The organism is Enterobacter sp. R-25 (assembly GCF_049913205.1).
Lineage (GTDB): Bacteria > Pseudomonadota > Gammaproteobacteria > Enterobacterales > Enterobacteriaceae > Enterobacter > Enterobacter ludwigii.
In genome coordinates this window covers 4,015,393-4,070,857 of record NZ_CP183982.1, presented here as the reverse complement: position 1 = coordinate 4,070,857, position 55,465 = coordinate 4,015,393, and the positions used below count along the sequence as shown (strand labels likewise).

General features: G+C 56.5%; 56 protein-coding genes, 1 tRNA gene and 1 riboswitch (2 of these 58 running past the window's edge). Of the genes, 31 read left to right on the top strand and 26 right to left on the bottom strand.

The genetic code is table 11. From position 1 onward, the window contains the following. From ACN9MQ_RS19370 to ACN9MQ_RS19330, 9 genes are all read left to right on the top strand, one after another. Nucleotides 1–113 carry the 3' portion of a tail fiber assembly protein gene (locus ACN9MQ_RS19370; protein WP_049023877.1) on the top strand. The gene continues 319 nt to the left of window position 1, outside the view, so the window shows 113 of its 432 coding nt (coding positions 320–432); its start codon lies beyond the left edge, outside the window; it ends in the stop codon at nt 111–113. A gap of 313 nt (nt 114–426) precedes the next feature. Next, the gene (locus tag ACN9MQ_RS19365) at nt 427–1,614 is read left to right on the top strand and encodes a phage tail sheath protein (RefSeq protein ID WP_020883610.1); all 1,188 of its coding nucleotides are present in this window, start codon (nt 427–429) and stop codon (nt 1,612–1,614) included. Nucleotides 1,615–1,625: 11 nt separating this feature from the next. Beyond that, nucleotides 1,626–2,144: a phage major tail tube protein gene (locus ACN9MQ_RS19360; protein ID WP_014171681.1), complete on the top strand. Its 519-nt coding sequence runs from the start codon at nt 1,626–1,628 to the stop codon at nt 2,142–2,144. Nucleotides 2,145–2,200: 56 nt separating this feature from the next. After that, the gene (locus tag ACN9MQ_RS19355) at nt 2,201–2,509 is read left to right on the top strand and encodes a phage tail assembly protein (RefSeq protein WP_014171680.1); all 309 of its coding nucleotides are present in this window, start codon (nt 2,201–2,203) and stop codon (nt 2,507–2,509) included. A gap of 32 nt (nt 2,510–2,541) precedes the next feature. Continuing rightward, nucleotides 2,542–2,661 (top strand): GpE family phage tail protein, encoded by a 120-nt coding sequence (locus tag ACN9MQ_RS19350; protein ID WP_014171679.1) that lies wholly within the window; start codon nt 2,542–2,544, stop codon nt 2,659–2,661. Then, entirely contained in the window at nt 2,654–5,101 is a 2,448-nt protein-coding gene (locus tag ACN9MQ_RS19345) for a phage tail tape measure protein (protein ID WP_073396353.1), read from the top strand. Before ACN9MQ_RS19350 ends, ACN9MQ_RS19345 begins: the two co-directional genes overlap by 8 nt. A gap of 11 nt (nt 5,102–5,112) precedes the next feature. After that, nucleotides 5,113–5,577 carry a phage tail protein gene (locus ACN9MQ_RS19340; protein WP_014171677.1) on the top strand — a complete coding sequence of 155 codons (465 nt, stop codon included), beginning with the start codon at nt 5,113–5,115 and terminating at the stop codon, nt 5,575–5,577. Beyond that, nucleotides 5,574–6,728, top strand: a complete 1,155-nt coding sequence (locus ACN9MQ_RS19335; RefSeq protein ID WP_073396355.1) for a phage late control D family protein — start codon at nt 5,574–5,576, stop codon at nt 6,726–6,728. The genes ACN9MQ_RS19340 and ACN9MQ_RS19335 overlap by 4 nt, the downstream gene beginning before the upstream one ends. A 67-nt stretch (nt 6,729–6,795) precedes the next feature. Next, nucleotides 6,796–6,996 (top strand): ogr/Delta-like zinc finger family protein, encoded by a 201-nt coding sequence (locus ACN9MQ_RS19330; protein WP_025202983.1) that lies wholly within the window; start codon nt 6,796–6,798, stop codon nt 6,994–6,996. A gap of 82 nt (nt 6,997–7,078) precedes the next feature. Here the strand turns inward: ACN9MQ_RS19330 and ACN9MQ_RS19325 are convergent. After that, nucleotides 7,079–7,154, bottom strand: a tRNA-Ile gene (locus tag ACN9MQ_RS19325). A gap of 124 nt (nt 7,155–7,278) precedes the next feature. On the opposite strand from ACN9MQ_RS19325, the gene mug reads away from it, so the two are divergent. After that, nucleotides 7,279–7,785: a G/U mismatch-specific DNA glycosylase gene (gene mug, locus ACN9MQ_RS19320; protein ID WP_025202984.1), complete on the top strand. Its 507-nt coding sequence runs from the start codon at nt 7,279–7,281 to the stop codon at nt 7,783–7,785. Nucleotides 7,786–7,866: 81 nt separating this feature from the next. On the opposite strand, the gene rpoD is transcribed toward mug, so the two are convergent. From rpoD to rpsU, 3 genes are all read right to left on the bottom strand, one after another. Then, complete coding sequence (gene rpoD, locus ACN9MQ_RS19315) at nt 7,867–9,714, bottom strand: RNA polymerase sigma factor RpoD (protein WP_020883616.1); 1,848 nt, start codon at nt 9,712–9,714, stop codon at nt 7,867–7,869. 150 nt (nt 9,715–9,864) lie between these two features. Continuing rightward, nucleotides 9,865–11,610 (bottom strand): DNA primase, encoded by a 1,746-nt coding sequence (dnaG, locus tag ACN9MQ_RS19310; protein WP_025202985.1) that lies wholly within the window; start codon nt 11,608–11,610, stop codon nt 9,865–9,867. A 114-nt stretch (nt 11,611–11,724) separates the two neighbouring features. After that, nucleotides 11,725–11,940 (bottom strand): 30S ribosomal protein S21, encoded by a 216-nt coding sequence (gene rpsU, locus ACN9MQ_RS19305; protein WP_001144069.1) that lies wholly within the window; start codon nt 11,938–11,940, stop codon nt 11,725–11,727. A 236-nt stretch (nt 11,941–12,176) separates the two neighbouring features. On the opposite strand from rpsU, the gene tsaD reads away from it, so the two are divergent. Next, the gene (gene tsaD, locus ACN9MQ_RS19300) at nt 12,177–13,190 is read left to right on the top strand and encodes a tRNA (adenosine(37)-N6)-threonylcarbamoyltransferase complex transferase subunit TsaD (RefSeq protein WP_020883618.1); all 1,014 of its coding nucleotides are present in this window, start codon (nt 12,177–12,179) and stop codon (nt 13,188–13,190) included. A gap of 40 nt (nt 13,191–13,230) precedes the next feature. Here tsaD and ureG read toward each other — a convergent pair whose 3' ends face one another. The 10 genes from ureG to plsY form a co-directional block, all read right to left on the bottom strand. After that, entirely contained in the window at nt 13,231–13,848 is a 618-nt protein-coding gene (ureG, locus tag ACN9MQ_RS19295; protein WP_014171666.1) for an urease accessory protein UreG, read from the bottom strand. Nucleotides 13,849–13,857: 9 nt separating this feature from the next. After that, nucleotides 13,858–14,532, bottom strand: a complete 675-nt coding sequence (locus ACN9MQ_RS19290; RefSeq protein WP_251884650.1) for an urease accessory protein UreF — start codon at nt 14,530–14,532, stop codon at nt 13,858–13,860. Continuing rightward, nucleotides 14,532–15,068 carry a HupE/UreJ family protein gene (locus tag ACN9MQ_RS19285; RefSeq protein WP_251884649.1) on the bottom strand — a complete coding sequence of 179 codons (537 nt, stop codon included), beginning with the start codon at nt 15,066–15,068 and terminating at the stop codon, nt 14,532–14,534. The genes ACN9MQ_RS19290 and ACN9MQ_RS19285 overlap by 1 nt, the downstream gene beginning before the upstream one ends. 9 nt (nt 15,069–15,077) lie before the next feature. Continuing rightward, nucleotides 15,078–15,548 carry an urease accessory protein UreE gene (ureE, locus tag ACN9MQ_RS19280; protein ID WP_251884648.1) on the bottom strand — a complete coding sequence of 157 codons (471 nt, stop codon included), beginning with the start codon at nt 15,546–15,548 and terminating at the stop codon, nt 15,078–15,080. 9 nt (nt 15,549–15,557) lie between these two features. Beyond that, complete coding sequence (gene ureC, locus ACN9MQ_RS19275) at nt 15,558–17,261, bottom strand: urease subunit alpha (protein WP_047956113.1); 1,704 nt, start codon at nt 17,259–17,261, stop codon at nt 15,558–15,560. After that, nucleotides 17,254–17,568, bottom strand: coding sequence for an urease subunit beta (locus tag ACN9MQ_RS19270; protein ID WP_020883624.1), 315 nt, complete (start codon nt 17,566–17,568; stop codon nt 17,254–17,256). The genes ureC and ACN9MQ_RS19270 overlap by 8 nt, the downstream gene beginning before the upstream one ends. 10 nt (nt 17,569–17,578) lie before the next feature. Beyond that, complete coding sequence (locus tag ACN9MQ_RS19265) at nt 17,579–17,881, bottom strand: urease subunit gamma (protein WP_003862556.1); 303 nt, start codon at nt 17,879–17,881, stop codon at nt 17,579–17,581. Nucleotides 17,882–17,891: 10 nt separating this feature from the next. Further along, nucleotides 17,892–18,719, bottom strand: coding sequence for an urease accessory protein UreD (locus tag ACN9MQ_RS19260; protein ID WP_426021147.1), 828 nt, complete (start codon nt 18,717–18,719; stop codon nt 17,892–17,894). Between the two features lie 116 nt (nt 18,720–18,835). Next, on the bottom strand, nt 18,836–20,302 hold the full coding sequence (locus ACN9MQ_RS19255) for an MFS transporter (protein WP_020883627.1): 1,467 nt from the start codon (nt 20,300–20,302) through the stop codon (nt 18,836–18,838). Between the two features lie 93 nt (nt 20,303–20,395). Beyond that, entirely contained in the window at nt 20,396–21,010 is a 615-nt protein-coding gene (plsY, locus tag ACN9MQ_RS19250) for a glycerol-3-phosphate 1-O-acyltransferase PlsY (RefSeq protein ID WP_020883628.1), read from the bottom strand. 107 nt (nt 21,011–21,117) lie between these two features. Between plsY and folB the strand changes: the two genes are divergently transcribed. Together folB and bacA are read left to right on the top strand one after the other, a co-directional pair. After that, nucleotides 21,118–21,486, top strand: coding sequence for a bifunctional dihydroneopterin aldolase/7,8-dihydroneopterin epimerase (gene folB, locus ACN9MQ_RS19245; RefSeq protein ID WP_020883629.1), 369 nt, complete (start codon nt 21,118–21,120; stop codon nt 21,484–21,486). Nucleotides 21,487–21,593: 107 nt separating this feature from the next. After that, nucleotides 21,594–22,415 (top strand): undecaprenyl-diphosphate phosphatase, encoded by an 822-nt coding sequence (gene bacA / locus ACN9MQ_RS19240; RefSeq protein WP_426021148.1) that lies wholly within the window; start codon nt 21,594–21,596, stop codon nt 22,413–22,415. A gap of 10 nt (nt 22,416–22,425) precedes the next feature. Here bacA and ACN9MQ_RS19235 read toward each other — a convergent pair whose 3' ends face one another. Both ACN9MQ_RS19235 and ACN9MQ_RS19230 read right to left on the bottom strand, forming a co-directional pair. After that, entirely contained in the window at nt 22,426–23,667 is a 1,242-nt protein-coding gene (locus ACN9MQ_RS19235; protein ID WP_025203003.1) for a multifunctional CCA addition/repair protein, read from the bottom strand. 61 nt (nt 23,668–23,728) lie between these two features. After that, the gene (locus ACN9MQ_RS19230; RefSeq protein WP_025203004.1) at nt 23,729–24,349 is read right to left on the bottom strand and encodes a TIGR04211 family SH3 domain-containing protein; all 621 of its coding nucleotides are present in this window, start codon (nt 24,347–24,349) and stop codon (nt 23,729–23,731) included. A gap of 229 nt (nt 24,350–24,578) precedes the next feature. Here ACN9MQ_RS19230 and ACN9MQ_RS19225 point away from each other — a divergent pair, with 229 nt between their 5' ends. Genes ACN9MQ_RS19225 through hldE form a run of 3 tightly spaced genes read left to right on the top strand, consistent with a single transcriptional unit; the run spans nt 24,579 to nt 30,227 of the window. After that, entirely contained in the window at nt 24,579–25,880 is a 1,302-nt protein-coding gene (locus ACN9MQ_RS19225; RefSeq protein ID WP_426021149.1) for an inorganic triphosphatase, read from the top strand. A 17-nt stretch (nt 25,881–25,897) separates the two neighbouring features. Next, entirely contained in the window at nt 25,898–28,756 is a 2,859-nt protein-coding gene (glnE, locus tag ACN9MQ_RS19220; RefSeq protein WP_088202977.1) for a bifunctional [glutamate--ammonia ligase]-adenylyl-L-tyrosine phosphorylase/[glutamate--ammonia-ligase] adenylyltransferase, read from the top strand. A gap of 40 nt (nt 28,757–28,796) precedes the next feature. Then, nucleotides 28,797–30,227: a bifunctional D-glycero-beta-D-manno-heptose-7-phosphate kinase/D-glycero-beta-D-manno-heptose 1-phosphate adenylyltransferase HldE gene (gene hldE / locus ACN9MQ_RS19215; RefSeq protein WP_020883633.1), complete on the top strand. Its 1,431-nt coding sequence runs from the start codon at nt 28,797–28,799 to the stop codon at nt 30,225–30,227. A 108-nt stretch (nt 30,228–30,335) separates the two neighbouring features. On the opposite strand, the gene ubiK is transcribed toward hldE, so the two are convergent. Beyond that, a complete protein-coding gene (gene ubiK / locus ACN9MQ_RS19210) occupies nt 30,336–30,632 on the bottom strand; it encodes a ubiquinone biosynthesis accessory factor UbiK (protein WP_020883634.1) in 297 nt (98 codons plus the stop codon). A gap of 117 nt (nt 30,633–30,749) precedes the next feature. Continuing rightward, nucleotides 30,750–30,900: riboswitch (FMN riboswitch) on the top strand. A 106-nt stretch (nt 30,901–31,006) separates the two neighbouring features. Here ubiK and ribB point away from each other — a divergent pair. Further along, nucleotides 31,007–31,660: a 3,4-dihydroxy-2-butanone-4-phosphate synthase gene (gene ribB, locus ACN9MQ_RS19205; RefSeq protein WP_014171649.1), complete on the top strand. Its 654-nt coding sequence runs from the start codon at nt 31,007–31,009 to the stop codon at nt 31,658–31,660. Between the two features lie 67 nt (nt 31,661–31,727). On the opposite strand, the gene zupT is transcribed toward ribB, so the two are convergent. Continuing rightward, nucleotides 31,728–32,501, bottom strand: a complete 774-nt coding sequence (zupT, locus tag ACN9MQ_RS19200; protein WP_014171648.1) for a zinc transporter ZupT — start codon at nt 32,499–32,501, stop codon at nt 31,728–31,730. A gap of 196 nt (nt 32,502–32,697) precedes the next feature. On the opposite strand from zupT, the gene ygiD reads away from it, so the two are divergent. Continuing rightward, a complete protein-coding gene (gene ygiD / locus ACN9MQ_RS19195) occupies nt 32,698–33,486 on the top strand; it encodes a 4,5-DOPA dioxygenase extradiol (RefSeq protein ID WP_020883636.1) in 789 nt (262 codons plus the stop codon). A gap of 69 nt (nt 33,487–33,555) precedes the next feature. Here ygiD and ACN9MQ_RS19190 read toward each other — a convergent pair whose 3' ends face one another. The 3 genes from ACN9MQ_RS19190 to tolC all read right to left on the bottom strand — a co-directional run bounded on the left by ACN9MQ_RS19190 (nt 33,556) and on the right by tolC (nt 37,053). Beyond that, nucleotides 33,556–34,716: a glutathionylspermidine synthase family protein gene (locus tag ACN9MQ_RS19190; protein WP_014171646.1), complete on the bottom strand. Its 1,161-nt coding sequence runs from the start codon at nt 34,714–34,716 to the stop codon at nt 33,556–33,558. 2 nt (nt 34,717–34,718) lie between these two features. Then, on the bottom strand, nt 34,719–35,384 hold the full coding sequence (locus ACN9MQ_RS19185; protein ID WP_426021150.1) for a DUF1190 family protein: 666 nt from the start codon (nt 35,382–35,384) through the stop codon (nt 34,719–34,721). A gap of 190 nt (nt 35,385–35,574) precedes the next feature. Further along, nucleotides 35,575–37,053 carry an outer membrane channel protein TolC gene (tolC, locus tag ACN9MQ_RS19180; RefSeq protein ID WP_020883637.1) on the bottom strand — a complete coding sequence of 493 codons (1,479 nt, stop codon included), beginning with the start codon at nt 37,051–37,053 and terminating at the stop codon, nt 35,575–35,577. A gap of 204 nt (nt 37,054–37,257) precedes the next feature. Between tolC and nudF the strand changes: the two genes are divergently transcribed. The 5 genes from nudF to parE are packed head-to-tail and all read left to right on the top strand — an operon-like array spanning nt 37,258 to nt 41,666. Then, complete coding sequence (gene nudF, locus ACN9MQ_RS19175) at nt 37,258–37,890, top strand: ADP-ribose diphosphatase (RefSeq protein ID WP_014171643.1); 633 nt, start codon at nt 37,258–37,260, stop codon at nt 37,888–37,890. Beyond that, the gene (locus ACN9MQ_RS19170; RefSeq protein WP_014833293.1) at nt 37,887–38,309 is read left to right on the top strand and encodes a DUF1249 family protein; all 423 of its coding nucleotides are present in this window, start codon (nt 37,887–37,889) and stop codon (nt 38,307–38,309) included. Before nudF ends, ACN9MQ_RS19170 begins: the two co-directional genes overlap by 4 nt. A gap of 27 nt (nt 38,310–38,336) precedes the next feature. Further along, nucleotides 38,337–39,164: a 3',5'-cyclic-AMP phosphodiesterase gene (gene cpdA, locus ACN9MQ_RS19165; RefSeq protein ID WP_014171641.1), complete on the top strand. Its 828-nt coding sequence runs from the start codon at nt 38,337–38,339 to the stop codon at nt 39,162–39,164. Then, nucleotides 39,164–39,745: an esterase YqiA gene (yqiA, locus tag ACN9MQ_RS19160; RefSeq protein WP_032680279.1), complete on the top strand. Its 582-nt coding sequence runs from the start codon at nt 39,164–39,166 to the stop codon at nt 39,743–39,745. Before cpdA ends, yqiA begins: the two co-directional genes overlap by 1 nt. Before the next feature lie 28 nt (nt 39,746–39,773). Further along, entirely contained in the window at nt 39,774–41,666 is a 1,893-nt protein-coding gene (gene parE / locus ACN9MQ_RS19155; RefSeq protein ID WP_020883640.1) for a DNA topoisomerase IV subunit B, read from the top strand. 83 nt (nt 41,667–41,749) lie between these two features. Here parE and ACN9MQ_RS19150 read toward each other — a convergent pair whose 3' ends face one another. Next, nucleotides 41,750–43,891 (bottom strand): TonB-dependent siderophore receptor, encoded by a 2,142-nt coding sequence (locus ACN9MQ_RS19150; protein ID WP_279257855.1) that lies wholly within the window; start codon nt 43,889–43,891, stop codon nt 41,750–41,752. Nucleotides 43,892–44,275: 384 nt separating this feature from the next. Here ACN9MQ_RS19150 and ACN9MQ_RS19145 point away from each other — a divergent pair, with 384 nt between their 5' ends. From ACN9MQ_RS19145 to ACN9MQ_RS19125, 5 genes are read left to right on the top strand one after another with little or no spacing between them, the layout of a single operon-like run. After that, a complete protein-coding gene (locus ACN9MQ_RS19145) occupies nt 44,276–45,088 on the top strand; it encodes an ABC transporter ATP-binding protein (RefSeq protein ID WP_014171637.1) in 813 nt (270 codons plus the stop codon). Then, entirely contained in the window at nt 45,085–46,068 is a 984-nt protein-coding gene (locus tag ACN9MQ_RS19140; protein ID WP_214580554.1) for a FecCD family ABC transporter permease, read from the top strand. The genes ACN9MQ_RS19145 and ACN9MQ_RS19140 overlap by 4 nt, the downstream gene beginning before the upstream one ends. Continuing rightward, nucleotides 46,065–47,105: a FecCD family ABC transporter permease gene (locus tag ACN9MQ_RS19135; RefSeq protein WP_410377305.1), complete on the top strand. Its 1,041-nt coding sequence runs from the start codon at nt 46,065–46,067 to the stop codon at nt 47,103–47,105. Before ACN9MQ_RS19140 ends, ACN9MQ_RS19135 begins: the two co-directional genes overlap by 4 nt. Nucleotides 47,106–47,114: 9 nt before the next feature. Beyond that, the gene (locus ACN9MQ_RS19130) at nt 47,115–48,065 is read left to right on the top strand and encodes an iron-siderophore ABC transporter substrate-binding protein (protein WP_073396560.1); all 951 of its coding nucleotides are present in this window, start codon (nt 47,115–47,117) and stop codon (nt 48,063–48,065) included. Then, on the top strand, nt 48,062–48,949 hold the full coding sequence (locus ACN9MQ_RS19125; RefSeq protein WP_014171632.1) for a MurR/RpiR family transcriptional regulator: 888 nt from the start codon (nt 48,062–48,064) through the stop codon (nt 48,947–48,949). Before ACN9MQ_RS19130 ends, ACN9MQ_RS19125 begins: the two co-directional genes overlap by 4 nt. Before the next feature lie 5 nt (nt 48,950–48,954). Here the strand turns inward: ACN9MQ_RS19125 and ACN9MQ_RS19120 are convergent, their stop codons facing one another. Next, a complete protein-coding gene (locus tag ACN9MQ_RS19120) occupies nt 48,955–49,794 on the bottom strand; it encodes an AraC family transcriptional regulator (protein WP_020883647.1) in 840 nt (279 codons plus the stop codon). Between the two features lie 166 nt (nt 49,795–49,960). Between ACN9MQ_RS19120 and ACN9MQ_RS19115 the strand changes: the two genes are divergently transcribed. Genes ACN9MQ_RS19115 through ACN9MQ_RS19105 form a run of 3 tightly spaced genes read left to right on the top strand, consistent with a single transcriptional unit; the run spans nt 49,961 to nt 54,288 of the window. Beyond that, entirely contained in the window at nt 49,961–51,775 is a 1,815-nt protein-coding gene (locus ACN9MQ_RS19115; protein ID WP_426021151.1) for a DUF2264 domain-containing protein, read from the top strand. Between the two features lie 32 nt (nt 51,776–51,807). Next, the gene (locus ACN9MQ_RS19110) at nt 51,808–53,073 is read left to right on the top strand and encodes an oligosaccharide MFS transporter (RefSeq protein ID WP_025203155.1); all 1,266 of its coding nucleotides are present in this window, start codon (nt 51,808–51,810) and stop codon (nt 53,071–53,073) included. Between the two features lie 27 nt (nt 53,074–53,100). Beyond that, nucleotides 53,101–54,288, top strand: coding sequence for a glycoside hydrolase family 88 protein (locus ACN9MQ_RS19105; protein WP_020883650.1), 1,188 nt, complete (start codon nt 53,101–53,103; stop codon nt 54,286–54,288). 58 nt (nt 54,289–54,346) lie between these two features. Here the strand turns inward: ACN9MQ_RS19105 and ACN9MQ_RS19100 are convergent, their stop codons facing one another. The 3 genes from ACN9MQ_RS19100 to qseC form a co-directional block, all read right to left on the bottom strand. Continuing rightward, complete coding sequence (locus ACN9MQ_RS19100; protein WP_014171627.1) at nt 54,347–54,661, bottom strand: putative quinol monooxygenase; 315 nt, start codon at nt 54,659–54,661, stop codon at nt 54,347–54,349. A 30-nt stretch (nt 54,662–54,691) separates the two neighbouring features. Further along, complete coding sequence (locus ACN9MQ_RS19095; RefSeq protein ID WP_014171626.1) at nt 54,692–55,273, bottom strand: NAD(P)H-dependent oxidoreductase; 582 nt, start codon at nt 55,271–55,273, stop codon at nt 54,692–54,694. Between the two features lie 105 nt (nt 55,274–55,378). Then, nucleotides 55,379–55,465, bottom strand: partial view of a quorum sensing histidine kinase QseC gene (qseC, locus tag ACN9MQ_RS19090; protein WP_223398744.1) — the 3' portion only. It continues 1,263 nt past the right edge of the window; 87 of the gene's 1,350 nt are visible here — the last part of the coding sequence; its start codon lies beyond the right edge, outside the window; it ends in the stop codon at nt 55,379–55,381.

Here is a 55,465-nt window from a genome sequence, read left to right as displayed (position 1 = left end):
AAGCGGAAATTCTCTCTTTACAGCAGTGGAAGAAATACCGGGTATTGCTTAATCGTATTGATACCAACAACGCACCAGATATTATCTGGCCTGACGCTCCGTCTAACAATTAACACAAAGCCCGCGTATGTCGCGGGCTTCATTTTTTCTTTCTTCTAAACACTAACCCATCATTACACTCTATCCTTCCCCGACAGCAACCGGCATTGTCATATCTACATTTTTCGCGAGATAAGATAAAAAACCTTCATGATTGCTTTGAGTAAGCATTTCGCCTTTTTTTAAACGCTACCGTCAATATTTTTTTCTGGCAAACCTACGTCCTGCCATTATGCGTTGTGCTGTAACTTCACCAACGGCATTTCATTTCTAATATTTCGAACTCACCACAAAATGATGACTCCACTACACCACGGAGTTAAACGGATGGGCGACTATCATCACGGCGTGGAAGTCATCGAAATCAACGATGGCACCCGCACCATTTCCACCGTCTCGACGGCAATCATCGGCATGGTCTGTACGGCCAGCGATGCGGACGACAAGACATTTCCTTTAAACGAGCCTGTGCTCATTACCAACGTGCAAACTGCGATTGCGAAAGCCGGGAAAATGGGGACGTTGTCCGCTTCCCTGCAGGCGATTGCCGATCAGTGTAAACCGGTTGTTGTTGTCGTGCGTGTCGCTGAAGGCACCGCTGATACCGCTGAGGAAGCACAGAAAGAGACTATCTCTAATATCATCGGTACAACCGATGAAAACGGTAAATATACCGGTCTGAAAGCGCTCCTTACCGCGAAAACGGTCACTGGCGTTAAGCCACGTATTCTCGGTGTTCCGGGGCTGGATTCGCAGGAAGTGGCGACCGCGCTGGCCGCCATGTGCCAGAGCCTGCGCGCGTTTGGCTATGTCAGTGCATGGGGTTGTAAAACCATTTCAGCCGCTATCGATTACCGCAAAAACTTCAGTCAGCGCGAGTTGATGGTGATTCACCCTGATTTTCTGGCGTGGGATACCACCACCAACACGACGACCCACGCCTGGGCCACTGCACGTGCTCTCGGCCTGCGCGCCAAAATCGACCAGACGATTGGCTGGCACAAAACCCTGTCCAACATCGGCGTTAACGGTGTCACAGGTGTAAGCGCCTCCGTGTCCTGGGATCTGCAGGAACAAGCGACCGATGCGAACCTGCTTAACCAGGCCGGCGTCACCACGCTTATTCGTAACGACGGCTTCAAATTCTGGGGCAACCGTACCTGTTCAGACGATCCGCTCTTCGTCTTTGAAAACTACACCCGTACCGCGCAGGTGTTGGCCGATACCATGGCCGAAGCACACGCATGGGCAATGGATAAACCCATTACGCCAACGCTCATCCGCGACATCGTTTCCGGTATCAATGCCAAATTCCGTGAGCTGAAAACCAACGGCTATATCGTTGATGGCGCTTGCTGGTATGACCCGGAATCAAATGATGCATCGACCCTGAAAGCGGGGAAATTGTACATCGATTACGACTACACCCCTGTCCCGCCGCTGGAGAACCTGACCCTGCGCCAGCGCATCACCGATACCTATCTGGCAGACCTGTCCGATTCGGTTAACAGCTAAGGAGCTGAAGCATGGCGTTACCACGCAAACTTAAATATCTGAACATGTTCAACGATGGCCTGAGTTATATGGGCGTTGTTGAGTCTGTCACCTTACCGAAGCTCACCCGCAAACTGGAGAAGTATCGCGGCGGCGGTATGCCGGGCTCGGTCTCTGTCGACCTCGGCCTGGACGATGATGCCCTGGCGCTTGAGTGGACCATTGGCGGTCTGCCGGACGTCGCGCTGTGGGCACAGTATGCCTCTCCGGGCGCGGACAGCGTGCCTCTGCGCTTTACCGGCTCCTTCCAGCGTGACGACACGGGCGAAATCTCCGCCGTCGAAATCGTCATGCGAGGCCGTCATAAAGAGTTTGATGGTGGTGAAAACAAGCAGGGCGAGAGCGGCACCACCAAGATGTCCACCGAGTGCGCTTACTACCAGCTGACCATCGATGGCAAAGAGATCATCGAAATTGACATCATCAACATGGTGCTGAAAGTCGACGGCGTCGATCGTCTGGCGGAACACCGTAAGGCGATTGGCCTGTAAACCTTTAACCGGCCGGGACTGCCGGCCGGTAAGTTAACTTTCTGAAGAGTAACGAAATGGAAAATATCAACGAGACCGTCATTAACGAAAGCGAAAACCCGAACACCATTACGCTCGACACCCCCGTTCTGCGCGGCGAGCAAAAAATCGAAAAGGTGACCGTCGCAAAACCCAACGCGGGGACCCTGCGTGGGGTATCGCTGGCGTCGCTGGCACAATCTGACGTCGATGCGCTGATTAAAGTGCTGCCGCGAATGACCTCGCCGGCCCTGACCGAGCATGAGATTGCGCGTCTGGATGCTTCCGATCTGCTCTCTTTTGCGGGCAAGGTGATCGGTTTTTTGTCACCGGCTTCGGCTCGCTAACATTTCCCGAAAACCTGTCGGTCGATGATCTGATGGCGGATATCGCGGTGATCTTTCACTGGCCGCCGTCAGAGCTGTACTCGCTGAGCATGACCGAACTCCTTATATGGCGCGAAAAGGCGCTGCAGCGAAGCGGAAACTACCATGAGTAATAATGTCAGACTTCAGGAGTTGCTTAAGGCAGTCGACCGGGCAAGCCGACCGCTTAACGCTATTCAGAACGCCAGTCTCTCTCTCGCGGCCAGTATCCGCGATTCAGAGGCGGCGTTGCGCGCGCTTGATGAACAGGCGGGCCGCATTAACGGCTTCAGAAAAGCCAACGAACAGCTCGCCGTGACGGGGCAATCTCTTGCCCGGGCGAAACAGCAGACCGCGGAGCTGGCGCTCCAGCTCAAAAACACCCAGAACCCAACCCGTGACCAGGCGGATGCGCTGGCGGCAGCCCGCCAATCTGCCGCCGCGCTTAAGCTTGAGTACAACAATTTACGCCAGTCAGTGCAGCGCCAGCGCGGTGAGCTGGCGCAGGCAGGGATTAATACGCGCACGCTGTCGTCAGATGAGCGTCGTTTAAGACAGGGTATCAGCGAAAAAACGCTACAACTAAATCGACATAAAGAGGCGCTTGCCAGGGTCAATCAGCAACAGGAGCGGCTTAATACCGTCCAGAACCGCTACGAGTCTGGCAAACGTGTTGCCGCGGGTGTGCAGCAGTTTGCTAATGCGAGCGCAGGAATGGCAAAGGCGGGCTTTAATCAGACGTCCCGCTTTATTGCCCCAGGCATCCGTTTTGAAAAGCAGATGTCTGCCATACAGGCAAGCCTGGGTCTGCAGAAGGGGGATACCAGGCTGGAGGCCATTCGTCAGCAGGCACGGGATGTCAGCGTCAGTACAGGAACCTCTACAGATGTTGTCACCCGGGCGCAGGGCGAGTTGGCCCGATCAGGCTATGACGCCGACGGGGTGGTGGCCGCCACTGTGCCGACGGTCAACCTCAGCCTCGCAGGGAATATTGATGCCGCGAAAGCGGTCGACATCATCCGCAGCACGCAGGCCTCGTTTAACCTGGCGAATACGGATGTTGAACGCGTTGCAGATGTCCTTACCCGCGGTTTCACTGCGTCCAATACCAGTCTCACCGAACTGAGTACCGCCATTGCATCCGCCGCACCTGCCGCCGGAGAAGCCGGCGCCAGCCTTGAGGAGACCACCGCGCTGCTTGGTATTCTGATGGAAAAGGGGATGAAAGGTGCCGATGCCGGCGCAGAGGTTAGCGCCATGTTGAGCCGCCTGCAGACGCCGGATGGGCAGCGTTCTGCAGCGCTGAATGAACTGAAGGTGCAAACCCGGGATGGTGAGGGTAATCCACTGCCGACAGAGAATATCCTCAAGGCGATCTCTGCCTCATTCGAAAACAGCCAAATCGGTGCGGCTCAACAAACTGAATACCTGAAGGCCATTTTCGGTGCGGATGCGATGCAAGGCGCAGGTGTACTGGTTTCAGCGGCTGGGAATGGAACACTGGATAACAAGCGCCAGACACTCCAGGGCGCGAGGGGGAGCACCGCGCTGACAGCCTCGGTTCAGGGCGATAACCTCGAGGGTGATATCAGCAAGTTCCAGGCTGCATTAAACGGCCTGAAGATTGATGTCTTTGATAAGGCCGATGATGCCCTGCGCACGCTGATCTCAACCGCGACCGGATGGCTTAGTACGCTCTCTCTCTGGATCAACGCTAACCCTGCACTGACGCAAGCCCTGGTCAGCGTGGTTATGGGCGCACAAGCCTTTGCTGGTGTCCTGGGCACGCTAGGTATGGTGGTCGCCCCCATTGTGTCAGGCCTGAATCTGGTGATAACCGCTGCCGGGATGCTGGGCACGGTATTCAGCGTAGTGGGGGGGAGCATCATGACGGTGCTGGGCGCCCTGAGCTGGCCCGTTATTGCTCTCGGAGCGGCAATTGCCGCCGGCGCTTTACTGATTCTTAAATACTGGGAGCCCATTAGCGCCTTCTTTGGCGGGGTGATTGAGGGGCTTTCTGCGGCCTTCGCGCCGCTGGGCGAGCTGTTCTCTCCGCTGTTACAGGCCTTTGGTTTCATTTCAGAAAAACTGGGCGGGATCTGGCAGTGGTTCATCGATCTGATTGCGCCGATTAAGGCGACGCAGGAAACGCTCGACAGCTGCAAAAATGTCGGCGTGGCGTTCGGTCAGGCGCTGGGAGATGCGCTAATGGCGCCGCTAAATCTCTTTAACAGCCTGCGCGGCAAGGCCAGCTGGCTGCTGGAGAAACTCGGCGTCATAAAAAAAGAGTCGGGCAATATCGACTCGGCTGTACCGAAAGAAGGCACCTCCTCTGCTGACGCCGGCAGTGCCTGGGACCCGGCGTCACCTGTTTACAGCGGCTTCATGGGATACCAGCCGATGGCAGCAGCGGGAGGGCGTTCTTACATCGATCAGAGTAAAAGTGAATACAACTTCACGCTGCAGGGGAGCGCAGTCTCCGGAACGGATCTGACACGTCAAATCCGGGAGGCTATAGAGAGCAGTGAGCAGGAAAAAGCGAGACGGCAGCAATCCAGCTTTATGTATGGTTAAGGAGAGAGAAAATGTTAATGGTGCTGGGTCTGTTTGTCTTTGAACGACGAACCTTACCGTATCAGTCAATGGTATTTACAAAAGACTACCGCTGGGCATCCAACGAACGCATCGGGAAACCCAAAGCCTGGCAGTACCTTGGCGAAGGTGAGACATCCTTTAACCTTTCCGGATTACTTTACCCGGAGCTCACGGGAGGGCGGCTTTCTCTCAAGGCGGTTGAGCTGATGGCGAATGAAGGGCGGGCATGGCCGTTGATAGACGGTACCGGCATCATTCACGGCATGTTTATCATTGAGAAAGTCACGCATACGCATTCGGATTTTTACAGCGATGGCACTGCCCGGAAAATTGATTTTACCCTGGTACTGAAACGCGTGGATGAATCGCTGATGACGACGTTTGGCGACCTGAGAACGCAGGCCTCAGAGCTGGTAGAAAGCGCACGTAATAGCATTGGAGGGCTGGTGGGATGATCACCGAAATGAATATCCGGGCGGGTGGGAAAATCGCCCCTGATTTTATGCTTAAGCTTGACGAGCGCGATATCACGCAAAATTTCAGCCATCGCCTTATCAGTTTGACCATGACCGACAAACGTGGGCTGGAAGCCGATCAGCTGGATATTCTACTGGATGATTCCGACGGGTTGTTAGACCTGCCTGCCCGGGGGGCAAGACTGTCCTTATGGCTGGGATGGGAGGGAACACCGCTCCAGCCGAAAGGGGACTTTACGATAGATGCGATTGAATTCCGGGGCACGCCGGACACGCTGACCATCCGGGGATGCAGCGCAGATTTTCGTGGGAAGCTCAACGTGCGGCGCGAACAGTCGTGGCATGACACGACGATCGGCGCGATAGTCAACACCATTGCTCAGCGTAACCAGTTTACCGCCAGCGTCGGGGCGGGACTTGCATCCATCGCCATTTCTCATATCGATCAGTCACAGGAGACTGACGCGGCGTTTCTCTCCCGCCTGGCCGAACGTAATGGTGCATTTGTTTCAATCAAAGCCGGGAAGGTTATTTTTATGAAAGCGGGCCATGCCGTGACGGCCAGTGGCACACCGCTTCCCTTAATGATGATTGAGCGTGGGGATGGCGATCGGCACCTTTTTTCCGTCGCTGACCGTGAAAATTATTCCGGCGTGACGGCCAAATGGCTGCAAACGCGTGACCCAAAACAACAAAATGCTCAATTGAGTATTGCTCGTCAGCCCGGGGGGCAGCCGACAGAAGGACTACAGCACCCGGATGCCGCTGCACCGGTAGCGGGAGCAGGAGGCAAGGCAGAGAAGCCGCAAGAGAGGCTGGTGGGGTCGGCGGAAAACGTTTTTGAGCTCACCACGGTTTATGCCTCTGAAGAGCAGGCGCTCAGGGCTGCAGAGGCGAAGTGGCGCGCGCTTCAGCGGGGTACCGTGAATTTTTCTATCCAGCTGGCGCTGGGACGCGCCGATCTGTATCCCGAAACGCCGGTGCTGGTCTACGGCTTTAAACGGGTCATTGACGAGCAGGCGTGGATTATCAACGAGGTGGTTCATACTCTCAGCGAGAGTGGATTTACCACGCAACTTAAGCTTGAGCTGAACGTCGCCGATGAAAAATTTTCTATCGGAAATGAGTAATGTATTTGCTATTGGTTTCTTTTTGGGTATTATTAATTCACAAATTGTGAATTATGTGGAGGGGTACATGTTTCATTGTCCTAAGTGCAAGCATTCCGCGCATGCGCGTACCAGTCGCTATTTAAGTGAAAATACCAAAGAGCGCTATCACCAGTGCACCAATGTGGACTGCAGCTGTACGTTCGTGACGATGGAGTCCGTGGAGCGTCTGATTGCGACACCTGGCGCCGCTGAGCGTGTCCGAACGGCTTCGCAGACCCACGGTTAGCGACTGCGCCACCGGCTCAAAAAAAATCAATAAAAAAGCCACTCAATCGAGTGGCTTAATCATTTGATTCTACAGCTGAATTTGGTGGCCCCTGCTGGACTTGAACCAGCGACCAAGCGATTATGAGTCGCCTGCTCTAACCACTGAGCTAAGGGGCCGTGGCGGTGAATTATAGAGGAACTCCCTTCAGCAATCCAGCCATTCACACCTGCCTGCTGTTTTTATAAACAATGCATAATCAATCCTTTATACTTCCATAAAGATGTATCAATGGGAGTAGAGATGATCAACGATATTCTGGCCCCGGGCTTGCGGGTGGTGTTTTGCGGGATTAACCCGGGGAAGTCCTCGGCGCACACCGGTTTTCACTTTGCCCATCCGGGGAATCGCTTCTGGAAGGTTATCTATCAGGCCGGGTTTACCGACAGGCTACTGAAGCCTGAAGAGGAGCAGCACCTGCTGGATACGCGCTGCGGGATTACCATGCTGGTCGAGCGGCCCACGGTACAGGCGAGTGAGGTGAACCTGCATGAACTGCGCAGCGGTGGGCGGGAGCTGATTAAGAAGATTGAAGATTATCAGCCGGCAGCGCTGGCCATCCTGGGCAAGCAGGCTTACGAACAGGCGTTTAGTCAGCGCGGTGCGCAGTGGGGCAAACAGGCCATCACCATTGGCGTCACGCAGGTGTGGGTACTGCCGAACCCGAGCGGGCTTAACAGGGCAACGCTGGATAAGCTGGTGGAGGCGTATCGGGAACTGGATGAGGCCCTGGTTGTGCGTGGGCTGTAGGGCGGTGTTTCCTTGTCCCTGAGGGGCGGAGAAAATGCAAAAAAAAGCTCCCCAAAGGGAGCTTTTCACTGACAGGATCGATTAATCGTCCAGGAAGCTACGCAGTACTTCAGAGCGGCTTGGATGGCGCAGTTTACGCAGCGCCTTCGCTTCGATCTGACGGATACGTTCGCGGGTAACGTCGAACTGTTTACCCACTTCTTCCAGCGTATGGTCGGTGTTCATATCGATACCGAAACGCATACGCAGCACTTTTGCTTCACGGGCGGTCAGGCCAGCCAGAACGTCGTGTGTTGCAGCACGCAGGCTCTCGGTCGTCGCAGAGTCCAGCGGCAGCTCGAGGGTGGTATCCTCGATGAAATCACCCAGATGCGAATCTTCATCATCACCGATTGGTGTTTCCATGGAGATTGGCTCTTTGGCGATCTTCAGCACTTTACGGATCTTGTCTTCCGGCATCAGCATGCGCTCAGCCAGCTCTTCTGGCGTTGGCTCGCGGCCCATCTCCTGCAGCATCTGGCGGGAGATACGGTTGAGCTTGTTGATGGTCTCAATCATATGCACCGGAATACGGATGGTGCGCGCCTGATCCGCGATAGAGCGGGTGATAGCCTGACGGATCCACCAGGTAGCATAGGTGGAGAACTTATAACCACGACGGTATTCAAACTTATCAACCGCTTTCATCAGACCGATGTTGCCTTCCTGAATCAGATCCAGGAACTGCAGGCCACGGTTGGTGTACTTCTTGGCGATAGAGATAACCAGACGCAGGTTCGCTTCAACCATCTCTTTCTTCGCACGGCGGGCTTTCGCTTCACCGATGGACATACGACGGTTGATGTCTTTAACCTGCTCAATGGTCAGGCCGGTCTCTTCTTCAATCTGATGCAGTTTCTGCAGGCCGCGGAACACGTCTTCTTTCACGTCGTGCAGTTTTTCAGACCACGGCTTGTTCATCGCGATAGCCGCGTTGAACCAGGTTTCGCTGGTTTCGTTGCCGGTGAAGAGGGTGATGAAGTTCTTCTTCGGCATTTTGCACTGCTCAACGCACAGTTTCATGATGATGCGTTCCTGGGTACGTACGCGATCCATCATCACGCGCATGCTGTTAACCAGGTAGTCGAACTGTTTAGGCACCAGACGGAACTGTTTGAAGACTTCAGACAGTTTCAGGATCTCTTCCTGTGCGGCTGCGTGGCTGCGACCTTTTGCTTTGATGGTGTCACGCGTGACTTCGTACTGGGTACGCAGCTCGGCAAACTTCTCGCGCGCCAGTTCCGGGTCGATGCTGTTGTCATCATCGGCGGTGTCGTCGTCGGCATCTTCCTCATCTTCGTCTTCGTCATCATCCATCTCTTCCTGAGACAGTTCAGAACCCACGTGAGTGGCGGTCGGTGCCATATCTTCTTCAGCGTTCGGGTCGACAAAACCGGTGATCAGGTCAGACAGGCGCGCTTCTTCCGCTTCAACACGATCGTACTGCTCCAGCAGATAGGTGATCGCTTCCGGGTATTCGGCAACAGAGCACTGAACCTGGTTGATCCCGTCTTCGATGCGTTTCGCGATGTCAATTTCGCCTTCGCGGGTCAACAGTTCAACGGTACCCATTTCGCGCATGTACATGCGGACCGGGTCAGTGGTACGCCCGATTTCAGATTCCACGCTGGACAGGACCTGTGCAGCAGCTTCTTCCGCATCTTCGTCAGTGTTGTTGGAGGTTTCAGCCAGCAACAGATCATCGGCATCAGGTGCTTCTTCCATCACCTGAATACCCATGTCATTGATCATTTGGATGATGTCTTCGATTTGATCTGAATCGACGATATCTTCCGGCAGATGGTCATTGACCTCGGCATAGGTCAGATAGCCTTGCTCCTTACCGCGTTGGACAAGAAGTTTCAGCTGTGACTGCGGGTTTTGCTCCATAAGACGGTATCCACACTTAATTCGTTTGATTGGTGTCGGCGATGGGGCTGCCAACCTTTAAAGCGAGGGCGTACTTATATTTGTGCCGCTGCCTCTCAGTGCGGCTGCCGGGGGCTTCCCGATCGATATTCGGCACTTAAGCCGTTGAATTCATTTTTTTGCCAGCTCCTGGTTCAGCATCCAGAGTTCCCGGCGTTCTTCGCTGCTTAAGCCGTGTGTGCGCTCGCGAGCTATCAACTCTTCCTGGCGCAGCTCAAGCATCGAATCAAACATATGGTTGAGTGAGTCGGTGAACGTTTTTTCTGCAATGTCCTTATCTGCTATATCGTCCCACATCGACAGTTTTTCAAGGGTAGCAGCCTCTTTTGTGCCGCGATAATGTTCTAAAAGTTGTCCGGTGGTCAGACCTGGCTGAGACAAACAAGTGTTGACCAATTCTGAAAATAAGCCAAGCCCGGGCAATTTTTCGTGGTTCAAACCCGCCAGCGATGGCACTTGCGGAGCAAGTTCGGGGTTTTGAACCAGTAACCCTATCAGTATACGCATGGTTGTGCGTTTTAGCTGAGGCGCGGGACGAACCGCACCGTTTTCAGACTGTTTAGGCATTAAACGTTCAAGCTGGCTGTCATCCAGAATGCCGAGCTTGTTGCCTAGCTCCTGACGCAGATAGATGCGCAGCGTTTCGCCGGGCACCTGACTGATTAACGGCAGCGCCAGCGTGCTGAGCTGCGCGCGCCCGTCAGGGGTGCTCAAATCGACCTGCGGCATCAGGCTGTTAAACAAAAACGTGGAGAGCGGCTGAGCCTGCTCCATCCGCGCTTCAAACGCCGCTTTGCCCTCTTTACGCACCAGCGTATCCGGGTCTTCACCGTCGGGCAGGAACATAAAGCGTAACTGACGCCCGTCGGTCATATAAGGCAGTGCGGTTTCCAGCGCACGCCAGGCGGCGTCGCGCCCTGCACGGTCACCGTCGTAACAGCAGATGACATTGTTAGTCACCCTGTACAGCAACTGAATGTGATCGGCTGTGGTCGAGGTGCCCAGAGATGCAACCGCATAGTTGATGTCATACTGCGCCAGCGCGACGACATCCATATAGCCTTCGACGACCAGAAGGCGCGGAGGTTCCGCGTTATCCTTCAGCGCCTCATAAAGACCGTAAAGCTGGCGGCCTTTATGAAAAATATCGGTCTCCGGGGAGTTGAGGTACTTCGGCAGGGCATCACCCAGCACGCGACCACCAAAACCAATCACCCGGCCACGCTTGTCGCGGATCGGGAACATCACCCGTTCGCGGAAGCGGTCGTAGCTTCGTCCCTGGTCATTGGTGACCAGCATGCCGGCATCGATAAGAGACTTACGATCTTCGCTATTGCCGCCAAAACGCTTTAACACGTTGTCCCAGCCGGGCGGGGCGTAACCAATAGCGAAACGCGCAATCACATCGTCACTCAGTCCGCGCGCTGTCAGGTACTGACGCGCAGGCTCAGCAGCAGCGTGCTTAAGAGACTGTTGATAAAACGAGTTCAGACCATCCATCAGTTGGTACAGCGTCTGCCGTTGATGGCGCTCGATCTGGCTTGGCCCACTGCCTGCTTCATACGGCACTTCAAGGTTGTGCATCGCCGCCAGCTCTTCGACGGTTTCAACGAACTCGAGCTTGTCGTAGTTCATTAAAAAATCGACAGCATTACCGTGAGCACCACAGCCGAAGCAATGGTAAAACTGCTTTTCACCGTTTACGGTGAAGGAGGGGGTTTTTTCATTATGGAAAGGACAGCACGCATGGTAGTTCTTGCCCTGCTTTTTCAGCTTTACCCGCGCGTCGATGAGATCGACGATGTCGGTTCTGGCTAGCAGGTCATTGATGAATACGCGTGGGATTCGTCCGGCCATATGCCCCAAAATTTTTAGTAACTCATAAACGAAAACAAGCCGCGCATTCCTTCCGGAAGCACGGCCTTACGACTACAACTCTGTCTGTCATTGAGGGCTGAGGCCCTCAATTGATTAGTACAGACGAGTACGGCGTGCGTTTTCGCGAGCCAGTTTCTTCGCGTGACGTTTCACAGCAGAAGCTTTAGCGCGCTTACGTTCGGTCGTTGGTTTTTCATAGAACTCACGACGACGAACTTCAGCCAGAACACCTGCTTTCTCGCATGAACGTTTGAAGCGACGCAGTGCAACGTCGAACGGCTCGTTTTCACGTACTTTAATTACCGGCATGTAACTCTCACCTTTGATAAATTCGGTTTGCCGCTGGCATCAACGCCAGCTTATTTCAAAATGGTGCGGAATTTTACTGCAAATGCTGCTGCTTTGTAAAGCACCGACGCGTTTTTGAAAGGGACTTTAATAAGGGTGAGGAGTATACACGAGGCTTCTTCCTGGGGCGAACAAAGTTTTACATCAATCCGCATTGGCCCTACACTGCGCGGTATTGAAACGAGGTAAAACAAGTCATGCGTGTACTGGGTATTGAAACATCCTGCGATGAGACCGGCATCGCCATTTACGACGACGAAAAAGGGCTTCTTGCCAACCAACTGTATAGTCAGGTGAAATTACACGCTGACTACGGCGGCGTCGTGCCTGAACTGGCTTCTCGTGACCACGTGCGTAAAACGGTTCCCCTGATTCAGGCGGCGCTGAAAGAAGCCGGGTTGAGCTCTACTGATATTGATGCTGTAGCGTATACCGCAGGCCCGGGCCTGGTGGGTGCGCTGCTGGTCGGCGCAACGGTGGGCCGTTCGCTGGCGTTCGCGTGGGATGTGCCGGCCATTCCGGTTCACCATATGGAAGGGCATCTTCTGGCGCCGATGCTGGAAGATAATCCGCCTGCGTTTCCTTTTGTGGCGCTGCTGGTTTCAGGTGGCCATACCCAGCTGATTAGCGTAACGGGGATTGGCAAGTATGAGCTGCTCGGCGAGTCCATTGACGACGCAGCCGGTGAGGCCTTCGACAAAACGGCCAAACTGCTGGGTCTGGATTATCCTGGCGGTCCGATGCTCTCGAAAATGGCCTCGCAGGGCACGGAAGGGCGTTTCGTCTTCCCGCGTCCGATGACTGACCGTCCAGGGCTGGATTTCAGCTTTTCCGGTCTGAAAACCTTCGCGGCCAATACCATTCGCAATAACGACGATAGCGAGCAGACCCGTGCTGATATCGCCCGTGCGTTCGAAGACGCGGTGGTCGATACCCTGATGATCAAATGCAAACGCGCCCTGGAAAAGACCGGCTTTAAGCGTCTGGTGATGGCCGGGGGCGTCAGCGCCAACCGCACGCTGCGTGCAAAACTCGCGCAGATGATGCAAAAGCGTGGTGGGGAAGTATTTTATGCCCGTCCGGAATTCTGTACCGATAACGGGGCGATGATCGCCTACGCGGGTATGGTACGTCTGAACGCTGGCGCGACCGCCGATCTGAGCGTCTCTGTACGTCCACGCTGGCCGCTGGCGGAGTTGCCGGAGGCGTAATGTCTGACCCTCTCCCGCCAGGGAGAGGGGATTTATACGGTTACACCCGCAACATCCCTTTCTCTTCCAGAAATGTCACGATCGTCGCCAGTCCGTCGCCCGCCTTCAGATTGGTGAAGGTCCACGGGCGCTCGCCGCGCATGCGGTTGGTGTCACGCTCCATCACCTCCAGTGAGGCCCCCACATAGGGTGCCAGGTCGGTTTTGTTGATTACCAGAAAATCGGATTTGGTTATCCCTGGGCCGCCCTTACGCGGGATCTTCTCCCCTTCAGCGACGTCAATCACATAGATTGTCAGGTCAGCTAGCTCCGGGCTGAAGGTGGCGCTCAGGTTGTCACCGCCGCTTTCAACGAAGATCAGGTCCAGATTGCCGAACTTTTCGCTTAACGCTTCCACTGCCGCCAGGTTCATTGAGGCATCTTCGCGGATTGCGGTATGCGGGCAGCCGCCCGTCTCCACGCCCACGATGCGCTCTGGCTCAAGGGCGCCCGCTTCGGTGAGAATGCGCTGATCCTCTTTGGTGTAGATATCGTTGGTCACCACTGCCAGGTGATAGGTGTCGCGCATTGCTTTGCAGAGTGCTTCCAGTAACGCGGTTTTGCCCGACCCCACCGGGCCGCCCACGCCCACGCGCAGGGGATGTTTGTAATCAGCCATGTTGTCTCCTCAGGAACGGAATAATCGTGAATATTGTGTTTCGTGGCGCGCAGAGGCGATGGCCGACAGCGGCGTTGCCGCACCCAGCGCGTCGTCGCCACGCAAAAAAGCCGGTTCAAGCCCGGCGGCAAAGTGGTCGCTCAGGTCGATAATCAGCTGCTGCGCCGTCTGTTGCCCGAACGGCACCAGCTTGACGCCCGCCATGACCGCGCTCTCAATCCAGCTGTAGCCCTGGCTCAGGGCCAGCTCATGGGCGCTAATGCCCCAGCGTACTCCCAGCCACGCCATCCCGCTGAGCTGGCTTTGCATAAACAGCGTCCGCCACTCTGCCGGACAGTCCGGCTCCCAGCTTTTGAGCAGGCGCGTAAAGGCCGCCCCGCGGTTGCGTTCCTCTTCACGCAGTTCACGCGTTTCCCGGCAGGCGAGAAGATAGCCCGTCCAGCGTGTTGCCGTCGCCAAATCGTTTTGCTCGCACGCCTGATAAAGTCGGGAAAACAGCGGCAGATCGACACAGAAAAAGCTCTGCTCCATCTGCAGGATCTGCCAGTTTTTGAACGCCTCAGCATCGGGGACCCAGCCTGCTTCTACGGCCCACTCCAGACCCTGCGACCAGGTGAATGACCCGACAGGAAGGCTGCTGCTGGAGAGCTGCATCAGGCGCAGCCGCTGGCGGACGTGCTCCATCAGCTCATCAGCGCCAGCAGCGCAGAGACAATCAGCCCGCCACCAAAGGTTTTACGCAACCCGTCGTGACGGCGCAGCAGTAACCCGGCGGCGAAGCTGGCGCACAGCACCGTGGCACTGGCAAACATAAAGCCGCTGGTGAAGAGCCAGAAGTTGTGGCCAGACATCTCTACCCCGTGCGCCCAGCCGTGGAACATTGCCAGCGCCGGCACGGCCAACAGCAGGCGATTTTCGGTTTTAAACATCATCGCGCCGCAGACCGCCAGCGAGGCGATAATCAGCATTTCCATGCCGCTAAAGCCGCCAAGCAGGCTGCCTGCAACGGCCCCAGCCAGCATCATGCCGAGAGTGGCAAGAGGCAGCAGCTTGCGCCCGCTCAGGGCCGAAAGTACGCCCGCACCGGTTAGCATCAGCAGATGATCAAGACCCGTCAGCGGATGGAAAAAACCGGCCTGAAAGCTGTCTGTGCCGTGTCCGGGATGCGCCAGGGCAGGAAGAGAAAAGGCCAGCAGTAACAGAGGTAAAAACGTACGCATGATGAATCCTTAATGTGAATGAGCGTGAGAGTGACTATGGCTATGGCTGTGGGCATCGCTGGTATACGCCCCTGCTTCCGGTTCAAACGGGAGGGTGGCAAATGTCACCTCGAGCCCGAACTGGCGCAGCATGTCATCGAGCACATGATCGTGGTGATAGCGCAGCTCGCCAGGCATGATCTGCAGCGGCACGTGGCGGTTGCCGAGGTGGTAGCAGGCGCGGGCGAGCAGGAACGAATCGTCGCAGCGCACCACGGAGACCGATTCCGGCGCGGCGATCACCTCGATCACCTCGCTGCCGTCGTCAGTGGTCAGCAGATCTCCCCCGCGCAGCAGCAGGCCGCGCGGCAGCATCAGCCCGGCTTCGCGGCCGTCATTCAGCGCCACGCGGGCACGGCTTTTCACCCGGACTTCAATCGGCAGCGTGACGCTGGCGGTTATCGGATGGGCATGGTCAAGGCGTTGGGTCAGGTAGATCATCGTCACTCCTTAAAACAGGAAATAGCGTTGGGCCATCGGCAGAACGTCTGCCGGCTCGCTGGTAATGAGCTCGCCATCAACGCGAACCTCGTAAGTTTGTGCATCAACGGTGATGTTGGGCTGCAGGCTGTTGTGGATCATGTCGGCCTTTTTCACCGTGCGGCAGCCTTTTACGACGGCTATGCCGCTCTGCAGGCTGAGCTGGTGCGAAATGCCCTTCGCATCGGCAGCCTGGGAGACAAACGTCAGCCGTGTCGCATGGCGTGCGGCACCCAGCGTGCCAAACATCGGGCGGTAATGGACCGGTTGCGGCGTTGGGATAGAGGCGTTGATATCCCCCATCGGCGCGCAGGCGATCATCCCGCCTTTCACAATGGTGGCGGGTTTGACGCCAAAGAACGCGGGGGACCAGACCACTAAATCTGCCAGTTTCCCGGCCTCAATCGAGCCCACTTCATGAGCAATCCCGTGGGTCAGCGCCGGGTTAATGGTGTATTTGGCGATATAGCGTTTCACGCGGTAGTTATCGTTGTTCCCGGTCTCTTCCGGCAGTGCGCCGCGCTGAACCTTCATACGGTGCGCCACCTGCCAGGTACGAATAATCACTTCGCCGACGCGACCCATTGCCTGGGAATCGGACGAGGTCAGCGAGAAGGCGCCGATATCGTGAAGGACATCTTCCGCGGCGATGGTCTCCCGGCGAATGCGTGATTCAGCAAAGGCCACATCCTCGGCGATATCCGGGTCGAGGTGGTGACACACCATCAGCATGTCGAGATGCTCGTCGATGGTATTCACCGTGTAGGGCAGCGTCGGGTTAGTGGAGGAGGGCAGAATATTCGGGTGCGCGCAGGCGGTAATAATATCCGGTGCATGTCCGCCGCCTGCCCCTTCCGTATGGAAGGTGTGAATGGTCCGCCCGCCGATAGCCGCCAGCGTGTCCTCAACAAACCCGGATTCGTTCAGCGTGTCGCTGTGCAGCGCCACCTGAATATCCATCTCCTCCGCCACCGCCAGTGAGCAGTTGATGGCGGCCGGCGTCGCGCCCCAGTCTTCGTGGATCTTCAGCCCGATGGCACCCGCTGCGATCTGCTCGCGCAGGGCATCAGGGTTGGAACCGTTACCTTTGCCAAGCAGGCCGATATTCACCGGTAGTGTATCGGCCGCCTGCAACATCCGTGCGATATACCAGGGCCCCGGCGTACAGGTCGTGGCGTTGGTGCCTGCCGCAGGGCCCGTGCCCCCGCCAATCATGGTGGTGACGCCAGAGACCAGCGCCTCTTCCGCCTGCTGCGGGCAGATCCAGTGGATGTGCGTGTCGATCCCGCCGGCGGTGACAATTTTCCCTTCGGCGGCGATCACTTCTGTCGCTGCGCCAATCGGGATCGTGACCCCGGGCTGTATATCCGGGTTACCGGCTTTACCCACGGCAAAGATCCGCCCGTTTTTTACGCCAATATCGGCTTTAACGATCCCCCAGTGATCGATAATCAGCGCGTTGGTCAGCACCAGATCCACGCAGCCGTCGGATGTCATCTGCCCCTGGCCCATACCGTCGCGGATCACCTTCCCGCCGCCGAATTTGACCTCTTCGCCGTAGACCGTGAGATCGTTTTCCACTTCTATCCACAGCTCGCTGTCGGCCAGACGCACTTTATCGCCAGTGGTGGGACCGAACATATCGGCGTAGGCCTGGCGTGAAATTTCAGCCATTTTTCACCTCTCCCATCACCTCGCCGCGAAAGCCGAAAATACGCTGCGCGCCGCTGACCTGAACCAGCGTCACCTCGCGCTTCTGTCCGGGTTCGAAACGCACGGCGGTGCCTGCCGGAATATTCAGCCGATAGCCTTTGGTGGCTTCCCGGTCGAATTTCAGCGCCGGGTTAATCTCATAAAAGTGGTAGTGCGATCCCACCTGTATCGGCCTGTCGCCATGGTTTTCGACGATCACGTTTTGCGTGTCTCGCCCAACGTTGATCGCAATGTTTCCGGATTGGATCTGGTATTCGCCTGGGATCATTACGCGCTCCTTATACGATCGGGTTATGGACGGTGACGAGCTTTGATCCGTCCGGGAACGTCGCTTCCACCTGAATGTCGGGGATCATCTCCGGTACGCCTTCCATCACCTGGTCGCGCGTCAGGACGTGACGGCCCGCTTCCATCAGTGAGGCGACGGTTTCGCCATCGCGGGCGCCTTCCATAATAAACGCGCTGATCAGCGCGACTGATTCCGGGTAATTCAGTTTTACCCCGCGCGCAAGGCGGCGTTCGGCAACCAGCGCAGCGGTAAACAGCAACAGCTTGTCTTTTTCTCTGGGGGTCAGTTCCATAACGTTTCTCTTATGTCTGCCAGATACGCGGCGAACAGGCGGTTTTGGGGGTTAAAAGTGGGCGAAGCGACTGCCAGATATCGCGCATCACCCGCTGGCAAATCAGGTTGTCGTGGGAGAGAAAACGCACCGACAGCAGATCGTCTGTGAGCGTTGCCCCGGCAAAGTGGCTCAGCGGCGTCAGCAGCTCGCGCACCGTTTCGAGGTGCGCTTCCCTGGCCGGAAAGAACAGCAGCGTGCCGACCCACGGGAGACCTGCAACGGGCGTGAGATCGCCATTGTTAAGGTGCTGACGTTCAATCAGCCGTGGCTCATCCTCGACCCAGATCTCAAGGCGGCTTTCCAGCGTGCCGTGGCTGAAGGTTTCGCCGATCACCGGGCGACCCAGACAGTACAATTCCCACGCCAGCAGCGTACTGGAGGCCTTCAGATGAAAAACGGAACGCAGGGCGGCATTCGCACCGGGAAAGATAATGGTGTCCTGCGGCAGCCACTCCAGCGTAGCCTCATCATCGAGCCAGAAGTGCTGATTGAGACAGGCCTGCGGACCGCTGCTGCGATAGAACTTGCTCGCGCCGGGCATGGTGATCAGCGCATGGCTTTTCGCGTCCAGATGCACCGAAATATCCAGCGTATCGCCGCCGACTATCCCGCCTGGCGGGTGCAGTAAATACAGGTGGCAGGTGTCGCCTTCGGGATAAAAAGGCCGCTGTACGGTGAGGGGCCCGATGTGATGAGCAGCGTGCAGGAGGGTTTTCTCAGGGGTGTAACAAAACTGCAGGGCGAGCGATGCCTGCCAGCCTTTGTAAGAATTATCAGTGACCTGAGCTGCTAACATGCTGCATCCATCTGCTCATCATCGGGAGACGTTTCAGTATGCCCTGGCAGAAATGAAGGCTGTCATATGAGTCGCTTATGGATAAAAAAACCGGCTCAAGGAGCCGGTTGAGAAGGTTATCGATAATCCTCTGCATCCACATCATAGCCGGACGGCTCCCAGCGGATCGCCAGCAGCGAAGCCAGCCCGATAAACGGTGCCAGAGCGATCACCCAGAACACGGCGGTATCAAGAGAGGCCACCAGCAGCGGGAACAGAAACAGGGAGAGCGTAGAACTGCTGCGCATCAGCGTCTGGTTAAGGCCCACGCCCACGCCGCGCAGAGAGGTGGGATAGCTCAGGGACGCAAACGTCATGGTATGGGCACCGGGCCCAAATCCCTGACCGAACAGGAACAGCGCCAGCATCGCGACGGCGATAACGCCTTCCGATACGCCTTCCGGACGACCAATCAGCGCCAGCCCCAGCAGAGCAACAAGCTGACAGGCGTAGCCCGCCAGTGACATCCGCCACGCGCCGAAGCGCGGAACATAGCGTACTGCCAGCAATCCGCCGACGAAGGCAAACAGCAGGTTTAGCACCAGTGAAATCAGAATAGTGGTCAGCATCGACTGCACAAAGAAGCTGGAGATAATGACCGGCAGACCAAATGCGACGGCGTTATAGGCGAAAGACGACACCACCGAGAGCAGGGTGGCGAGCGTGGTACGTCGCAAATAGACGCCACGGAACAGGTTCAGATAATTTGCCCACTTCGCCTTGTTGACCACCGGTGCCGGTTGGTTAAGCGCATCCTGCGGCACGTGGGCGTTGATGTTATACGATTGCCGCAAGATAGCGGCCGCCTCTTTCAGGTTGCCCTGATTCGCCGCCCAGACCGGGGACTCGCTCATGTAGCGGCTACGAATGGCGATAATCACCAGCGCAGGCACCGCGCCAAACCCCAGGATTAAGCGCCACAGCCAGTCGCTGTGACTTTCTGGCAGTACGGCGTAGAAGAATAACACCAACAGGTAAGAGATGCTGATTGCGGCATACCAGGTTGGGCACCACATTGCGACGCTGGAGGCCTTGTTTCCGGGGCCTTTGAGCCTGGCGAACTCGCTAAGAAACGCCATCGCCACCGGCAGATCGATCCCCACGCCGAGGCCCATCACAAAGCGTGCGCCCGCCAGCGCATATTCGTTCGGTGCCAGTGCACAGGCGATGGCCGCTACCACGAAGAACAGCATGTCGGCCATAAAGACGCGGTAGCGTCCGATCTTGTCCGTGAGATAGCCACCCAGCAGCGCCCCGACAATCGCACCAAAGGTAATGGCCGAGGCCACCATGCCGGTACCGGCGGGGGTGAGATTAAATTCGCGGGTGATGTCTTTGATGCCGAACGCCAGCGCACCAAGGTCGTACGCATCGAGGAAAATACCGCCCAGCGCGATACCGACTACGATGCGGGCGTTGGCCCGACCCTGAGAACCGTCGTTGACCAGACGTGAAACGTCAGAGGCGTTACGTACCCACTTGATGTCGCCATCAGGCGAATGTCCTGCCGTTGAAAGGGGAGTTGTGTCTGTAATGTCTGCCATTTTCGTTTTGTGTGGTTGTGTTGTGTCATTAACAGTTACCACAGGCAGAGGGTGACCAAAATCACATTTGGTTATAAGGCATAACTAACCCCCTTACGGGGCGTCTTTTTTCTTTCTCTTGAGCTTCGACCAGATTTTGGTCTCCTGGCGACGCCACAGGCGCTGAATATTATCGTGATGACGCAGCAGGATGAGGCAGGAGAGCATCGACACCGGGAAGGTGAACTGCGGTTTGAACCACCAGACATAGAATGGCGCGATCAGCGCGCTGACGATGGCGCCCAGTGACGAGTAACCGCTCAGAAGAATGGTCAGTAGCCAGGTGCCGGCCATTACGCCGGTTAAGTCCCAGCCGATTGGGGCAATAGCACCAAAGGCGGTGGCGACGCCTTTACCGCCTTTAAAACCAAAGAATACAGGCCAGATATGGCCGACACAGGCGGCGATAGCAATGAGCCCCAGCCAGAACGGCGTTACGCCCAGCGCATACGCTCCCCAGACGGGTAACATTCCTTTCAGAACATCAAAAATCAATACCGCTACGGCTGCTCCCTTGCCGCCAATTCGTAGTACATTGGTCGCCCCCGGATTCCCGGAACCACTTTCGCGCGGGTCAGGTAACCCGGCAATGCGGCAGACCAGAATGGCGCTGGAGATTGAGCCGCAAAGGTAGGCGAGGAGGATCATTCCAGGCGCGATTGCACTCATAACGCTGTTCCGTTTTGAAAATGTATCTGTATTCTCAGCATCTGTGGATAATACGCATAATTCGCCGGAAGTGGTATCCGGTTTAGCCAAAAAGCAGGCAGGTCGTGATGGATATTGTATTTATAGAGCAACTTTCGGTAATCACCACTATTGGTGTTTACGACTGGGAACAGACCATTGAGCAGAAACTCGTGTTCGATATCGAAATGGGCTGGGATAACCGCAAGTCAGCAAAAAGCGACGACGTGAATGACTGTCTGAGCTACGCCGATATCAGTGAAACGGTCGTGGGCCACGTCGAAGGGCAACGTTTTGCGCTGGTGGAGCGTGTGGCAGAAGAGGTGGCCGAGCTGCTGCTGAGCAAGTTCAACGCACCGTGGGTACGCATCAAGTTGAGCAAACCGGGCGCCGTGGCGCGTGCCGCTAACGTCGGCGTGATCATTGAGCGTGGCACAAATCTGAAAGGGAAGATTTAACGTCATAATAGCTAAACCATTTTAGGTTATACCGGTCTTAAAGCTGTATCTTTCACGGTTGTCCGCGTGGGACACCGTTTTTTTTATATCTTTTTAGGGGTTTATAGATGAGCGATATGCACTCGCTGCTGGTGGCGGCAATACTGGGTGTGGTCGAAGGATTGACGGAGTTTTTGCCGGTTTCCAGTACGGGCCATATGATTATCGTTGGCCATCTGCTGGGCTTTGAAGGCGATACCGCAAAGACGTTTGAAGTTGTCATTCAGTTGGGGTCTATTCTGGCGGTCGTTGTAATGTTCTGGCGTCGTCTGTTCGGGCTTATCGGTATCCACTTTGGCCGTCTTCCTCAGCGCGAGGGTGAAAGCAAAAGTCGCCTGACGCTTATCCATATTCTGCTTGGCATGGTTCCGGCAGTGGTTCTGGGCCTGGTTTTCCACGACACCATTAAATCGCTGTTTAACCCGATTAACGTCATGTATGCGCTGGTCGTCGGCGGTTTCCTGCTGATCGCGGCAGAACTGCTGAAGCCGAAAACGCCACGCGCGGAAGGTCTGGATGACATGACCTACCGTCAGGCGTTTATCATTGGTTGTTTCCAGTGTCTGGCGCTGTGGCCGGGCTTTTCACGCTCAGGCGCGACCATCTCTGGCGGGATGCTGATGGGCGTTAGCCGCTATGCTGCGTCGGAGTTCTCGTTCCTGCTGGCGGTGCCGATGATGATGGGCGCGACCGCACTCGACGTCTATAAAAGCATTGGCTTCCTCACCACGGGTGACATTCCGATGTTCGCCGTGGGCTTTGTCACCGCCTTTATTGTGGCGCTGATCGCCATCAAAACCTTCCTGCAGTTGATTAAGCGTATCTCGTTTATTCCGTTCGCGATCTATCGCTTTATCGTGGCGGCTGCGGTTTACGTGGTCTTCTTCTGACCGACGGCCCTCAGTCTTTAGGCTGAGGGCAATGCTTTTCCTTCCAGTCCGACACCGCCTGAATTCGACGTTTCGTCAGTTCTTCCCGGATTTCCGGTCCCTTGAAGCCCGCCTCGACAACCGCTTTAGTCGGTACCGCTTTTGCCACGTCCCACGCTGCGCGTAACAGCCGTCCCTGCGGATAATCGCAGGCTTCAAAACCGGTGCGGCCACGTACGTCGGCTTCGCTGGTCAACGCGATCTGCTCGACGCGCTGGGGTTTGCGCCATGCGTCGATGTTATCAAACAGCTTAACGATGGTGGCCGGTTTGAGGATCGGGAAGGTGTGGATCAGGTCGTGAAATTCCGCCACCAGTCTGGCGAGATCGCGGATCTCGTTGGGTACCCGCAGGCGCTGGCAAAGCCCCTCGACCAGCTTCACCCCGGCAGGACCGTGGCCATGGTGGCGCGGCCACATGGCTTTTGGCGTTAATCCTTTGCCGAGATCGTGGCACAGCGTTGAAAAACGCACATCCACCTCGGGGCTGAGCATGGCAGCCATACTCAGGGTCATCAGGGTATGCACGCCGGTATCGATTTCCGGGTGCCATTTCGCCGGGGCGGGTACGCCGAACAGCGCGTCAATTTCCGGGAACAGCACTTTCAGTGCGCCACAGTCACGCAGCACCTGGAAAAAGACCTGCGGGTTGCGGGTAGTAAGGGCGTTTTCCGTCTCTTTCCAGACGCGCTCTGGCGTGAGGTGGGCCAGTTCGCCCGCCTCGGTCATGGCGGTCATCAGTGCCAGGGTCTCATCGGCAATGCGGAAGCTCAGATGCGCGTAACGCGCCGCAAAGCGCGCCACGCGCAGCACGCGGAGCGGATCTTCAGAAAACGCCGGGGAGACGTGACGCAGCAGTCGATTACGCAGATCGTCCTGACCGCCATACGCGTCAATGATCTGACCGTCTTCGTCCTGCGCCAGCGCGTTGATGGTGAGATCGCGACGCAGGAGATCTTGCTCCAGCGTGACGTCCGGTGCGGCATAGCAGGTGAAGCCGGTATAACCCGAACCGGATTTCCGTTCGGTACGCGCCAGGGCGTACTCCTCACGGCTTTGCGGATGCAGAAACACGGGAAAATCGCGGCCTACCTGCTGGTAGCCCGCGTTAAGCATCTCTTCAGGTGTGGCTCCCACCACCACCCAGTCTTTATCTTTGACCGGCAGACCTAACAACGCATCACGTACCGCACCACCGACCAGATAACTCTTCACGCCCTGTACTCCCGTTTTCTCTTTTCGCAAGATAATACGTAAGTCTGGCAGAGAAGACGAATTAGTTCATCCAGCGGTCTTTACGCTTACGGCTTGGGATCAGGTGAGGAAGCACCAGACCCAGCACCAGGCCAACGCCCAGCACACCGCCACCGTACATAAACCACTGCATGATGATGGTACGTTGTTTGTCATCAAGTTGCAGATTGGCGGCGTTCACCTTCTTCTGCGCGACAATCAGCTCGTTTTTCAGTTTCTGATTCTCGTCTTTCAGACCGTTAATCACGCTGTCGCTCTGGGCCACTTTCTGCTGCATTTCCGCGGTACGCTGGTTCCAGGTACCGTCGATATTGTTCAGCTTGTCGGTCAGCGTTTTCACCTGATTTTCCAGATCCGGCACGCGGGTGCGCAGGCTTGGCACCGCGCTCAGCTCTTTCAGTGGGATCCAGGACGTGCGGCCGGTACTGTCGCGAACCTGACCATAATTGGTCTCCGCGTTGGTCTGTAACAGCGTCACTTCCTCGCCGGCATTGACCGTACCCACGAGGCGATAATTATCTCCAGGGCCACTGCGTACCCAGGTGTTCAGTTCGTCAGAAACGTAACGCTTCTCTTCAGCGTGCACGGCGGTTGCGGCGCTAAAAGCGAGGAAAGTAAGTCCAATCAGGCGTAATTTAAGCATCATTAGTCGTTATTTTCATAAATAGTGGAACGATAGTAGTGGCAACAGTGTCTCTACGCAAAGCATTCGTCAGCAATCAGAATCATCTGTGTCACGACCCTAAACATTTACGCCCGTCAAATTGCTCATTGCGTGGCAATTTGGCGCAAAATACTATGTACTGACAAACAAATGGCGAGGAAGTTCGCCCTCATTGACGCGTCTGTGACGCCTGCAAAAGTACAAGGCTATGGCTCAAGAAATCGAATTAAAATTTATCGTCGAAAAAGACAGCGTTGACGCACTCCGTCAGCATCTGCAGACCCTTTCCGACGAACACCATGAACCGGTACAACTGCTTAATATCTATTACGAAACGCCAGACAACTGGCTGCGCCGCCATGATATGGGGTTGCGCATCCGTGGCGCGAACGGGCGCTACGAGATGACGATGAAAATCGCTGGCCGCGTGGTCGGCGGTTTGCATCAGCGCCCGGAATACAATATCGACATCAATCAGCCAGAACTTGAGCTGGATCGTTTCCCGGCAGAAGTCTGGCCGGACGGCGTGCTGCCAGAAACCTTATCCGCCGAGGTGAAACCGCTGTTTAGTACCGATTTCTGGCGTGAAAAATGGCTGGTAACGGAAGGGAAAAGCCGCATTGAAATCGCCCTCGATCAGGGTGAGGTAAAAGCGGGTGAGCTTCAGGAGCCGATTTGCGAGCTGGAGCTTGAACTGCTGGAAGGTGAAGTCCAGGACGTACTGAAGCTGGCGCGTAAGCTGGTAAGCCAGCCGGGCCTGCGTCAGGGCAGCCTGAGCAAAGCGGCGCGGGGGTATCATCTGGCCGCCGGGAATGCGCCGCGCCTGCTGAAAGAGACGACTATTTTGCACGTGCCACCGAAAGCCAGCGTTGAGCAGGGCATGGAGGCGGCACTGGAGCTGGCGCTCTCACAGTGGCTTTATCATGAAGAGTTGTGGGTGCGTAATGTGAAAAACGCAAAAGCGCACGTGTTAGCGGCGATGAGCCTTGTGCGTCATACCCTGGCGCTGTTCGGCGGCATCGTACCTCGTAAAGCGAGCGCTCACTTACGTGACCTGCTGACCCAGACCGAAGCGCTGCTGCTCTCTGACGTATCCGCACAAACGGCGCTCTACAGCCCGCAAAACGCCGCCGCCAGGCTGGCGCTGACCGAGTTTCTGGTGACGCGCAGCTGGCGTGCCTTCCTGGATGCAAAAGCCCAGGCCAAAATTGAAGATAACTTCAAACGTTTCGCGGATATCCATCTTTCACGCCACGCGGCGGAGCTTAAAACCACCTTTGCGTATCCGCTGGGAGACCAGTATGGCGATCAGCTGATCCGCCTGTCGCGCAATATCGACAGCATGCTGCTGTTGTCGGGTGCCTATGACGGCCCTAAAGCGCAGGCCTGGCTGGAGAACTGGCAGGGGCTGAAGCATGCTATCGAAACCCGTCAGCACATTGAGATTGAGCATTTCCGCAATGAAGCCATTTCGCAGGAGCCGTTCTGGCTGCACAGCGGAAAACGTTAACTCTGGCAAGGAACCCTATAATGCCGCTTTCTTCGCAGTTACAGCAGCAGTGGCAGACCGTTTGCGAACGTCTGCCTGAGTCATTACCGGCGTCATCGTTAAGCGAGCAGGCCAGGAGCGTGCTCACCTTCAGTGATTTTGTGCAGGAAAGTATCACCGCTTACCCGGACTGGCTGGAGGCGCTTGAGAGCACCCCGCCGCAGGCAGACGAGTGGCGGCATTATGCGGGCTGGTTGCAAACCGCACTTGAAGAGGTCGCGGATGAAGCGACACTGATGCGCGTCCTGCGCCAGTTCCGCCGCCGGGTGATGGTGCGTATTGCCTGGGCTCAGGCGCTGGAACTGGTCAGCGAAGAAAGTACCCTGCAACAGCTGAGCGAGCTGGCACAGACGCTAATTGTTGCCGCACGGGACTGGCTCTATGCCGCCTGTTGTAAAGAGTGGGGCACGCCGTGCAATGAGGATGGGGTTCCTCAGCCACTCTTGATTCTGGGCATGGGCAAGCTCGGGGGCTGCGAACTGAATTTCTCCTCGGATATCGACCTGATTTTTGCCTGGCCGGAGAACGGCTCCACACGCGGGGGCCGCCGTGAACTGGACAATGCGCAGTTCTTTACCCGTCTCGGGCAACGTCTGATTAAAGCGCTGGATCAACCTACCCAGGATGGTTTTGTCTATCGCGTGGATATGCGCCTGCGCCCGTTTGGCGACAGCGGTCCGCTGGTGCTGAGCTTTGCGGCACTGGAAGATTATTACCAGGAGCAGGGGCGCGACTGGGAGCGTTACGCGATGGTCAAAGCGCGGATCATGGGAGACAGCGACGATGCCTACGCCAACGAGCTGCGCGCCATGCTGCGCCCGTTCGTGTTCCGTCGCTATATCGACTTCAGCGTTATTCAGTCGCTGCGCAACATGAAAGGAATGATCGCCCGTGAAGTGCGTCGCCGGGGTCTGAAGGACAACATCAAGCTCGGCGCGGGCGGCATTCGCGAAATCGAATTTATCGTTCAGGTCTTCCAGCTGATCCGCGGCGGACGTGAGCCTTCACTGCAATCCCGTTCGCTGCTGCCGACGCTGTCAGCCATAGAGCAACTGCATCTGCTGCCGGAAGGCGACGCGCAGATCCTGCGTGAGGCCTATCTGTTCCTGCGCCGCCTGGAAAACCTGCTGCAAAGCATCAATGACGAGCAGACCCAGACTTTGCCAGGCGATGACCTGAACCGGGCGCGGCTGGCTTGGGGGATGCACGTCGACGACTGGTCAACGTTGACCGGGCAACTGGATGCGCATATGGCCGGCGTGCGCCGTGTCTTTAACGCGCTGATTGGTGACGATGAAAGTGAATCGCAGGACGATACGCTCTCTGAACACTGGCGCGAATTGTGGCAGGACGCGCTGCAGGAAGATGACACCACGCCGGTGCTGGCGCACCTGAGCGATGACGATCGCCATCGTGTGGTGGCGTTAATTGCTGATTTCCGTCTCGAACTGAATAAACGGGCCATTGGTCCGCGCGGTCGTCAGGTGCTGGATCATCTGATGCCGCACCTGCTGAGCAACGTCTGCTCGCGTGCGGATGCGCCGGTCCCGCTGTCGCGCATGATGCCGCTGCTGAGCGGGATCATCACCCGTACGACCTATCTTGAGTTGCTGAGCGAGTTCCCGGGCGCGCTCAAGCATCTGATTACGCTTTGCGCCGCCTCGCCGATGGTGGCCAACAAGCTGGCGCGGTATCCGCTGCTGCTGGATGAGTTGCTCGATCCCAATACGCTCTACCAGCCGACGGCAACGGACGCCTACCGTGACGAGCTGCGTCAGTATCTGCTGCGCGTACCGGAAGAGGACGAAGAGCAACAGCTGGAGGCGCTGCGTCAATTTAAGCAGGCGCAAATGCTGCGCGTGGCGGCGGCAGATATCGCCGGAACGCTGCCAGTGATGAAAGTGAGCGATCACTTAACCTGGCTTGCAGAAGCGATCATTGATGCGGTGGTGCATCAGGCATGGATTCAGATGGTGGCGCGCTACGGCCAGCCGAAACACCTTGCTGACCGCGAAGGCCGCGGTTTTGCCGTTGTGGGTTACGGTAAGCTCGGCGGATGGGAACTGGGGTACAGCTCGGATCTCGATTTAATCTTCCTGCATGACTGCCCGGCAGACGTCATGACCGACGGCGAGCGTGAAATCGACGGGCGTCAGTTCTACCTGCGTCTGGCCCAGCGCATTATGCATCTGTTCAGCACCCGCACGTCATCCGGCATTTTATATGAAGTGGATGCGCGTCTGCGTCCTTCCGGCGCGGCCGGCATGCTGGTGACCTCAACGGAGTCCTTCGCTGAGTACCAGAAGAATGAAGCCTGGACGTGGGAACATCAGGCGCTGGTGCGTGCCCGCGTGGTGTACGGCGATCCGTCGCTGAAAACGCAGTTTGATGCCATTCGTCGGGAGATTATGACAACCCCGCGTGACGGCAGCACGCTGCAGACCGAGGTGCGTGAGATGCGCGAGAAAATGCGCGCGCACCTGGGCAATAAGCATCGCGATCGCTTTGATATTAAAGCGGATGAGGGCGGCATTACCGATATTGAATTTATTACGCAATATCTGGTGCTACGCCATGCGCACGCTAAACCGAAGCTGACCCGCTGGTCTGATAATGTGCGTATTCTGGAACTGCTGGCGCAAAACGACATTATGGATGAGCAGGAGGCGCAGGCCTTAACGCGCGCCTATACCACGCTGCGCGACGAGCTGCACCACCTGGCCTTACAGGAGCAGCCTGGCCACGTCGCGCTGGACTGTTTCGCCACTGAACGCGCGCAGGTCACCGCCAGCTGGCAGAAGTGGCTAGTGGAACCGTGCGTAACAAAACAAGTGTGATATTATCGCGCGCAAATTGTGAATCTTTCTGGAGTCAGGAATGAAAGTAACACTGCCAGAGTTTGAACGTGCTGGAGTTATGGTTGTCGGGGATGTCATGCTGGATCGCTACTGGTACGGGCCGACCAGCCGCATCTCTCCGGAAGCACCGGTACCGGTAGTTAAGGTCGACACCATTGAAGAGCGTCCTGGCGGCGCGGCAAACGTGGCGATGAACATTGCCTCTCTGGGCGCGCAGTCGCGTCTGGTTGGCTTAACCGGCATTGACGATGCGGCGCGTGCGCTGAGCAAGTCGCTGGCGGACGTGAACGTGAAGTGCGATTTCGTTTCGGTTCCGACACACCCGACGATCACCAAACTGCGCGTTCTGTCGCGTAACCAGCAGCTGATCCGCCTCGACTTCGAGGAAGGCTTTGAGGGCGTTGATCCTGAGCCGCTGCACGAGCGCATTAACCAGGCGCTGAGCACTATCGGCGCGCTGGTGCTGTCCGACTACGCCAAAGGTGCGCTGGCAAGCGTACAGCAGATGATTCAGCTCGCGCGTAAAGCCAATGTGCCCGTGCTGATCGACCCGAAAGGTACTGACTTTGAGCGCTATCGCGGCGCAACGCTGCTGACGCCAAACCTCTCTGAGTTTGAAGCGGTGGCGGGAAAATGTAAGACGGAAGAAGAGCTCGTTGAGCGCGGCATGAAGATCATTGCTGACTTCGAACTCTCCGCGCTGCTGGTGACCCGCTCCGAGCAGGGGATGACGCTGCTGCAGCCTGGCAAAGCGCCGCTGCATATGCCGACCCAGGCGCAGGAAGTGTATGACGTGACCGGTGCCGGCGACACGGTCATTGGCGTTCTGGCGGCGACGCTGGCGGCAGGGAACTCTCTGGAAGAAGCGTGCTACTTCGCTAATGCTGCGGCAGGCGTGGTCGTCGGCAAGCTGGGGACTTCCACCGTTTCGCCGATCGAACTGGAAAACGCGGTGCGTGGTCGTGCCGATACCGGTTTTGGCGTGATGAGCGAAGATGAGCTGAAAGTGGCCGTCGCCGCCGCCCGTAAACGCGGTGAAAAGGTGGTGATGACCAACGGCGTGTTCGACATCCTGCATGCCGGTCATGTCTCTTATCTGGCCAATGCGCGTAAGCTGGGCGACCGTCTGATTGTGGCGGTGAACAGCGATGCGTCGACGAAACGTCTTAAAGGTGAAACGCGTCCGGTGAACCCGCTGGAGCAGCGCATGATCGTGCTGGGTGCGCTGGAAGCGGTGGACTGGGTGGTGTCGTTTGAAGAAGATACCCCGCAGCGCCTGATTGCCGGTATTTTGCCGGATCTGCTGGTGAAAGGCGGCGATTACAAACCGGATCAAATCGCAGGCAGCGAAGAGGTCTGGGCCAATGGCGGTGAAGTGATGGTGCTCAACTTTGAGGACGGGTGCTCAACCACCAACATCATCAAGAAGATCCAGAAAGACAGCAAATAAAGTCAGCAAATAAAGTCAGCCAATAAAAAACGGGCCATCTGGCCCGTTTTTTTCACCCTCTCTTTGCAGGAGAGGGTATCTTCGCAAACAGCCCGTTATACGTGGCTGTTATTCTGCTTCATCAACCGGTGGAATGGCCGGTGCCGGTTTTACTTCCGCTGGCGTATTGCGGTTTTCCAGCTCGTTCAAACGCTGCTCCAGCAGGGCCAGCTTCTCGCGGGTACGCAGCAGAACCTGCGTCTGCACGTCAAACTCTTCGCGGCTGACTAAATCAAGGCGAACCAACTGCGCCTGCAGCGTCTGGCGGATTTTCTTCTCTACGTCATCTCCAAACTCACGAATACCTTTTGGCATAGACTCATGAACCTGACGCGCAATTTGCTCAATTTTCTTCGGGTCAATCATTGTGGCTTCCCTTGATAAGACGGTGTTAATGAACATTGTAGCGCGTCATGCCCCAGGATAAAGGAGATTTTATGTCTGCGCATTGCCCAGGGTAATCAATCGCGTTATAGTTATCTCGCTTATTCTCAGGGCGGGGCGAAATTCCCCACCGGCGGTAAATCAGCGTAACGCTGAAAGCCCGCGAGCGCTTTGGGTCACCACTCAAAGGACAGCAGATCCGGTGTAATTCCGGGGCCGACGGTTAGAGTCCGGATGGGAGAGAGTAACGATCAAGTCGGGCCTGGCCCGCTCACGTTATCTTTTTGCCGCTTATACGGCGCTCCTAAGACTGCCCTGATTCTGGTAACCATAATGTTAATGAGGTTTTTTTTACCATGAATCAGACGCTACTTTCCTCTTTTGGCACTTCTATTGAACGTGTTGAACATGCACTGGATGCACTGCGCGAAGGCCGCGGCGTGATGGTGCTTGACGATGAAAACCGTGAAAATGAAGGCGACATGATTTTCGCCGCCGAAAACATGACCGTTGAGCAGATGGCGCTGACCATCCGTCACGGTAGCGGCATCGTGTGCCTGTGTATCAACGAAGACCGTCGTAAGCAGCTCGACCTGCCCATGATGGTTGAAAACAACACCAGCGCCTTTGGAACCGGTTTTACCGTGACCATCGAAGCGGCACATGGCGTGACCACCGGCGTGTCGGCGGCTGACCGTCTGACCACCGTACGTGCCGCGATTGCCGATGATGCGAAGCCATCAGACCTGCATCGTCCAGGCCACGTCTTCCCGTTGCGTGCGCAGGCTGGCGGTGTATTGACCCGTGGCGGTCACACCGAAGCGACCATTGACCTCGTGACCCTGGCAGGCTTTAAACCTGCGGGCGTACTGTGTGAACTCACCAACGACGATGGCACCATGGCACGTGCGCCGGAGTGCATCACCTTTGCCCGTCTGCATAATATGCCCGTGGTGACGATTGAAGATCTGGTGGAGTATCGCCAGGCGCACGCGCGCAAAGCCAGCTGAAAGGGCTGATGTGAAAAAGCCGGGGAAACCCGGCTTTTTTGTTGTGAGACGTTAATGCGCGATTGTCTTAGCCGATCCCTGCCGTTTGCAGCAGCACCAGGCTCAAGCCCATCACCGACATGCCGCACAGCACGCCATAGCTCGGGTTATTATTCGGATCGATCTCTTTCGCCAGCGGCATCAGCTCATCCACGGAGAGCGCCACCATTATCCCGGCCACGGCGGCCATGATAGCGGCCATCACCACAGGCGAGACCAGGCTGCCCAGAATCAACCACGCCAGCACGCCGCCGAGAATTTCGGCCATCCCCGAGATCCCCGCCCAGAAGACCGCGGTCCGTTTCGAGCCCGTGGCGGCATAAACCGGCCCGGCCACCGCCAGTCCTTCAGGAATATTGTGCAAAGCTACCGCCAGGGCGATACCAAAGCCCATCTCCAGATTGCTGCTGGCGGTGACATAGGTTGCCACGCCTTCCGGGAAGTTGTGCAGGCTTATGCCGAGCGTTAACAGAATGGCCGTGCGCTTAATATTGCGCGGCATCGGGGTCACGCTTTTTTGCATTAAATCCTGCGGATGCGCGTGCGGCAGCATGCGGTCGAGGGCAAAGTAACCAAGCAGGCCGAATACAAACATGCCATATCCCAGCACCGGAGACATGCCTTCGGTGCCCAGTGCGGCAGGGAGCATCTCCATCAGAGAGATGAGCAGCATGATCCCGGCAGCAAAGCCCAATGAGAAGGCCAGCACGCGGTTAGACGGCTTTTGACCAAGCACACCGAGAATGGCACCGATGAACGTTGCGGCGCCCGCCAGTATAGTCAGGATCAAGGGGACTGACATGCATTGCTCCTTATGATAATGATTATCATTAATATTAATGGTTCATTTCGGTCAAAGCGAGAGGCGAAACCCTGCTTTACACATTCCTTACATTCAAATTTCCTGATGATGATCTTCACGCTTATCTGCGTTCATCCGGGCGAGATTGCGCGTAATCTAGAACCCTTAAATTGACACCTTCTGTAAGGATATCACCATGACTTCTTCCCGTATGCCAGCACTGTTTTTAGGCCACGGTAGCCCAATGAACGTTCTGGAAGATAACGTCTATACCCGAGTATGGCGTCATCTGGGCGAGACGCTACCGCGTCCGAAAGCGATTGTGGTGGTGTCTGCGCACTGGTTTACCCGGGGCACGGGCGTGACCGCAATGGAAACGCCAAAAACCATTCATGATTTCGGTGGCTTCCCGCAGGCGTTGTACGACACGCACTATCCGGCACCCGGCTCGCCAGCGCTGGCCCGACAGCTGGTGGAATTACTCGCGCCTGTGCCTGTGGCGCTGGATAACGAAGCCTGGGGCTTTGACCATGGCTCGTGGGGCGTACTGATAAAGATGTATCCCGAGGCGGACATCCCAATGGTGCAGTTGAGTATCGACAGCACTAAACCGGCGGCCTGGCACCTGGAGATGGGGCGAAAACTGGCGACCTTACGCGACGAGGGCATCATGCTGATCGCAAGCGGCAACGTGGTACACAACCTGCGGACAGCGCGCTGGCACGGTGAGAACACGCCATATCCGTGGGCGACATCTTTTAACGATTACGTGAAAGCGAATCTGACCTGGCAAGGGCCGGTTGAGGAGCATCCGCTGGTGAACTATCTGGATCACGAAGGCGGTTCACTCTCTAACCCGACGCCGGAACACTTCCTGCCGTTGCTGTATGTACTGGGCGCATGGGATGGTCAGGAGCCGATCAGCATACCGGTCGATGGCATTGAGATGGGAAGCTTAAGTATGTTGTCGGTGCAGATTGGATAACGTATGCGTGCCTTTCCCAAAGAGAAAGGGCCGGGGTGAGGGCTTCCGCTCGCACCCCGGCACACCCGATCACTCGACGAAAATGTGCGGATAGAACCGTGATAGATCCTGCGTGATCAGCGCGCGATCTTCGCGGATGCCAATCCCAGCTGGCTGATCGTTGATGAGCCAGCTGCCAATCAGGGTATAGCTGTCACCAAACTTCGGCAGTTGATAAAACGCCTGGACGATCATTCCTTCCTCGCCGTAAGGCCCTTCAACGGCTTCCAGCGTTTTGCCATTTTCGATAATCGACACGTTCGCCCCTTCGCGGGAGAAGATCGGTTTAACGACGTATTTCTCCATCGGCGGGTGATCGTCTTCCGCAAAGTAAGCCGGCAGCAGGTTCGGATGGTTCGGGAACATCTCCCACAGCATCGGCAGCAGGGCTTTGTTGGAGATAATGCTCTTCCATGCCGGCTCCAGCCAGCGCACGCCGGCGTCTTCCAGCTTGGTGGAGAACATTTCACGCAGCATGTATTCCCACGGGTAGAGCTTGAACAGGTTGCTTATCACCTGATCCTGCAGGTCAGTAAACTGACCTTTCTCACCCAGGCCGATATCTTCGATATAGAGAAACTCGGTCGCCACTTCAGCTTCAGCCGCGCAGTCCTGCAGATATTGCACCGTGCCACGGTCTTCTTCCGTGTCGCGGCAGCAGGCAAGGTGCAGCAGATTAAAACCATGCTGTTCGCGCAGTTCGGCGAAACGCTCAATCAGCTTTTCCTGCAGGCTGTTGAACTGGTCGCTGCCTTGCGGCAGGTTGCCGGCATTGGCCTGGTCTTCCAGCCAGATCCACTGGAAGAACGCCGCTTCGTACAGCGAGGTTGGCGTATCAGCATTGTTTTCCAGAAGCTTAGGATCTCCCACGCCGTCCCACGCCAGATCCAGACGTGAGTAAAGCGAAGGCTGGTGGGTTTTCCACGACTGGCGGACGAAACTCCAGGTGTGCTTCGGAATGCGGAACTTCGCCATCAGCGCGTCGCTGTCGATGACTTTATCCACCACTTTCAGGCACATCTGGTGCAGCTCGGCGGTCACCTCTTCCAGTTTCTCAACCTGGGCAAGCGTGAGCTTGTAGTAAGCGTCTTCACACCAGTATGGCTCGCCGTACATGGTGTGGAAGTTAAAACCGTATTCGGTCGCTTTTTCGCGCCAGTCCGGGCGCTCGGTGATACTGACTCGTTCCATGATCAGCCGCCCATTGAGCGAGGGGACGTGCCTGACGCGCTACGCTGCATGCTGGTCTGTTTCGCCACAGACTCACCGAACCCGCCACGGGTAATGGTGCTGGTGGTCGCGGGTTTCGGAGCCATCGCCGTTTTCGGTACGGTTACGGAGCGGCCAGGGGTGGCTGCGCCATAGCCTTTGCCGCTGGCATCGGTATATTGACCATAAGCCGGGCTGGCCGGGTTTTTCGAGCTAAACAGCGGCTGCTGCTGGTAACCCGCACCACCACTCATCAGGCGGCCCATCATGTAACCTGCCATCAGCGGCATCCAGAAACTGCCGCTGGACTGGGCCTGTGCCTGGTTTTCAGGGGCTGTGCCTGCCTGAGCCGGTGTCTGCTGACACTGACCTTCACCGAACTCTGCCACGCAGTCTTCACGTGAAGCATATTTCGGCGCAGTACGTTCCGCCTCTTTCAGGGCGTTGGTATACGCCGTTTTACACTCTGCGGCGTTGCCGGTTGCAGCAGAACAGTCGTCCGCGTTTTGATAAAGCGAAACTGTTTCATCGCTTTTCTCACAGCCTGCCAGCATAAAGACAGCCGTGACGGCCAGCGCAACAGGGGTGAGATGACGCGCGTTCCAGCTTTTGCGGAACGAAGCGTGATTGATAGATTTTGTCCGTTTCATCGTTGTCTTCCTGGACCCAGTGGTAATAACGCTCAGGATAGAGGATGAGTGGTTGAAAATGAAGCGATGATGGCCGGAATGAGGGGGATCTTTACGTTGGCTTACGTTCAGGTGTGATTTGCGTACGCCCTCTCCCGAAAGGAGAGGGGTATGGCGAGGGCATCAGGCCGCAGTGGGCCCGATGACATGCTTAATTGCGGAACGGATTGTTACCGCTGCTGGCGGGTGCAGTCGTACGTGCGGCAGCTGGCTGCGCGGCAGGTGCAGCACCGTTACCGTTGAAGTTATCAACGGCGGCAACTTGCTCAGGGTTCTCTGGCGCAACATTTTCCGGAGAAGTAGAGACAGGTTTACCCAGGGTGCTGTTCAGCATCTGCAGATCCTGCTCGTTCAACGTACCCAGCGCCTGTTTGATGTTCAGCTGGTTAATCAGGTACTGATAACGTGCGCTGGAGAGCTGCTGTTTCGCGTTGTACAGCGTGGTGGTCGCGTCCAGGACGTCAACGATGGTACGCGTACCCACGGAGTAACCCGCTTCCATGGCATCAAGAGAGCTCTGCGCAGACACGACGGCCTGTTTATAGGCGTTGATGCTGCTGATAGAGGCATTCACGTTGTTGAAGGACGAACGGACGGTCTGTACCACGTTGCGGTGGGCACTTTCCAGCTGTTCGCTCGCGCCAACAAAGTTGTACTGCGCCTGTTTCACCTGAGAGGTCACCTGGCCGCCCTGGTACAGTGGCAGCGAGAAGTTCAGACCCACTTTGTTCTGACCCATGTTGCTGTCGTCGTACTGGGAGGTGTTCGTTTTAGAACCACTGTAAGTGGTATCAGACACGCCGGTAGACGCGCTCAGGCTCAGGGTCGGCAGGTGGCCGTCCTGTGCCTGACGGATTTGCTCGCGGGCCAAATCCTGGCTCAGACGCGCCTGCAGTAACGTCAGGTTGCGGTTTTCCGCTTCTTTCAGCAGGGCGTTAACGGCCTGCGGTTTATCCGTTTTGAAGCTGTCGACGTTCAGAGACGCCAGCTCAGGGTAGTAATTCCCGGTAACCTGACGCAGGGATTCCAGCGCGTTATCGAGGTTGTTACGAGCGGTCACTTCGTTGGCCAGGACGCTATCGTATTGTGAACGGGCGTTCTGAACGTCAGTGATTGCCACCAGACCCACGTTGAAACGCTGGGTGGTTTGATCTAACTGGCGGTAAATCGCCTGTTTCTGCGCTTCGGTGTAGGAGAGCGAGTCGATTGCGCTCAGCACGTTGAAGTATGCGGTGGCGGTGTTCAGGATCAGCGTCTGCTGATCGGTCTGATACGTCACATCCTGGATGCCCGCGCTCTTTTCCTGCAGGGTCAGGGCACGCCATTTGGACATATCAAACAGCGTCTGTGTTAATTGCAGTGAGGCGCTGGTAGCATTGGAGTTAACGCCATTGGCGTCGCGGAAGCCGTTGCTGTAGGTATAATCTGCACCTAAACCTAACTGTGGCAGCAATGGGCTACGCGCTTCGTTAATCTTTTCAAACGCAGCATCACGATCGGCCGCTGATTTACGTAAATCAGGGTTGCCCAGACGTGCCTGCTGGTAGACCTGTAACAGGTTTTCCGCCTGGCTCATTGCACTGAAGCCCGTCAGGCTCAGGCCGATAAGGATGGGGAGCAATTTCTTCATTTGCATTCCTTGTTGTGAAGCAGTATTAGCGCTGATCTAATTAAAAAATAATTGCCGATTCTAACAGAATCTTCCATACCAAAAGGTTGGCGTTACGTGCCATCTGGCGGTAATTTGCACCAATCTACCATATAGCCTTACAAACGGCAGCCAAACAGCCTTGAAATTCATAATTTCATCACCATTGCTACCAGGACTCGACTCATGCAAAAACCAGAAAACTTGCCCGTGACATTCGCGAAAAACGATGTAGAAATTATTGCACGAGAAACGCTTTATAGCGGTTTTTTTTCAATGGAACTTTACCGTTTCAGGCATCGCCTGTTTAACGGCGAAATGAGCGGTGAAATCAGACGCGAAATTTTTGAGCGCGGGCATGCGGCAGTCTTGCTACCCTTTGACCCAGTGCGTGATGAAGTCGTGCTGGTGGAGCAGATCCGCATTGCCGCGTATGACGTCAGCGCCAGCCCCTGGCTGCTGGAGATGGTGGCCGGCATGATTGAAGAGGGCGAATCGGTCGAAGACGTTGCCCGCCGCGAGGCGCTGGAAGAGGCGGGGCTGGTGGTTGGCCGGACAAAACCGGTGCTGAGTTATCTGGCAAGCCCAGGCGGCACCAGCGAGCGCTTGTCCATTATGGTGGGCGAAGTGGACGCCACGACGGCGGAAGGGATCCACGGTCTGGCAGATGAAAACGAAGATATTCGGGTTCATGTGGTGAGTCGGGAGCAGGCTTATCAGTGGGTAGAAGAGGGGAAAATCGACAACGCAGCGTCTGTCATCGCTCTGCAATGGCTGCAACTGCATTATCAGACTTTACGAAACGAGTGGAAAAAATGAAGCGTTATACACCTGACTTCCCAGAAATGATGCGCCTGTGCGAAACCAATTTCGCACAATTGCGCCGCCTGCTGCCGAAAAACGACGCACCCGGCGAAACGGTGAGCTATCAGGTGAGCAACGCGCAGTATCGATTAACGATAACAGAATCAACGCGCTACACTACGCTTGTCGAAATTGAACAAACGGCGCCCAGCATTAGCTACTGGAGCCTGCCGTCGATGACGGTGCGCCTTTACCATGACGCGATGGTCGCTGAAGTGTGTTCAAGCCAGCAGATCTTTCGCTTCAAAGCGCGGTATGATTATCCGAATAAAAAGTTGCATCAACGCGACGAAAAGCATCAAATTAACCAGTTTTTAGCCGACTGGCTAAGATATTGTTTAGCACATGGAGCAATGGCGATTCCGGTTTGTTAGCGTCATAAACCTACCTAAGGACACCATTTGGAAAGCCTGTTGAACCTGACTGTTGCTGGTGGGGCACCAGTCAGGATATTACAAATCACCGATACCCACCTTTTTGCCGAAAAGCATGAAACTCTGCTTGGGGTGAATACCTGGGAGAGCTATCAGGCGGTACTTAGCGCCATTCACGCTGAAAATCGCCCATGCGATCTGATTGTCGCGACGGGCGATCTGGCGCAGGACCAATCCTCCGCGGCCTACCAGCATTTCGCTGAAGGCATCGCGAGTTTTAGCGTGCCTTGCGTCTGGCTACCGGGAAACCACGATTTCCAGCCTGCCATGTACAGCTCTCTGCAGGATGCGGGGATCTCTCCGGCAAAATGTGTTTTTGTGGGTGACCACTGGCAGATCCTGCTGCTGGACAGCCAGGTCTTTGGCGTCCCACACGGTGAGTTAAGCGACTTTCAACTCGACTGGCTTGAGACCAAACTGTCTGCCGAACCTGAACGTCATACGCTGCTGTTGCTGCATCATCATCCTTTGCCGGCGGGCTGTAGCTGGCTTGATCAACACAGCCTGCGCAACTCTGCCGCGCTGGACAGAGTGCTGGCGAAATTCCCGCGGGTGCAGAATCTCCTGTGCGGACACATTCATCAGGAACAGGATCTCGACTGGAATGGCCGCCGACTGCTGGCCACGCCCTCGACCTGCGTTCAGTTCAAGCCGCATTGCGCAAACTTTACCCTGGACACCATCGCACCGGGCTGGCGCTGGCTCGAACTGCATCCCGATGGCCTGCTCACCACGGAAGTCTGCCGTTTAACCGGCGCAAAATTCCGCCCGGACACCGCTTCAGAAGGCTATTGATGTCTACGCTCCTCTATCTGCACGGATTCAACAGTTCGCCGCGTTCCGCGAAAGCGACGCAGTTTCGCCAGTGGCTAAGCGAACATCACCCGCACGTTGAGATGATCGTCCCTCAACTGCCGCCTTACCCGGCGGAAGCCGCAGAAATGCTGGAATCGGTAGTGATGGAACACGGCGGCGAATCGTTCGGCGTGGTCGGTTCTTCGCTGGGCGGATATTACGCCACCTGGCTCTCGCAATGTTTTATGCTGCCTGCGGTGGTGGTTAACCCGGCGGTTCGGCCATTTGAGCTGCTGCGGGACTTTCTCGGGCAAAACGAGAACCCCTACACCGGCCAACAATATGTGCTAGAGTCACGCCATATTTACGATCTCAAAGTTATGCAGGTAGACCCGCTTGAAGCGCCCGATCTTATCTGGTTGCTGCAACAGACGGGTGATGAAGTGCTGGATTACCGCCAGGCAGTGGCGTATTACGCATCCTGCCGCCAGACTATAGAAGAAGGCGGAAACCATGCTTTCACGGGCTTTGAGAATCATTTCACCCAGATTGTCGATTTTCTTGGACTGCACAGCCACTGACAATCAATGCGAACTGCTAGTTTAAATCATGACGCAAACCTATAACGCTGATGCCATTGAGGTACTCACCGGGCTTGAGCCGGTTCGCCGCCGCCCTGGGATGTACACCGATACGACACGCCCAAACCATCTGGGCCAGGAAGTTATTGATAACAGTGTGGATGAAGCGCTGGCTGGCCATGCCAAACGCGTTGACGTCATCCTCCATGCCGATCAGTCGCTGGAAGTCATCGACGACGGACGCGGCATGCCGGTGGACATCCACCCGGAAGAGGGTGTGCCAGCCGTTGAGCTGATCCTCTGTCGTCTTCATGCGGGCGGTAAGTTCTCCAACAAAAACTACCAGTTCTCGGGTGGTTTGCACGGCGTGGGGATCTCCGTGGTTAACGCCCTGTCCAGACGCGTGGAAGTCAACGTCCGCCGCGACGGTCAGGTGTATAACATCGCCTTTGAAAACGGCGAGAAGGTGCAGGATCTGCAGGTCGTCGGCACGTGCGGCAAGCGCAATACCGGAACCAGCGTCCACTTCTGGCCTGACGAAAGCTTCTTCGACAGTCCTCGTTTCTCTGTTTCACGCCTGACGCACCTGCTGAAAGCCAAAGCGGTACTGTGCCCTGGCGTGGAAATTACCTTTAAAGATAACGTCAATAACACCGAACAGACCTGGCGCTATGAAGACGGTCTGAACGACTATCTGTGCGAAGCCGTTAACGGCCTGCCAACCCTGCCGGAAAAACCGTTTGTCGGTAATTTCACCGGTGATACGGAAGCGGTGGACTGGGCGCTGTTGTGGCTGCCGGAAGGCGGCGAGCTGCTGACCGAAAGCTACGTCAACCTGATCCCGACCATGCTTGGCGGTACGCACGTCAACGGTCTGCGTCAGGGGCTGCTGGATGCAATGCGCGAGTTCTGCGAATACCGCAACATTCTGCCCCGGGGCGTGAAGCTGTCGGCGGAAGATATCTGGGATCGCTGCGCCTACGTCCTGTCGGTGAAGATGCAGGATCCGCAGTTCGCCGGTCAGACCAAAGAACGTTTGTCCTCACGTCAGTGTGCAGCGTTCGTCTCCGGCGTGGTCAAAGATGCTTTCACCCTGTGGCTGAACCAGAACGTGCAGGCCGCCGAGATGCTGGCAGAAATGGCCATTTCCAGCGCCCAGCGACGCCTGCGTGCTGCCAAGAAGGTGGTACGTAAAAAACTGACCAGTGGCCCGGCGCTTCCGGGCAAGCTGGCGGACTGTACCGCGCAGGATCTGAACCGCACCGAGCTGTTCCTCGTGGAAGGGGACTCGGCAGGGGGCTCTGCCAAGCAGGCGCGCGATCGTGAATATCAGGCGATCATGCCGCTCAAGGGTAAGATCCTGAACACCTGGGAAGTGTCGTCGGATGAAGTGCTGGCCTCGCAGGAAGTGCATGATATCTCCGTTGCGATCGGTATCGATCCGGACAGCGACGATCTGAGCCAGCTGCGCTACGGTAAGATCTGTATCCTCGCGGATGCGGACTCCGATGGTCTGCACATCGCCACGCTGCTGTGCGCGCTGTTTGTGAAGCACTTCAGGACGCTGGTGAAAAACGGTCACGTCCACGTGGCGTTGCCGCCGCTCTACCGTATCGACCTCGGCAAAGAAGTTTACTACGCGCTGACGGAAGAGGAAAAAGCGGGCGTACTGGAACAGCTCAAGCGTAAGAAGGGCAAACCGAATGTGCAGCGCTTTAAAGGGCTGGGCGAGATGAACCCGATGCAGTTGCGCGAAACCACGCTGGATCCAAACACCCGCCGCCTGGTGCAATTGACCATCAGCGACGAAGACGAACAGCAAACCAACGCCATGATGGATATGCTGCTTGCTAAGAAGCGTTCGGAAGACCGACGCAACTGGCTGCAGGAAAAAGGCGATATGGCGGATATTGAGGCCTGATGCCCTCTCTTTATTCCTCTCTCGCCGGGAGAGGGGATGTAACGAAGGCCCGGTAGGCGCTAGCGCCACCGGGCTTTTTTACATCAAAATTCCATCTTCACCGTAAACTGCACTTCACGTGGATCGCCTGGCTGGTTGCCGAGGTTATTGGTCGCAATCGACGAGGTGTAGTAGGTCTTATCAAACAGGTTCTTCACGTTGACCTGCAGCGTCACCGGATACTGTAGCTTCATTTTATAGGCCGCAAAGGCATCAGCAACTACGTACCCTGGCAAATAATAATCCGCACCGTTGGTCGCGGAGCGACGGCTCACGCCGTGTCCACCGCCGCCAATTGTCAGGGTATTCCCGCCGATGACGTTGTGAATATCGTACGTCAGGAACAGCGAACCGGTATGGCGCGGCACGTTTGGCAGTGGTTTGCCGGCATAATCCGGGTCTTCCAGCACTTTCGCGTCGGTGTAGCCATAGCTGGCAATAATATTGGTGTTCTCGGTCAGAGAGCCTGCCAGATCCACTTCCACGCCCTGTGAGCGCACGCGGCCAGCGGTTTTAGCAATGTTTTCACCCGCCACGCTTTCGGTGTACAGCACGTTGCGCTTGTGGATATCAAACAGCGCGATGTTGGCGGTAATACCGTTGAACAGGTCAAATTTAGCGCCGACTTCGTAGGCATTGGACGTTTCTGGTGGCAGGTCGCCAATGTAGCTCGCGATGGACGATTGCGGCATAAACGTCTGGGCGTAGTTCGCAAACAGCGAGACGGATGGCGTGAGCTTGTAGACCAGCCCCAGCTTCGGCGTCCACTGGTCGTCGCGGCTGTCGGTATTGACGTTGAATGGTCTGCCCTTGCCCGCGTACTGGGTGTAATACTGATAACGCAGCCCCGCGACGGCAATCCATTTATCCGTCAGGTACAGGGCGTCCTGAGCATAAGCGGAGTAACTCTCCTGTTTGAGCGTCTGATCGCTGTCCGCGGCGGAAACGGTCGTACACTTGCTCAGATTGCCGTAAGACGGATGGTAAATATTGAAATCTTTTACATTCTTACAGCGAATCATATCCGTGCGCAGCAGGTCGTAATTCTCATACGACACGCCGGTCAGGATCTCATTGTAAAATCCCGCGATATCCACGTTCCCCTGCAGGTCTGCACGGGTGGAATGCATGCGCTGCGTTGATCCTTGCGTCGCATCGACACGACGGGTCAGGTTGCCGGTTTTCGCGTCATAGGCCATCACCCGCGCCTGGTTATCGCTGTATTTATCCTGGCTGTAGCTGTAATCGAACTTCGCCGTCCACTGGCTGTTAAGGCGGTATTCCGCGTTGAGCTGCGCCAGATCGGACTGGCCATCGGTAATGTTGAACGGCTCGTCAAACCGGGTTTTACGGTCAACATTCACCGGCTGTTTGGTCGTGAGATCGAAGATCGTACCGCGATCGAACGGCGTCTTATAATCACGATGTGAATAGAGCACGGTCACGGTGGCGTCATCACCAAACCAGGTCAGCGAGGGCGCGATAAAGGTGCTGCGCGCCTTGCCGAAACTTCGCCAGTAATCTTCGTCCTGGTACTCGCCCGTCAGGCGGTAAGCCAGGCGCGTTCCTTCAATGGGACCCGTGACATCGAGCTGGCCGGTACCGCCGCCAAAACTTGAGGAGGTGCCCGAGATCGAACCGCCAAACTGTTTTTCCGGACGTCGGGTGACCACATTGATAAGCCCTCCCGGATCGAGGATGCCGTACAGCGTTGAGGCCGGTCCCTTGAGGACTTCCACACGCTCGGTGGCTGCGTTAAAGCTGCGCGGCAGCACGGTGCGCAGGCCGTTGGTCATGATTGAGCCGTCGCGGTTCGCGCCAAATCCACGGCGTACAAACGCATCCTGCGTGCCGCCCAGCGTGTTGGTCTGCACCACGTTACTGACGTTATAGAGGGCTTCATCCAGCGTGGTAGCGTGCTGATCTTCCAGCACTTTATCGCTGACAGTATTTACCACCTGCGGGATATCCAGCATCGGCATATTGGTCAGTGTGGCGGTGGAGGTGTTCAGCGGCTGATAGCCGTTGGTGGCATCGGCCACGGCATTAGGATCGGCGGTGACGGTAAGCGTTTCGCCGTCCTGAGCCGCGGTGTTGTCTGCTGCCTGCACCAGCGGCGCCATAAACAGCAGTGAAAAGAGCGCGCGCCCTTTTACCCCAGAGAGTGAAGGAGTGAACGTAGCCATTACATCTGTTTTCCCGAAATATCCCGCGAATGAAGCTTCACGGAAGAATGTGTGAGTCATTGCCCTTTACGGTCTGCTCGTTAGCCATCGCTGGCATCGAACATGTAATTGAGAATCATTCAATCATGCGCTGATGTAGTAGTAAATGGAAAAAAGCAAAAATCGACTACAGCTTTACGCCCCCTCTGATACTTAGCGTGGTAAGTAATTAACTTGTTGAAAATAAATTAATTAATTCGTTTAGCGGTTTTCCCGTTCCTGCACGATAACCCTGGGGTTTTAAGGGTGTTTCTTCTCTTGACTACTACATGGCGCAGCGGCAAACTCTCAAAAGAGAATGAGTTTTATTTTTATTTGTTAGTTTTTTATTAAGTTGGCGTTCACGTGGCTCACAACACGAATAAGTCAGGGCTGGTTCTTGAGAACCTCTCTGCTGGCTATCAGAAAAAAATCATCGTCGATGAGATCTCGCTTGCGATCCCCCCACAGAAAATAACCGTTCTGGTGGGCGCGAACGGCTGTGGAAAATCCACGCTACTGAGCACGATCGCACGTTTGCTGCAACCGCTCGGGGGAGCTGCGCTGCTGGATGGCAAAGCCATTCATCAACAGCCAACCAAAGCGGTCGCCCGTCAGCTGGGCATTCTGCCGCAGTCACCGCTGTTGCCGGAAGGGTTAACCGTGTTTGAGCTGGTTTCGCGCGGGCGTTTCCCCTGGCAAAATTTTATGCGCCAGTGGAGTGACGAAGACGAGCAGGCCGTGGAAGAGGCACTGCGCCTGACCGGTACGGCGGAGTTTGCCCATTTGCCGGTGGAAAGCCTTTCCGGCGGCCAGCGTCAGCGCTGCTGGATTGCGATGGCGCTGGCGCAGCAAACGCCCTATATCCTGCTCGACGAGCCGACAACGTTTCTTGACCTCCGCTATCAGGTGGAAATCCTTGAACTGCTGCATACGCTGACCCGCCAGCACGGGCGCACCGTCGTGGTGGTGCTGCACGATCTTAACTTCGCGGTGAACTACGGTGATTCCCTGGTCTTTTTACGCCAGGGGAAAGTAGAGGGTGTGCTTCACGAGGGCGATACCTGTACGCCGGAACTGATCAAAGCGGTGTTTGAGGTTGACGTACATATGTCAGTTAATCCGCTCACCGGCAAACCGTTCTTCATGCCGTTTCGCCAGGTCGCAGAAAAATCATGATACGAACGTCACTGGCTTTTCTGCTTTTTGCGCTGCTGCTGGTGATGGGCGCAATTGCACATCTGGGCACGGGCGCACGCGTTATTTCTCCCCTGACGGTCGTGCAGGCTTTTGTCGATTTCGACCCGCGCAATTTCGACCATAACATCATTATCAGGCTGCGCCTGTTACGCCTCCTTGCGGCCATGCTGACCGGCGCTGCACTTGGCGTGGCAGGCGTCTTGCTGCAGTCCGTTATCCGTAACCCGCTGGGTGAGCCGCATATTCTGGGGCTGAATGCCGGCGCCGCGCTGGCCGTCGTGCTGACAAGTGCACTCGGGTTCACCCTGCCGTTTGGTCGCCCGTTGATTGCCGCCACCGGCGCCGCCGGGCTGTTTCTGCTGGTACTGATGCTCTCCTCTTCGGGACGCACCGGGTTGACGCCGATGAAAGTCACCTTGTGCGGGGTGGCGATGTCGGCGTTCGCCTCCTCGATTACCGCCACGGTCCTGATCCTCGATGAGCAGACGCTTCTCGCCTTACGCACCTGGCTGGCGGGGGATTTGGCCGGGATAACAGAAGGGACGCTTCGCAGCGCTTCGTGGGCCGCTGGCGCGGGTTTCGCCCTTGCGCTCTGGCTGTCGCCATCACTCAATATGCTGGCACTGGGAGACCGGATGGCCCAGGGGCTTGGCGTATCGCTTCTCAGGACGCGCCTGTTCGCGCTGCTGGCAATCGCGCTGCTGTGCGGCGCGGCAGTCTCCGTTGCCGGGCCGATTGGTTTTATTGGCCTCGTGGTGCCGCAGCTGATACGGCGTCTGGTGACGGTGGATCTGCGCGTGATGGTGCCGCTTTCAGCCCTGTGTGGAGGGTTGGTTTTGCTGCTGGCGGATCTCGCCGCCCGCACGCTGTTTACCCCTTATGAACTGGCGACCGGCATTATGACCGCGCTGGTCGGTGCTCCCGTCTTTATCTTTATGGCCTCGAGGGCGTTCAAATGAGCCGGGCCGGACTGCGCGCGTTGCGTATTGGCACCTTTTCAACGCTGGTACGCCCGAGGGCGCTGGCCTGCCTTGCGCTGATTTCACTCACGGCCTTTATCCTGCTCGGGTTTGGCCTGACGCACGGCTCGCTGCCGATCCCGACGTCGGCCATCGGACGGGCGCTGCTGTATCCGCAAAGTCTGGAGGCGGATACGCGCTACATCGTGATGGATATCCGTCTGCCGCGTCTGCTGATGGCGGTGTTATGCGGTGCCATGCTCGGCATGGCGGGGGCAGCGATGCAGTCTGTCACCCGTAATGGCCTTGCCGACCCGGGGCTTATCGGCGTGAAAGAGGGATGTAGCGCGGCGGTGCTGGTGCTGATTTTTCAGTTCCCGGCGCTCAGCCTGGCCTGGCGACCGCTGGCGGGAATGGCGGGGGGCATACTCACCGCGCTGCTGGTGGTGGCGCTGGCGCGCGATATTTCGCGGCCGCGATTTATCCTGACGGGGATCGGTGTTTCCTGGGCGTTTGCCGCGGCAATGGGGGTCTTTATGACCACCGCCGACGTGCGTGACGTGCAGACGGCGATGCTGTGGCTGGCGGGAAGCCTGCATGCCGCAAACTGGACGCTGGTGGGCATTGCGGCAGCCTGGACGCTGCCGGCATTTGCGCTATTGCTGTTGACCGCGCGCGCCGCAGACGTGGCCCTGATGGGCAACCCCACCGCAACGGGGCTTGGCGTACACACCTCACGGCTGGCGCTGCTGCGCGTGCTTGCCCCGGTGGTGCTGACCGCGGCCTGCGTCTCCTGCGTGGGCAGTATCGGTTTTGTGGGACTGATTGCGCCACATATGGCACGCCTGCTGCTGCGCGGCGGACAAACCGCGCTGCTGACGGGAAGTGCCGTGCTGGGTGCGCTGCTGGTTCTGCTGGCAGATAACGTCGGACGTCTGGCTTTCCTGCCGCTGCAGCTGCCGGCAGGCGTAGTCATTTCATTGATTGGCGGACCGTTTTTCCTGCTGCTGCTCTGGCAGCGACGGGACAGATTTTAGGGGATGGTGATGCGTATACTTTTTTCGATGTTGTTGCTGGTGGGGTTTACCGTGAGTGCGGCGGAGCCGACGCAGACGTTTACCGACGATCTGAACCGCAAGGTGACTGTGCCCCTTCACCCGAAGCGGATTGTCTCGCTGCACGATCTGGATATCACCATTCCGCTGATTGAGCTCGGCGTGCCGCCAGTGGCAAGCCACGGGCGCACGCGGCCGGACGGTAGCCATTTTCTGCGCGCCAGCGGCATGCTGACGGGCGTTGATTTTGATAACGCCGACATCAAATTTATCGGCTCCGCGGATATCGACATCGAGGCCATCGCCGCTGCAAAGCCGGATCTGATCATCACCGAACCAACCCGTAACACGCCGGTTGAACAGCTGGAGAAAATTGCCCCGACGGTGAGTATCGATCATCTCGATGGCGGCGCGCCGGAGATCTACCGCAAGCTGGCACAGCTCACGGGCACCGAAGCCCGGTTGAAGATCCTTGAACGTCGCTATCAGGAGCAGATTAACGCCCTGAAAGCGACCATCGACACCCGCAACATCACCGTGTCGGTGATACAGGCCAACCAGGGCAAAATCAACGCCATGCACAGCTACCACTCGCTGGGGCGCGTGCTGCGCGACGCAGGATTCACATTCCCGCCGCTGATTGAGTCCATCCCTGACGGCGGTCGAATTGACGTCAGCGCCGAGCGTCTGCCCGAGCTGGATGCAGATTTTGTCTTTGCCACCTGGCGCGGGGATACCGGCGGCAAACCGCAGGATGAGCTGGCAGCGATGGATGCCGTGATGCCTGGCTGGTGTCAGTTCCTCAATGCCTGTCGCACCGGCCACTACGTACTGATCTCCCGTGAAGAGGCCATCTCGAACTCCTTTGCCTCCTTAGGCCTGATGGCCGCCCAGGTGCAGTCGCAGATTGCCGGTCGACCGCTGCCGGAGGCGTCACAGTGATCAGAAAAGACAAAGCCCGGGTTGATGTCTATGGCGACCGCTTTCGCTCGCGGGGGCACCAGCTCACGCCGCGCCTGCTGCAGGTTGCGCGTTACATCAATGAAAACCGCGAAGCGGTGATGGAGCAGACGGCGATGGAGATTGCCGCGTTGCTGAAAACCTCGGACGCTACGGTGGTACGCGCCATTCAGGCTCTTGGCTTTGCCGGGCTGCGTGACCTGAAGCAGACTCTGGAGCAGTGGTTTGGGCCGGTGGTCTCCTCCAGCGAAAAAATGTCCACCACGGTGAATACGCTCACCAGCGACGTGAACGCGAGCATCGATTTTGTGCTGGAAGGGCATCAGCATACCTGTGACGTGCTATCCGAGCCGCACAACCGCTACGCAATGGCGCAGGCGGTGTCGTTGCTGGCGCAGGCACGTCAGGTCGCGATCTTTGGGATTGGGGCTTCCGGCATTCTGGCCGAGTACACTTCCCGGCTGTTCAGCCGTATCGGCCTGCCCGCTATTGCGCTCAACCGCACCGGCATTGGCCTGGCAGAGCAACTGATAGCCTTACAGCGCGGCGACGTGCTGGTGATGATGGCGCAAAAATCGGCCCACCGGGAAGGACAAACCACGCTGCGTGAAGCGAAACGGCTGGGTATTCCCACGATATTGCTGACCAATGCTACGGACTCGCGCTTCAGCAAAGAGGCCAGCGTGGTGATCCACGTTCCGCGCGGCGGTGAAAAGGGCAAAATTCCGCTCCACGGCACGGTGCTGCTGTGTCTGGAGATGATTATTTTATCTGTAGCGTCAACGGAGCCCCAGCGCACCATCAGGTCGATGAAGCGCATTAACGAATTTCATCGCGGGTTAAAACCGGGCAAGAAGAGCGGGTGAGGGGATCACGCCGCGCCATGATTTTTCCGGTACTGCAGCGGCGTCTCGCCAATCCCTTTTTTAAAGGCGCTGATAAACCACGTCACATCTGAAAATCCCACCCGCGCGGCAATCTCACGCACGCTGGCATCGCTGTGCAGCAAGTACTCGCAGGCTTTTCGCAGCCGTAGCGTATTCAGATAGTCGTGGATCTTCTCGCCTGTTTCCGCATGGAATTTTCGCGATACATAGCTGCGTGATTTCCCCAGCTCAGCCGCCAGCGCATCCAGGCGAAATTTCTCCCGATAGTGCTCATCCAGCCAGAACATCACCTGGCTTGCCACCCCCTGACTGCTCCCCGGGGCACCGTCGTTATCATCCGGCAGCATGGCAAACAGGCTAATCAACAGCCCGGCAATGTTTTCGCTGTTCAGCGGCGGCTGATAACAGCCAAGAAGATAATCGATATGCTTCTGGCAATGCGCCAGGTCAGCGACCCAGGCCTCGCCGCCACGACGAGACAGCTTCTGTAGACGCTGCTGAGCCTGCGGAAAATCACGCAGGGTTTTCAGTACGGCATGCTGGTCGAGATGAATAATGGTGCGCCTGTAAAGGGCTTCTGCCTTCTCGTCCACCATCACCTTATGCAGGGTAAACGGTGGGAAGAAAAACAGCCGCCCGGGGCGCATGGTGTAGTGACGGTTATCGACAATCGCCACGCCAAAGCCTTCTTCCACATAGAGAATTTCCAGACACTGATGCCAGTGGTGATAGCGCACCGTATTGGCGAACAGGCGGCTAAACGACACCACGGTGTCATTTAAGGTAATCAGCTCCAGATGATCGGATGTTGGCGTGTCGCGCATAGTGCAATAAAACTCAACTTTTTCCCGTCAGAATCTCTTTATAAACCACCTTTTTAAATTTTCTTAACTGCGGGTTTATTTATCGCTCTTAGCTGTGACATGGCTAACATTTCTGCCCCGTGTGGATTCACTATGCTTTGCCGCAGTTGATTACGAGGGTGAGCGTATGTGGGCGGCAAATAAAGAAAAATCAAATCCGTTGTCTTCACGCCAGGATATCGTGGCGTCACTGAATACTCTGTTGATTGCGCTGGATAAGGCGTTTGCGCCGGGCAGTTCACGATTTTCGCTGGGTGAAACCTGTGCGCATTACAGCACGGATATCGCGCAGATGGAGGGACTCTCACGTGCGCTATGGGGGCTGTTTCCGCTGCTGGCATCCGGTGATGCCAGCCCCTTTTGCGAAAAATACCTTACCGCGATCAAACTTGGCACCGATCCGCACAGTGACGGTTATTGGGGCGAAACCGGCCCCTACGATCAGCGTCTGGTCGAAATGGCGGCCTACGGTCTGGGGCTTGCCCTGCTGGGGGATAAACTCACCGCGCACTTCACCGGGCGCGAGGTCATGAACCTGCACGCATGGCTCAACCAGATCGCCCATGCGCAAATGCCGGACAGCAACTGGAACTACTTTGCCATTATGGTGCAGCTCGGTTTTAAGCGCGCTGGCCTGCCGTATGACCAGACGGCGATTGACCGACGGTTTGCAATGATGGAGGCCTATTATCTGGGCGATGGCTGGTATTCCGACGGGCCGGGGCGGCCGAAAGACTATTACATCTCGATGGCATTCCATTTCTACGGCCTGATTTACGCCACCCTGAGCGGTGACGAGGAGAGGGCGCAGGTGCTGCGAGCGCGTTCGCGCCTGTTCGCCGAAGATTTTATCTACTGGTCAGCCGCCGACGGTGCCTCGGTACCGTTTGGTCGCAGCCTGACCTATCGCTTCGCAATGGTCGCCTTCTGGAGTGCGGTCGCCTTTTCCGGTCTGGAGGTGTTCACCCCGGGGATTGTAAAGGGCATCGTGCTGCGCCATCTGCGCTGGTGGCAGCAACAGCCCATCACCGATCGGGACGGCATTCTGACCCTCGGTTTTGCTTACCCGAACCTGGCGATGTGTGAGGACTATAACGCCCCCGGCTCGCCATACTGGGCGCTGAAAACTTACCTGATTCTGGCGATGCCGGAGGACCATCCGTTCTGGCAGGCTGAAGAGCAGCCGCTGCCCGCGCTTGCGGAAAAACGCGTCATCCCGCATGCACAGCAGATCCTGATGCATGCCGGTCAGTCGCAGCACGTCACCCTGCTTACCGCCGGGCAGCTTGAGCTGAATAACTACGTGAATACGGAAGCCAAATACACCAAATTTGCCTACTCCAGCCGCTTTGGTTTCACGATTGAGCGCGGACGGTTTGGCCTGAAACATGCCGCCTGCGACTCCATGCTGCTGCTGGCAGACGGGGATAACTATTTCCGCGGGCGCCGCGAATGTGAAGCGGTGCGGATCACTGACGATTATCTCTACTCACGCTGGTCTCCGTGGCATGACGTCCATATCGAAACCTGGCAAGTGCCGTTTGGTGAGTGGCACCTGCGCCTGCACCGTATCAACAGCGCCCGTCGACTGAATACGGCGGAGGGCGGTTTTGCGGTGATGAACACCGAACCGCAGATCCGTGAGAACGGATGCTGGCTTGTCGCCGGTAACGGCACCAGCGTGCTGGTCGATCTCTCTCCGGTGGTTAACCGTGAACCGGACAGCATCGTCACACCGCCGAACAGCAGCATTATGTTCCCGGAATGCGCTGCCATTCCGCTGTTGAAAACCACGCTTGCGCAGGGGGAGAGCTGGCTCTGTTGTGCCGCCGTCGCCGGCGAAAGCCAGCCGGTTATGGCAGTCCCACAACTGAATATCAGCGAGAACCGGGTTGTTATCCGCGAGCCCGGCGGTGAGCGACAGCTGTCGTTCTCATTATAAAAACTCTGACCCTACACGTCGGCGAGGATGATATGAAAAAGACCGCTACAACAAACAGAACTGAATATTACAAAATCAGCAGTTTTATATTTCTCTATTTCTTTACCTGGTCTGCCAGTATTGGCCTGCTGGCTATCTGGTTAGGCCAGAAAGCGAACCTCAGTGGTTCGGTGATTGGTACCGTATTTGCGGTGAACGGGATTTTCTCCGTCATTCTGAAGCCCATCTATGGCTATATTCTCGATAAGATCGGCATGAGCAAATACCTGCTCTATTTTGTGGTGGCAATGTCTGCCCTGATGGCGCCGTTCTTTATTTATGTTTATCAGCCGCTGTTAATGTCCAACACGCTGCTGGGGATTATTATTGGCGCACTCTATTTAAGCTTTGCCTGGTATGCGGGCGTGGCGGCGTGCGAATCCTATTCTGACCGTTTTAGCCGTTTAAACGGTATGGAGTTTGGTCAGATCCGGATGTGGGGCTCCCTTGGCTGGGCAGTGGCGTCCTCCTTCTCCGGCCTGCTGTTTAATCTCTCGCCAGCGTATAACTTTATTATGGGCAGCGTGGCATCGGTAGTGATGCTGATTGTCCTGTTGAGCCTGAAAGTGAACACTAACTCCGCACATGCCGGCGAAGTGCTGACAAAAGAGAAAATTGCCCCGTCAGACGTTTACGCGCTGCTGCGTAACCGTAAATTCTGGGCCTTCTGTCTGTACGTGGCCGGTGTGGCGTGGATGATGTTTATCGCCGAGCAGCAGTTTTCGCGCTATTTCGTGACCTTCTTTGATGATATTCACCAGGGTAATGCGGTGTTTGGTTATCTGGGGACCGTGCAGTCGGGAATGGAGTTTGTCATGTATATGGTGATCCCGCTGCTGGTGAACGCTATTGGCGCCAAACGTGGGCTGTTAATTGTCGGACTGGTGGTCGGGGCGCGTCTGATTATTTCCGGTCTGTGTGATTCACATCTGTTAATTTCCATTCTTAAGCCGCTGTACGGTCTGGAAATTTGTCTGCTGCTGGTCTCCGTCTTTAAATATATTGCCGAACATTTCGATAAGCGCGTTAACGCCACCATGTATTTGCTGGGATATCAGGCGATGCTGTACGTCGGCAATGTCGTGGTCTCGTCGCCTGCTGGCTATATGTATGACCGCATCGGTTTCGAGAACACCTATATCATCATGGGCGCCACGGCGCTGATCTTCACGTTTATTTCTGCCTTTACGTTATCTGCCTGCCAGAGTAAATGGCGCGGCCCCCGCGCGCTGAACGTAGCAGAACCCTCATCACGATAATTAAGCCGTCAAAGAAGGAACCGAAATATGTTAAGTCGTATCGCAGAGGAACGCCTGCCCGCTATCCCCGTGCCCGTTGATTCGCGCGTATTCCGCGATGAACTGAGTTCAGCACGCGACCATGTCCTTGCGCTGATTAGCCGCCATTTAACGGCGTTTGGTGAGCAGTTCCCGGCGGAAACCTGCCAGCAGGGTTTTTATCCGCTGACCGACAACGTGGAGTGGACCACCAGCTTCTGGACCGGGCAGCTGTGGCTGGCGTGGGAGATGAGCGGCGAAGCGAAATTCCGCGCGATGGCGGAAAAACATGTGCGCTCGTTTGGCCTGCGTATCGCCGGGCGCCACGACACTAACACCCACGATCTGGGCTTTTTGTATACGCTCTCCTGCGTGGCGGCCTGGCGACTGACCGGTAACCGTGAGGCGCGTGGCTTCTCGCTGCTGGCGGCAGAGGCGCTGCTGGAGCGCTTCCACGAGAAGGCAAAAATTATTCAGGCGTGGGGCGATCTGGCTGACCCGGAACAGGCCGGGCGGATGATTATCGACTGCAATATGAACCTGCCGCTGCTCTACTGGGCGAGCGAACAGACGGGCGATCCGCGCTTTGCCGATGCTGCTAAAGCACACGTGATGCAGGCAGCGAGGTACCTTATCCGTGAAGATGCCTCAACGTTCCACACCTACTATATGGATGTGCACACCGGCGCGCCGCGCTACGGCAATACTCAGCAAGGCTATGCCGATGACTCCTGCTGGTCGCGCGGGCAGGCGTGGGGAATTTACGGCTTCCTGTTGAGCTACATCTATACCGGTGATGCGACGATGATTGCCCTGTCGAAACGGCTGGCGAACTACTTCCTCAACCGTCTGCCGGAAGATTACGTCTGCCACTGGGATCTGGCGCTGGTCGGCACGGATGCGCTACGCGACGCGTCCTCGGCGGCGATTGCGGTATGTGGCCTGCTGGAGCTGGTGAAGCACCTGCCGGTGACCGATCCGGATCGCGAGCGGTATTCTGAATGGGCAAAAGGAATGATGTCGTCACTGACGAAACACTACCTGATGGGCAAAGACGAGAAGGGCACTGGGCTGCTGAAGCACTCCGTTTATCATCTGGCAAGCAATAAAGGCGTGGACGAGTGCGCGAGCTGGGGAGACTACTTCTACGTGGAGGCGTTGGTCAGGTTTACCCAAAGCTGGAAGTTGTACTGGTAATATGCCTCCCTGACCCTCTCCCGGAAGGGGGAGGGCAGGAATCAGGAACAGGGTAAACTTACACCCCTTGCTCCAGAATGCGGATATGCGTTTCCAGCACATCGCCCTTCACCGCGTCGCTCCACGCTTTCATGTGCGCGGTCTGCAGGTGGGCTTCAAGATGGGCCACGGTTTCCCACTGCTCAATCATAATGATCGAGTCTGGGGCAGTAGCCTGGAAGCTGGCGGTAGTGGTGGCGTCGACCATCGGCGCGTAGCCGTGGCAGCCTTCTTCCTTCAGTACGGTGGGGATAATTTTCACGAACTCATCCAGCACCGCCTGGCGGTGATGTTGGCCTGGACGAGTACGGATTTCAGCAATAACAGTAAGCATGGTTAACTCCTTCTAATTCCAGGTTACCAGTTAAGCAAAAATTTCCGCGAGATGCTTGCGATATTCTGCGATATAGCGCGGGACGTCAGGCATTTTGATGACGTCGTTAACGATAAAGGTTGGCAGCGGCGTCATTCCGAGGAACTGGTTAGCTTTGTGGAACGGCAGATATGCGCCGTCAACGCCCACCCCTTCAAAGAACTGATCTTTCTCGGTGAACGCTTCCAGCGGTGCGTTCCAGGTCAGGGACAGCATATATTTTTTGCCCTGAATCAGGCCGCCAGAACCGTATTTTTTGGATGCGTCGGAGCGGGTGCGACCGTCGCTGGCGTACAGTGCGCCATGGCCTTCGGTGAAGACATCATCCATGTATTTTTTCACGGTCCAGGGGGCGCCCATCCACCAGCCAGGCATCTGCCAGATAATCACGTCAGCCCACAGGAAGTTCTGCACTTCCGCGTTGACATCGTAATCGCTGTCCGCGCGCACGACCTTAACATCATGCCCGGCGTCGCGCAGAAAACCGTCCGCGACCTCGGTCAGGGTGTCATTCAGCTGGCCTTTAGAGTGCGCAAATTCTTTTGCACCGTTGATAATCAGAATGTTGCTCATGAGGTGTCCTCGAAGATGAAAGTATGGCGAGGATTTTACGCGCGCGAGCGATGCGGTTAAATGAGCAAAATGTGCAAAGTCTTTTGCATTAAACGCAATAATCCCTTACCAGCTGACCTTCACTTCGAAGCCACCTTCTGCCGCATTGCCCAGCGCGACGCGCATACCATGCAGGGCGGCAATGCGCCTGAC

What these genes read in the sequence shown, in the direction of transcription:
- ACN9MQ_RS19365 (WP_020883610.1), top strand. Translation starts at nt 427, where the DNA reads ATGGGCGACTATCATCACGGCGTGGAAGTCATCGAAATCAACGATGGC.
- ACN9MQ_RS19360 (WP_014171681.1), top strand. Translation starts at nt 1,626, where the DNA reads ATGGCGTTACCACGCAAACTTAAATATCTGAACATGTTCAACGATGGC.
- ACN9MQ_RS19355 (WP_014171680.1), top strand. Translation starts at nt 2,201, where the DNA reads ATGGAAAATATCAACGAGACCGTCATTAACGAAAGCGAAAACCCGAAC.
- ACN9MQ_RS19350 (WP_014171679.1), top strand. Translation starts at nt 2,542, where the DNA reads ATGGCGGATATCGCGGTGATCTTTCACTGGCCGCCGTCAGAGCTGTAC.
- ACN9MQ_RS19345 (WP_073396353.1), top strand. Translation starts at nt 2,654, where the DNA reads ATGAGTAATAATGTCAGACTTCAGGAGTTGCTTAAGGCAGTCGACCGG.
- ACN9MQ_RS19340 (WP_014171677.1), top strand. Translation starts at nt 5,113, where the DNA reads ATGTTAATGGTGCTGGGTCTGTTTGTCTTTGAACGACGAACCTTACCG.
- ACN9MQ_RS19335 (WP_073396355.1), top strand. Translation starts at nt 5,574, where the DNA reads ATGATCACCGAAATGAATATCCGGGCGGGTGGGAAAATCGCCCCTGAT.
- ACN9MQ_RS19330 (WP_025202983.1), top strand. Translation starts at nt 6,796, where the DNA reads ATGTTTCATTGTCCTAAGTGCAAGCATTCCGCGCATGCGCGTACCAGT.
- mug (WP_025202984.1), top strand. Translation starts at nt 7,279, where the DNA reads ATGATCAACGATATTCTGGCCCCGGGCTTGCGGGTGGTGTTTTGCGGG.
- rpoD (WP_020883616.1), bottom strand. Translation starts at nt 9,714, where the DNA reads ATGGAGCAAAACCCGCAGTCACAGCTGAAACTTCTTGTCCAACGCGGT.
- dnaG (WP_025202985.1), bottom strand. Translation starts at nt 11,610, where the DNA reads ATGGCCGGACGAATCCCACGCGTATTCATCAATGACCTGCTAGCCAGA.
- rpsU (WP_001144069.1), bottom strand. Translation starts at nt 11,940, where the DNA reads ATGCCGGTAATTAAAGTACGTGAAAACGAGCCGTTCGACGTTGCACTG.
- tsaD (WP_020883618.1), top strand. Translation starts at nt 12,177, where the DNA reads ATGCGTGTACTGGGTATTGAAACATCCTGCGATGAGACCGGCATCGCC.
- ureG (WP_014171666.1), bottom strand. Translation starts at nt 13,848, where the DNA reads ATGGCTGATTACAAACATCCCCTGCGCGTGGGCGTGGGCGGCCCGGTG.
- ACN9MQ_RS19290 (WP_251884650.1), bottom strand. Translation starts at nt 14,532, where the DNA reads ATGGAGCACGTCCGCCAGCGGCTGCGCCTGATGCAGCTCTCCAGCAGC.
- ACN9MQ_RS19285 (WP_251884649.1), bottom strand. Translation starts at nt 15,068, where the DNA reads ATGCGTACGTTTTTACCTCTGTTACTGCTGGCCTTTTCTCTTCCTGCC.
- ureE (WP_251884648.1), bottom strand. Translation starts at nt 15,548, where the DNA reads ATGATCTACCTGACCCAACGCCTTGACCATGCCCATCCGATAACCGCC.
- ureC (WP_047956113.1), bottom strand. Translation starts at nt 17,261, where the DNA reads ATGGCTGAAATTTCACGCCAGGCCTACGCCGATATGTTCGGTCCCACC.
- ACN9MQ_RS19270 (WP_020883624.1), bottom strand. Translation starts at nt 17,568, where the DNA reads ATGATCCCAGGCGAATACCAGATCCAATCCGGAAACATTGCGATCAAC.
- ACN9MQ_RS19265 (WP_003862556.1), bottom strand. Translation starts at nt 17,881, where the DNA reads ATGGAACTGACCCCCAGAGAAAAAGACAAGCTGTTGCTGTTTACCGCT.
- ACN9MQ_RS19260 (WP_426021147.1), bottom strand. Translation starts at nt 18,719, where the DNA reads ATGTTAGCAGCTCAGGTCACTGATAATTCTTACAAAGGCTGGCAGGCA.
- ACN9MQ_RS19255 (WP_020883627.1), bottom strand. Translation starts at nt 20,302, where the DNA reads ATGGCAGACATTACAGACACAACTCCCCTTTCAACGGCAGGACATTCG.
- plsY (WP_020883628.1), bottom strand. Translation starts at nt 21,010, where the DNA reads ATGAGTGCAATCGCGCCTGGAATGATCCTCCTCGCCTACCTTTGCGGC.
- folB (WP_020883629.1), top strand. Translation starts at nt 21,118, where the DNA reads ATGGATATTGTATTTATAGAGCAACTTTCGGTAATCACCACTATTGGT.
- bacA (WP_426021148.1), top strand. Translation starts at nt 21,594, where the DNA reads ATGAGCGATATGCACTCGCTGCTGGTGGCGGCAATACTGGGTGTGGTC.
- ACN9MQ_RS19230 (WP_025203004.1), bottom strand. Translation starts at nt 24,349, where the DNA reads ATGCTTAAATTACGCCTGATTGGACTTACTTTCCTCGCTTTTAGCGCC.
- ACN9MQ_RS19225 (WP_426021149.1), top strand. Translation starts at nt 24,579, where the DNA reads ATGGCTCAAGAAATCGAATTAAAATTTATCGTCGAAAAAGACAGCGTT.
- hldE (WP_020883633.1), top strand. Translation starts at nt 28,797, where the DNA reads ATGAAAGTAACACTGCCAGAGTTTGAACGTGCTGGAGTTATGGTTGTC.
- ubiK (WP_020883634.1), bottom strand. Translation starts at nt 30,632, where the DNA reads ATGATTGACCCGAAGAAAATTGAGCAAATTGCGCGTCAGGTTCATGAG.
- ribB (WP_014171649.1), top strand. Translation starts at nt 31,007, where the DNA reads ATGAATCAGACGCTACTTTCCTCTTTTGGCACTTCTATTGAACGTGTT.
- zupT (WP_014171648.1), bottom strand. Translation starts at nt 32,501, where the DNA reads ATGTCAGTCCCCTTGATCCTGACTATACTGGCGGGCGCCGCAACGTTC.
- ygiD (WP_020883636.1), top strand. Translation starts at nt 32,698, where the DNA reads ATGACTTCTTCCCGTATGCCAGCACTGTTTTTAGGCCACGGTAGCCCA.
- ACN9MQ_RS19190 (WP_014171646.1), bottom strand. Translation starts at nt 34,716, where the DNA reads ATGGAACGAGTCAGTATCACCGAGCGCCCGGACTGGCGCGAAAAAGCG.
- ACN9MQ_RS19185 (WP_426021150.1), bottom strand. Translation starts at nt 35,384, where the DNA reads ATGAAACGGACAAAATCTATCAATCACGCTTCGTTCCGCAAAAGCTGG.
- tolC (WP_020883637.1), bottom strand. Translation starts at nt 37,053, where the DNA reads ATGAAGAAATTGCTCCCCATCCTTATCGGCCTGAGCCTGACGGGCTTC.
- nudF (WP_014171643.1), top strand. Translation starts at nt 37,258, where the DNA reads ATGCAAAAACCAGAAAACTTGCCCGTGACATTCGCGAAAAACGATGTA.
- ACN9MQ_RS19170 (WP_014833293.1), top strand. Translation starts at nt 37,887, where the DNA reads ATGAAGCGTTATACACCTGACTTCCCAGAAATGATGCGCCTGTGCGAA.
- yqiA (WP_032680279.1), top strand. Translation starts at nt 39,164, where the DNA reads ATGTCTACGCTCCTCTATCTGCACGGATTCAACAGTTCGCCGCGTTCC.
- parE (WP_020883640.1), top strand. Translation starts at nt 39,774, where the DNA reads ATGACGCAAACCTATAACGCTGATGCCATTGAGGTACTCACCGGGCTT.
- ACN9MQ_RS19150 (WP_279257855.1), bottom strand. Translation starts at nt 43,891, where the DNA reads ATGGCTACGTTCACTCCTTCACTCTCTGGGGTAAAAGGGCGCGCGCTC.
- ACN9MQ_RS19140 (WP_214580554.1), top strand. Translation starts at nt 45,085, where the DNA reads ATGATACGAACGTCACTGGCTTTTCTGCTTTTTGCGCTGCTGCTGGTG.
- ACN9MQ_RS19135 (WP_410377305.1), top strand. Translation starts at nt 46,065, where the DNA reads ATGAGCCGGGCCGGACTGCGCGCGTTGCGTATTGGCACCTTTTCAACG.
- ACN9MQ_RS19130 (WP_073396560.1), top strand. Translation starts at nt 47,115, where the DNA reads ATGCGTATACTTTTTTCGATGTTGTTGCTGGTGGGGTTTACCGTGAGT.
- ACN9MQ_RS19120 (WP_020883647.1), bottom strand. Translation starts at nt 49,794, where the DNA reads ATGCGCGACACGCCAACATCCGATCATCTGGAGCTGATTACCTTAAAT.
- ACN9MQ_RS19115 (WP_426021151.1), top strand. Translation starts at nt 49,961, where the DNA reads ATGTGGGCGGCAAATAAAGAAAAATCAAATCCGTTGTCTTCACGCCAG.
- ACN9MQ_RS19110 (WP_025203155.1), top strand. Translation starts at nt 51,808, where the DNA reads ATGAAAAAGACCGCTACAACAAACAGAACTGAATATTACAAAATCAGC.
- ACN9MQ_RS19105 (WP_020883650.1), top strand. Translation starts at nt 53,101, where the DNA reads ATGTTAAGTCGTATCGCAGAGGAACGCCTGCCCGCTATCCCCGTGCCC.
- ACN9MQ_RS19100 (WP_014171627.1), bottom strand. Translation starts at nt 54,661, where the DNA reads ATGCTTACTGTTATTGCTGAAATCCGTACTCGTCCAGGCCAACATCAC.
- ACN9MQ_RS19095 (WP_014171626.1), bottom strand. Translation starts at nt 55,273, where the DNA reads ATGAGCAACATTCTGATTATCAACGGTGCAAAAGAATTTGCGCACTCT.